This is a genomic window from Bacteroides sp. (assembly GCF_028690125.1).
Taxonomy (GTDB): Bacteria; Bacteroidota; Bacteroidia; order Bacteroidales; family Bacteroidaceae; genus Bacteroides.
Map to the genome: position 1 here is coordinate 1 of NZ_JAQVBV010000021.1, position 55,778 is coordinate 55,778.

General features: G+C 41.7%; 56 protein-coding genes. 22 read left to right on the forward strand and 34 right to left on the reverse strand.

The features are described 5' to 3' along the window. The 27 genes from PHO71_RS14135 to PHO71_RS14265 all read right to left on the reverse strand — a co-directional run. A partial coding sequence (locus PHO71_RS14135) for a glycosyl hydrolase family 28-related protein (RefSeq protein ID WP_300204474.1) occupies positions 1-678 on the reverse strand: 678 nt, incomplete at its 3' end. 17 nt (positions 679-695) lie between these two features. After that, positions 696-1,934: a right-handed parallel beta-helix repeat-containing protein gene (locus PHO71_RS14140; RefSeq protein ID WP_300204477.1), complete on the reverse strand. Its 1,239-nt coding sequence runs from the start codon at positions 1,932-1,934 to the stop codon at positions 696-698. A gap of 4 nt (positions 1,935-1,938) precedes the next feature. Further along, positions 1,939-2,598, reverse strand: coding sequence for a hypothetical protein (locus PHO71_RS14145; protein ID WP_300204480.1), 660 nt, complete (start codon positions 2,596-2,598; stop codon positions 1,939-1,941). Positions 2,599-2,606: 8 nt separating this feature from the next. After that, entirely contained in the window at positions 2,607-3,089 is a 483-nt protein-coding gene (locus PHO71_RS14150) for a hypothetical protein (RefSeq protein WP_300204482.1), read from the reverse strand. A gap of 153 nt (positions 3,090-3,242) precedes the next feature. Continuing rightward, the gene (locus tag PHO71_RS14155; protein WP_300204485.1) at positions 3,243-4,955 is read right to left on the reverse strand and encodes a hypothetical protein; all 1,713 of its coding nucleotides are present in this window, start codon (positions 4,953-4,955) and stop codon (positions 3,243-3,245) included. A gap of 10 nt (positions 4,956-4,965) precedes the next feature. Then, positions 4,966-7,278, reverse strand: a complete 2,313-nt coding sequence (locus PHO71_RS14160; RefSeq protein ID WP_300204487.1) for a baseplate J/gp47 family protein — start codon at positions 7,276-7,278, stop codon at positions 4,966-4,968. Then, complete coding sequence (locus tag PHO71_RS14165; protein ID WP_300204489.1) at positions 7,275-7,658, reverse strand: hypothetical protein; 384 nt, start codon at positions 7,656-7,658, stop codon at positions 7,275-7,277. Before PHO71_RS14165 ends, PHO71_RS14160 begins: the two co-directional genes overlap by 4 nt. Positions 7,659-8,030: 372 nt before the next feature. Further along, entirely contained in the window at positions 8,031-8,618 is a 588-nt protein-coding gene (locus tag PHO71_RS14170; protein WP_300204492.1) for a hypothetical protein, read from the reverse strand. A 47-nt stretch (positions 8,619-8,665) separates the two neighbouring features. After that, positions 8,666-11,122, reverse strand: coding sequence for a hypothetical protein (locus PHO71_RS14175; protein ID WP_300204494.1), 2,457 nt, complete (start codon positions 11,120-11,122; stop codon positions 8,666-8,668). A 12-nt stretch (positions 11,123-11,134) separates the two neighbouring features. Continuing rightward, positions 11,135-11,704, reverse strand: a complete 570-nt coding sequence (locus PHO71_RS14180; protein ID WP_300204496.1) for a hypothetical protein — start codon at positions 11,702-11,704, stop codon at positions 11,135-11,137. Next, positions 11,701-12,780, reverse strand: a complete 1,080-nt coding sequence (locus tag PHO71_RS14185) for a hypothetical protein (RefSeq protein ID WP_300204499.1) — start codon at positions 12,778-12,780, stop codon at positions 11,701-11,703. The genes PHO71_RS14180 and PHO71_RS14185 overlap by 4 nt, the downstream gene beginning before the upstream one ends. Further along, the gene (locus PHO71_RS14190) at positions 12,777-13,004 is read right to left on the reverse strand and encodes a hypothetical protein (protein ID WP_300204501.1); all 228 of its coding nucleotides are present in this window, start codon (positions 13,002-13,004) and stop codon (positions 12,777-12,779) included. Before PHO71_RS14190 ends, PHO71_RS14185 begins: the two co-directional genes overlap by 4 nt. A gap of 96 nt (positions 13,005-13,100) precedes the next feature. Then, a complete protein-coding gene (locus PHO71_RS14195; protein WP_300204504.1) occupies positions 13,101-13,976 on the reverse strand; it encodes a phage baseplate protein in 876 nt (291 codons plus the stop codon). 37 nt (positions 13,977-14,013) lie between these two features. Continuing rightward, the gene (locus PHO71_RS14200; RefSeq protein ID WP_300204507.1) at positions 14,014-22,344 is read right to left on the reverse strand and encodes a thermonuclease family protein; all 8,331 of its coding nucleotides are present in this window, start codon (positions 22,342-22,344) and stop codon (positions 14,014-14,016) included. Positions 22,345-22,355: 11 nt separating this feature from the next. After that, positions 22,356-31,355, reverse strand: a complete 9,000-nt coding sequence (locus PHO71_RS14205; protein ID WP_300204509.1) for a hypothetical protein — start codon at positions 31,353-31,355, stop codon at positions 22,356-22,358. A 375-nt stretch (positions 31,356-31,730) separates the two neighbouring features. Then, positions 31,731-32,072: a hypothetical protein gene (locus PHO71_RS14210; RefSeq protein ID WP_300204512.1), complete on the reverse strand. Its 342-nt coding sequence runs from the start codon at positions 32,070-32,072 to the stop codon at positions 31,731-31,733. Positions 32,073-32,150: 78 nt separating this feature from the next. Beyond that, a complete protein-coding gene (locus PHO71_RS14215) occupies positions 32,151-32,582 on the reverse strand; it encodes a hypothetical protein (RefSeq protein ID WP_300204514.1) in 432 nt (143 codons plus the stop codon). Between the two features lie 12 nt (positions 32,583-32,594). Then, positions 32,595-33,806 (reverse strand): hypothetical protein, encoded by a 1,212-nt coding sequence (locus PHO71_RS14220; RefSeq protein ID WP_300204516.1) that lies wholly within the window; start codon positions 33,804-33,806, stop codon positions 32,595-32,597. 44 nt (positions 33,807-33,850) lie between these two features. Beyond that, positions 33,851-34,468: a hypothetical protein gene (locus tag PHO71_RS14225; RefSeq protein WP_300204519.1), complete on the reverse strand. Its 618-nt coding sequence runs from the start codon at positions 34,466-34,468 to the stop codon at positions 33,851-33,853. After that, entirely contained in the window at positions 34,455-34,838 is a 384-nt protein-coding gene (locus tag PHO71_RS14230; protein WP_300204522.1) for a hypothetical protein, read from the reverse strand. The genes PHO71_RS14225 and PHO71_RS14230 overlap by 14 nt, the downstream gene beginning before the upstream one ends. After that, positions 34,835-35,155, reverse strand: a complete 321-nt coding sequence (locus tag PHO71_RS14235; RefSeq protein WP_300204524.1) for a hypothetical protein — start codon at positions 35,153-35,155, stop codon at positions 34,835-34,837. Before PHO71_RS14235 ends, PHO71_RS14230 begins: the two co-directional genes overlap by 4 nt. Beyond that, complete coding sequence (locus PHO71_RS14240) at positions 35,149-35,685, reverse strand: hypothetical protein (RefSeq protein ID WP_300204527.1); 537 nt, start codon at positions 35,683-35,685, stop codon at positions 35,149-35,151. The genes PHO71_RS14235 and PHO71_RS14240 overlap by 7 nt, the downstream gene beginning before the upstream one ends. Beyond that, a complete protein-coding gene (locus tag PHO71_RS14245; RefSeq protein WP_300204529.1) occupies positions 35,678-36,070 on the reverse strand; it encodes a hypothetical protein in 393 nt (130 codons plus the stop codon). Before PHO71_RS14245 ends, PHO71_RS14240 begins: the two co-directional genes overlap by 8 nt. Before the next feature lie 3 nt (positions 36,071-36,073). Continuing rightward, positions 36,074-36,523 carry a hypothetical protein gene (locus PHO71_RS14250; RefSeq protein ID WP_300204532.1) on the reverse strand — a complete coding sequence of 150 codons (450 nt, stop codon included), beginning with the start codon at positions 36,521-36,523 and terminating at the stop codon, positions 36,074-36,076. 82 nt (positions 36,524-36,605) lie between these two features. Next, positions 36,606-37,529 carry an encapsulin gene (locus PHO71_RS14255; RefSeq protein WP_300204534.1) on the reverse strand — a complete coding sequence of 308 codons (924 nt, stop codon included), beginning with the start codon at positions 37,527-37,529 and terminating at the stop codon, positions 36,606-36,608. Positions 37,530-37,541: 12 nt separating this feature from the next. Then, positions 37,542-37,964, reverse strand: coding sequence for a hypothetical protein (locus PHO71_RS14260; RefSeq protein ID WP_300204537.1), 423 nt, complete (start codon positions 37,962-37,964; stop codon positions 37,542-37,544). A 6-nt stretch (positions 37,965-37,970) separates the two neighbouring features. Further along, positions 37,971-38,963: a hypothetical protein gene (locus PHO71_RS14265; RefSeq protein WP_300204539.1), complete on the reverse strand. Its 993-nt coding sequence runs from the start codon at positions 38,961-38,963 to the stop codon at positions 37,971-37,973. A 306-nt stretch (positions 38,964-39,269) separates the two neighbouring features. On the opposite strand from PHO71_RS14265, the gene PHO71_RS14270 reads away from it, so the two are divergent. From PHO71_RS14270 to PHO71_RS14375, 22 genes are all read left to right on the forward strand, one after another. Continuing rightward, positions 39,270-39,500, forward strand: coding sequence for an AbrB/MazE/SpoVT family DNA-binding domain-containing protein (locus PHO71_RS14270; protein WP_300204541.1), 231 nt, complete (start codon positions 39,270-39,272; stop codon positions 39,498-39,500). Continuing rightward, positions 39,497-40,084, forward strand: a complete 588-nt coding sequence (locus PHO71_RS14275) for a hypothetical protein (RefSeq protein WP_300204544.1) — start codon at positions 39,497-39,499, stop codon at positions 40,082-40,084. Before PHO71_RS14270 ends, PHO71_RS14275 begins: the two co-directional genes overlap by 4 nt. Next, complete coding sequence (locus PHO71_RS14280) at positions 40,017-40,643, forward strand: dual specificity protein phosphatase family protein (protein ID WP_300204547.1); 627 nt, start codon at positions 40,017-40,019, stop codon at positions 40,641-40,643. The genes PHO71_RS14275 and PHO71_RS14280 overlap by 68 nt, the downstream gene beginning before the upstream one ends. 374 nt (positions 40,644-41,017) lie before the next feature. Beyond that, positions 41,018-41,431: a hypothetical protein gene (locus PHO71_RS14285; protein WP_300204549.1), complete on the forward strand. Its 414-nt coding sequence runs from the start codon at positions 41,018-41,020 to the stop codon at positions 41,429-41,431. A gap of 1 nt (position 41,432) precedes the next feature. Beyond that, positions 41,433-41,963 (forward strand): hypothetical protein, encoded by a 531-nt coding sequence (locus PHO71_RS14290; protein ID WP_300204552.1) that lies wholly within the window; start codon positions 41,433-41,435, stop codon positions 41,961-41,963. Further along, complete coding sequence (locus PHO71_RS14295; protein ID WP_300204555.1) at positions 41,960-42,556, forward strand: DCL family protein; 597 nt, start codon at positions 41,960-41,962, stop codon at positions 42,554-42,556. Before PHO71_RS14290 ends, PHO71_RS14295 begins: the two co-directional genes overlap by 4 nt. 60 nt (positions 42,557-42,616) lie before the next feature. Further along, positions 42,617-43,213, forward strand: coding sequence for a hypothetical protein (locus PHO71_RS14300; RefSeq protein WP_300204558.1), 597 nt, complete (start codon positions 42,617-42,619; stop codon positions 43,211-43,213). Beyond that, positions 43,198-43,356 (forward strand): hypothetical protein, encoded by a 159-nt coding sequence (locus PHO71_RS14305; RefSeq protein WP_300204559.1) that lies wholly within the window; start codon positions 43,198-43,200, stop codon positions 43,354-43,356. The genes PHO71_RS14300 and PHO71_RS14305 overlap by 16 nt, the downstream gene beginning before the upstream one ends. Next, a complete protein-coding gene (locus tag PHO71_RS14310) occupies positions 43,353-43,787 on the forward strand; it encodes a hypothetical protein (protein ID WP_300204562.1) in 435 nt (144 codons plus the stop codon). The genes PHO71_RS14305 and PHO71_RS14310 overlap by 4 nt, the downstream gene beginning before the upstream one ends. Positions 43,788-44,084: 297 nt before the next feature. Next, positions 44,085-44,777, forward strand: a complete 693-nt coding sequence (locus tag PHO71_RS14315) for an RNA ligase family protein (RefSeq protein WP_300204564.1) — start codon at positions 44,085-44,087, stop codon at positions 44,775-44,777. A 68-nt stretch (positions 44,778-44,845) separates the two neighbouring features. Beyond that, positions 44,846-45,184: a hypothetical protein gene (locus PHO71_RS14320; RefSeq protein ID WP_300204567.1), complete on the forward strand. Its 339-nt coding sequence runs from the start codon at positions 44,846-44,848 to the stop codon at positions 45,182-45,184. An 11-nt stretch (positions 45,185-45,195) separates the two neighbouring features. Then, entirely contained in the window at positions 45,196-45,414 is a 219-nt protein-coding gene (locus PHO71_RS14325; RefSeq protein WP_300204570.1) for a hypothetical protein, read from the forward strand. Then, positions 45,411-45,659, forward strand: a complete 249-nt coding sequence (locus tag PHO71_RS14330; RefSeq protein ID WP_300204572.1) for a hypothetical protein — start codon at positions 45,411-45,413, stop codon at positions 45,657-45,659. Before PHO71_RS14325 ends, PHO71_RS14330 begins: the two co-directional genes overlap by 4 nt. A 167-nt stretch (positions 45,660-45,826) precedes the next feature. After that, complete coding sequence (locus PHO71_RS14335) at positions 45,827-46,315, forward strand: hypothetical protein (RefSeq protein ID WP_300204575.1); 489 nt, start codon at positions 45,827-45,829, stop codon at positions 46,313-46,315. Continuing rightward, positions 46,312-47,082, forward strand: a complete 771-nt coding sequence (locus PHO71_RS14340) for a hypothetical protein (protein ID WP_300204578.1) — start codon at positions 46,312-46,314, stop codon at positions 47,080-47,082. The genes PHO71_RS14335 and PHO71_RS14340 overlap by 4 nt, the downstream gene beginning before the upstream one ends. A gap of 9 nt (positions 47,083-47,091) precedes the next feature. After that, positions 47,092-47,244 carry a hypothetical protein gene (locus tag PHO71_RS14345; protein WP_300204581.1) on the forward strand — a complete coding sequence of 51 codons (153 nt, stop codon included), beginning with the start codon at positions 47,092-47,094 and terminating at the stop codon, positions 47,242-47,244. Between the two features lie 28 nt (positions 47,245-47,272). After that, positions 47,273-47,539, forward strand: coding sequence for a hypothetical protein (locus PHO71_RS14350; protein WP_300204583.1), 267 nt, complete (start codon positions 47,273-47,275; stop codon positions 47,537-47,539). After that, complete coding sequence (locus PHO71_RS14355; protein WP_300204586.1) at positions 47,539-47,817, forward strand: hypothetical protein; 279 nt, start codon at positions 47,539-47,541, stop codon at positions 47,815-47,817. The genes PHO71_RS14350 and PHO71_RS14355 overlap by 1 nt, the downstream gene beginning before the upstream one ends. Before the next feature lie 219 nt (positions 47,818-48,036). Beyond that, positions 48,037-48,339 (forward strand): hypothetical protein, encoded by a 303-nt coding sequence (locus PHO71_RS14360; protein ID WP_300204589.1) that lies wholly within the window; start codon positions 48,037-48,039, stop codon positions 48,337-48,339. Beyond that, a complete protein-coding gene (locus PHO71_RS14365) occupies positions 48,326-48,739 on the forward strand; it encodes a hypothetical protein (RefSeq protein ID WP_300204591.1) in 414 nt (137 codons plus the stop codon). Before PHO71_RS14360 ends, PHO71_RS14365 begins: the two co-directional genes overlap by 14 nt. Then, a complete protein-coding gene (locus tag PHO71_RS14370) occupies positions 48,715-49,266 on the forward strand; it encodes a hypothetical protein (protein ID WP_300204592.1) in 552 nt (183 codons plus the stop codon). Before PHO71_RS14365 ends, PHO71_RS14370 begins: the two co-directional genes overlap by 25 nt. Positions 49,267-49,339: 73 nt before the next feature. Next, positions 49,340-49,909 carry a hypothetical protein gene (locus PHO71_RS14375; protein ID WP_300204595.1) on the forward strand — a complete coding sequence of 190 codons (570 nt, stop codon included), beginning with the start codon at positions 49,340-49,342 and terminating at the stop codon, positions 49,907-49,909. A 44-nt stretch (positions 49,910-49,953) separates the two neighbouring features. Here the strand turns inward: PHO71_RS14375 and PHO71_RS14380 are convergent, their stop codons facing one another. The 7 genes from PHO71_RS14380 to PHO71_RS14410 form a co-directional block, all read right to left on the reverse strand. Next, positions 49,954-50,385, reverse strand: a complete 432-nt coding sequence (locus PHO71_RS14380; RefSeq protein ID WP_300204597.1) for a hypothetical protein — start codon at positions 50,383-50,385, stop codon at positions 49,954-49,956. Between the two features lie 1,991 nt (positions 50,386-52,376). Further along, positions 52,377-52,583, reverse strand: a complete 207-nt coding sequence (locus PHO71_RS14385; RefSeq protein WP_300204600.1) for a hypothetical protein — start codon at positions 52,581-52,583, stop codon at positions 52,377-52,379. Between the two features lie 91 nt (positions 52,584-52,674). Then, on the reverse strand, positions 52,675-53,148 hold the full coding sequence (locus PHO71_RS14390; RefSeq protein ID WP_300204602.1) for a hypothetical protein: 474 nt from the start codon (positions 53,146-53,148) through the stop codon (positions 52,675-52,677). A gap of 56 nt (positions 53,149-53,204) precedes the next feature. Continuing rightward, positions 53,205-53,480: a DUF4326 domain-containing protein gene (locus PHO71_RS14395; RefSeq protein ID WP_300204605.1), complete on the reverse strand. Its 276-nt coding sequence runs from the start codon at positions 53,478-53,480 to the stop codon at positions 53,205-53,207. 362 nt (positions 53,481-53,842) lie between these two features. Then, a complete protein-coding gene (locus tag PHO71_RS14400; protein WP_300204608.1) occupies positions 53,843-54,064 on the reverse strand; it encodes a hypothetical protein in 222 nt (73 codons plus the stop codon). After that, positions 54,061-54,252 (reverse strand): hypothetical protein, encoded by a 192-nt coding sequence (locus tag PHO71_RS14405; RefSeq protein WP_300204611.1) that lies wholly within the window; start codon positions 54,250-54,252, stop codon positions 54,061-54,063. Before PHO71_RS14405 ends, PHO71_RS14400 begins: the two co-directional genes overlap by 4 nt. A gap of 545 nt (positions 54,253-54,797) precedes the next feature. Next, positions 54,798-55,259 carry a hypothetical protein gene (locus PHO71_RS14410; protein ID WP_300204614.1) on the reverse strand — a complete coding sequence of 154 codons (462 nt, stop codon included), beginning with the start codon at positions 55,257-55,259 and terminating at the stop codon, positions 54,798-54,800. Positions 55,260-55,778: the final 519 nt, after the last annotated feature.

The following is a 55,778-nucleotide window of genomic DNA, read 5'->3' on the forward strand; positions in this document are numbered from 1 at the left end:
GCCGGTGATCGTGTTGTTGTTGCTGGATGATTCGAGGCGTATGCCGTAATTGTTGTTGTTCTGGACGGTGTTGCCGGTGATCGTGTTGTTGTTGGATGAATCTAGGGATATGCCATTACCGTTGTTGTTTTGGATGGTGTTGCCGGTGATCGTGTTGTTGTGGTTAGATGGATCAAGGCGTATACTTATATTGTTGTTATATTGAATAACACAATTCTCGATTGTTACTCCAATGATATTCTCTCCGGTAACGCCTACTGTAGCCGAATTGTATCGGCTGTATGTTTCCGATGTCAATCCGGTGGTTTGTGCTAACCCGACATGTTGACAATAAATCCCATAATATCCAACGGCGGTATCGGTATTGTTTCCAATCAGAAGATCGTGTATATACATATTCTTCTTTTTTACTGAACTGGTTCCAACACATCGGATGACCGCGTTTGTGCCGGATGCGGCGACTGCTGATTTTAGTACGGTATGGATACCTTCACCGCAGAGTTCGATATCTGAATACATTTCTAACGGTGTTGAGATAGTATACACGCCTTTCTCGATGAACACTACTCCACCACTTTGACTGTTCGCGTAATTTATCGCGTTCTGGATTGCGGTATGGGTGTTCCCGATATAGACTTTTCCGGTAACGGGTGTGCCGGATTGTTTAACGATAATCATGTGATATATGACCTCCATTATGCGATGAGTTTGTTGTTATACACTTTGTTGCCTGTGCCGGAATTAGATAATGTCCCGGTATGTTGGTTTGAACATATGACGTTGTAGTTGCAATAGGAAGCAAGGTAGATACCTGCTGTGCTATTGTTGTCTTTTATAATGTTGCCGGTGACCGTGTTGTTGTTGGATGAATAGAGGTATATGCCTTTACCGGCGTTGTTCTGGCAGGTGTTGCCGGTGATCGTGTTGTTGTTGCTGGATGATTCGAGGCGTATGCCGTAATTGTTGTTGTTCTGGACGGTGTTGCCGGTGACCGTGTTGTTGTTGGATGAATTTAGGGATATGCCATTACCGTTGTTGTTTTGGATGGTGTTGCCGGTGATCGTGTTGTTGCTGGATGAATTGAGGTATATGCCTGAACTGGCGTTGTTCTGGCAGGTGTTGCCGGTGACCGTGTTGTTGTTGGATGAATTTAGGGATATGCCGTGACTGGTGTTGTTCTGGAGGGTGTTGCCGGTGACCGTGTTGTTGCTGGATGAATTGAGGTATATGCCGTGACTGGCGTTGTTCTGGCAGGTGTTGCCGGTGACCGTGTTGTTGTTGCTGGATGAATTGAGGTGTATGCCGATACTGTTGTTGTTTTGGACGGTGGTGGTATCAACTGAACAGTTTGCGCTGTTCTGGAGGTATATACCATACGAACTGTTCTGTTCAATCACACATTGGGATATACTGATCCCCATTTTGTTGATACCGCTTGTTCCTCTGGTCGTGGTTGTCGAACCCACATAATCACAGTTGATACCGATACCCTGTTTGCTGGTTAACCGGTTTCCGTTGATTGTGAGTCCATGGATACAGATATTCTCAACAACCGTTCCGCTAACACCCCGGATATCAATGACACCGGAAGTCGAAGTTACGAAATCACATGATAATACGGTGAGTCCGGGTGTGCCGGATAAACAGATGTTGCTACGTGTGATTTGTATGGGTGCGTTGAGTGAATAGGTTCCTTCTGCGAAATAGAACGTGGTTCCGTCGGCAGCTTCGTTCATCATCGAAGATATTTGACTCGCTGATGCATCGGGAGTGATGATTGTTCCAATATCCAGTTTAAACGCGATCTCTTTCCAAACGCCACCGACATTCGAGTATATTGCAGTAACTTCTTTCCAGACACCTCCTACGTTTGCCCGGACATCTGCGATAGTTGTCCATGTTTCACCGATCTTGACTTTCAGTGCATCAGACATACGGTTATACCTCGTATATCATCCAGATATCTCCGGCAACTCCGCCGGTCGGTTCTTCAGTAGAAACGGTGATTGGGAGTCTGGCGGGAGCAATAGTGCCTGCGGTTATTGCGGATGCGTTATGAGAATGGGTTGTCCATCCGGCACCGCCATTATATTCTATTGTGCCATTTGTGATTCTGAGTCCGTGGATACCTCCGGTACCTGATGCGAATGTGGTGTTGTTTGTATGGGTGATGACCAGATCGTTTGCGATAATTTGTTTGAAATCGGTCATATCTTCCGCAACTACCTGGTATCGGATATATGTTTTATTTTCATCTGTTCGGATGACGACATCTCCGATATCGGTTTCGAGTGCGAGCATTGCGATTTCGGTATCTGCAGTGAACGTTTCTGTGATTGCAAGTGGAGGGAGTTGTGCAGGGTTTAAAATACCGTTTTCGTCCAGGGTGGGGATCCCTAATGCGATATCGGTGATGAGCTGGTTAACTGAAATTTTACCTTCACTATCAAGTGACGCGATCCCGTCTGCAATTCCTCGACCGGTCCCGACTGCTGTATCAAGGGTATCAAAATTGGTATTGAGATCATCACCCCAATTGAGTTTACCCGTATGGGGTTTTGTTAGGGCGAGGTTTGTGGTGTATGTGGTTTCTGTCATAAAATGTATCACTCCTTAACGATGCCTCGGGCAAATGTGCATCTGATCCGGATGATTGCGCCGAGTGTGGGATCAAACAGAATCGGGTTTCTGACTTCAATGAAGTAAGGGTTGCCTGTAGTATCAGAATCCATTAATGCAATTCCGTTGACTTCCAGGGTGCCGGTATCCACAATGTCGCCGGGATCAAAGGTGGCTTCATATTCAACATAAACGGAATAATTGTTACCGGTATCCTGTTCAATAATTTTGGCTTTGGCTTCTTTTCGAGCGTATACTCCGTTATTAATTTCGGTATCCGGTTCGGTATCGTCGGCGTCCGGAGTGGTTGTTCCTGTTGATAAAGCTACCCAGATGAACGGAGAGGGTGCAGTAACGTTTGCTCCATCCGAATCTTTGAGTTTGTAGGTTTCAGCAGACGATGCGTTGAATGCGTGAAGACATCCAAGTTGGTAGAGTCCGGTATTTGGAATGATTTTGCCTAATCCCATTATTCATCACCATCGGGTTGGTTCTGGGGTTTTATATCTTCGGTATCAGGTTCTTTCTTAAAAGGGATGATTTCGACATCAAAGGAAACATTGATCGAAGAGTTTGATATGGTCATTGAGTATTGTATGATTTAATTTATATATAAAATAATGTCAGGAGTATGTGATTATTTCTGAACTGACAGTGATGTTGATTGGAGCATGGAGTATTGCTTTTGTTGAGTAATTGGGTTCGCTGAATCCTATACTGTTGAATGGAGATGCATGATCCGAATAGTTTGTGGTTTTTGATTGGGTGTGGGCGAATGAGGTTTCTACTGAATCGATTATGGTTTGTGTTGATGGATGGATGATATAGGTTTCCGGGAGTTCGATAACTGAAACGAAGGTGTTCTGGTTTGATTTTATGTAGGGTATGTATACTGCATCTTCTGAATTGAGATTGATTGATGCGTATTTTTGGGCAAGTGTGGAATACACGTTTTCTGAGTATCCTGACATTCCGAACCCGGATATTTCATCTTCGGTTTTGGGGGAATATGCATAGGTGAGGATCAGCGAATCGTGTGTAGCAGTGAATCTGGGTTCGATTAAGTTGAGGTAACCCGGATATTCATCTAAGTTGTATCCTTCAAAGTTATACGGGGTTGCTTCAATACTAATATGACCGGGGATATGCGAATGGTGGTATGCATATGAAGTTAGTGCCGGGGTTGTTGGTTGGATTGTGGTTGTTGATACCGGAGCGTAATCGATCTGGGTTGGTTCTATTCCGAGATTGATTGATGAGTGTTTCTGGGCAAATGTTGAATACACATTTTCTGAGTATCCTGACATACCAAATCCGGATATATCGTCTGAGAGTTTTGGCGAGAATCCCCAGATCATCATGTATGGTATTGAGGTCCCGGAAAAGGATACTTCTTTTAAGTAGAGGTATCCGGGATATGTGTCTGTATCGTATCCTCCAACATTGAATGGAGAAGAGGGATCCGGGATTCCAAGAGGGATATGTGAATGGTGGTAGGCATACGAATATCCTTTTGCAAAGAGATCTGTGTCCGGGAACGCTCCATATATTTTTGTGTCATCTGAAGTTACCCATAATGCAAGTGCGTCCGGTTTTGGGATGAGTGCCGGGAAGAGGATATTATCGTATTCTTCCTGGTTGTAGTATGACGGAATATATTGTAGTGGGGGAGGTAAGATTGTTTTTATCTGAAGATAGGGTATTGAAATACCTGATATATTCAGGGTTTCAATTGTCTGAAGAGATATCGGAGATATGTTCAGGTGCGTGGATACCTGAATTGGATCTGTATAATACTGGAAATACCAGCCTTCAAAAGCAACGCCTGCTGCTTTTGCGATATTGATGTATTCGGTAAGTGCAGATAAATTGAGGGTTGCCGGAATAGATTTGTCGATCGATACCGCGAATGCTGCGTTTGGATGTTCCGGACCGAGATAGGGTTGTTCGATGAGATCAAATGCTTTTTCTTCAGGGTGAATTTCTGTGGCAGTATCCAGAAGTTCTAGGATTGATCGTTTTGTTGAATCTGATGTTTTTGCTTTGATTGTAAGTCTGATACGTTGACGGTATAAAGAATCGGGTTCGTATCCTCGACGTTTACATGATACTAACAATCCGATATTATCTAGTGATACATGTTCGGCGAAATCGAGATATTTTGAGAAGAAGATATCTTCTAGTGTCAGGGTCAGGATTGCGTGTTCTCTGGCTATCCAGTCGATTGTATGAGAAAACGATGATCCTTCTTCAACGTGGAGTGCTGATGAGAAATATTTTTTCAGGGATGAGGTAATCATCTCCTGTGTGTTCTGGATAGCATTTGGATTTGTCATACCGGCTCCGTTACACTGTTGGGGTTGTTGTGATTGTATAGGTTCCAGGGATTACATAATCGATTGATGATAATGTTTTTGAATGAGTTGATCCGGTGAGTGTGGAATCTCCGGCAGTGATCGTGAGTGAAGGTATATCACTGATGAGTTCGGTGTCGTGGAGTAATGTTGTTTTCATACCTGTCCATGTGAGAGGAGGTGTTGACGGTGAATTTAGTGACTGGAGGTATCCTGTTATTCTTGATGTTAGTAATGTATCGATCTGTTCATCTAATATGGATGAGCTGGTTTTTGTTGCTTCTACTACAACAGATACCTGGAGGGTATCATGGATTGATCGGATGATCTGGGTTGGGACTGCGAAATGGGTTGGTTGGATGATAAGTGATGATCCGGGTTCGGTGATTCCATATGGTGATGTGTTTGTATGGATCGTGAGTGATAATATTTGACTTACTCCTGATAGAGGAGTGAGAATATTGATTATCTCGTTATAGGTGAGTGTGTCTCCGGGTGATTTTGTTTTGAAGTGGTTTTGGATAGTTTCTGTAACGGTCTGTGCAAGAGTGGTTATGTTTACTGATGAGTTTGTGCGTTTGATTGCAGTTGTTATTGTTACATCTGTTTTGAATCCGGTATAGATCGTTATTGGTTCAGTAATTTTTAATAGTTCATCAGTATCACAGGGGATTGTTCCTGCTGCAGGGGTGATGGTGACACTGTTTCCTGTGAGAGAGATCGAATATAATGAATTTATTTTTGGATCCGAGGTTTCTATGAGTGGGAGTAAAAGCTGGAGATCAGTGTATGCAAATGGTTCATTCTTTTCGAGTGTCCAGAAATGGTTGATTAATGGATTTCCTGCGTTTGGTAATGAGGGGAGGATCAACGTATCGTTGATCAGGATCTTCATGGTGACTGATACCGGGACGATGGTTGCTGTATCTGTGGTTATGGTGCCTGGTAAAAATTTGTAGCTTTGTTGGGATGGGACGGATGTACCTGGATGATCTGCATATTCTGTTGTGGATTGGAGTTTCAGATAGTTTACAGAACTGATATCTTCATGGTCCGTAAGAGTATCGATGAAATCTGTCCATGATAAGGGTTCGTTTAATGGATGGTTTGTGATGATGGATTCTATCAGGGTCTGTAAGAGGTCGTCCAGTTCGATATCGGAAAGTGTATCGGATGTTGCAATAACGGTTACTGTGACATCTTCAGTTTTTGAATCGATCCAGAGTATTGAGGTGCCATGTTTGAATTTTATTCCCGCTACGATTTCGAGTTCCTGTCCAAACTCTGTAATTGCTGTTTCGTGTTCTGATGAGTTGATTATTAATGATTCGACATCTCGTAACCCATTAACTGTTTTTGACAGGTGGCGGTAGAGTCCTGACCAGGATAGGGTTTCGCCTCGTTTTAGAGGTTCAATATAATTTGCAATTTCTGTTTTTATATCTTCAATTGTCTGGAGTTCATCAACCTGATCCATTAGTTTTATTGCACCCTGAATTGTGACGATTGCATCAATGAGTTGGGATATAGTGTATTCTATACCTGCAGATTTTCGTTCTGCGATAAGGGTCTGGATTTTATCTTCAGTGGTTGTTCCGGTATAATGGATTGTGAATTTATTATTGGGGATATCTTCTTCAATATCTGCATACTCTACTCCCGGATCGGCACGTATGTTTGCAAGAATTGATCCTGGTGTTGCATATGCGGTATGTGTTGTTCCGACCAGTGATCGTTCACGGAGCTGGATATCGGTTTCGAGATCTCTTCCTCCGGTTGTAGGATTAAAGTTATAGACTGCAAAGTCTGCAGATGAAGGGAACGTTTTTGTTAGAATACCTGCTGAAATGTTTTGATCATATCCGTATTTTGTTGAGGTTATCGGGACATTTATTTCTCCTGATGAAGGTATAGTGATTGCATGATCGGTTGTGAATTCTATTAAATTGTATTCGTCGTGGATTTTGGTGTGTTTTGGTACCGCTATGTTGGGATTTCCGAAGAAAGTGGCTGTTCCTCGTGATCTCATAGCAGGTCGTCGTTGGTTTCCAATGAGCGCAACCAGATATTCTAATGAATCTCCTGAAGAAGTGCCGATATATCCCGCATAATATACAGATTCGAGGAGATCCCACATCAGGGCGTTTTGGTATGCGAATACCTGGATGAGTTGTCCTTGTGGTGTATATTCTGCGATATCAATGGGGAATCCATAAATTGATTCAGCAGTCGTTTTATAATCCTGCAGGATTTCGGGGTAGGTCTTTTTTATGAAACCTTTCGGAGTTATACCGGCACTTGTCATAATGAGGGTAGTTCTGTAGTAATGGTGATCTCGTCACTGTTCTTTGTTTTGAGTTTTAACCAGACATGTAACCGTCTGTCTGCGGAAGGGGGAGATGTGTTGAATTCAGTTATTTTTAGTTTTGCTGGATGGATATCAAGTGCATTCTGCATACATGATCGGATGATCTGGGGTTGGTATCCGGAATTCATAATAAATTTGTAATCCACTCCAAAATCGGGGTTTAAAGGGTATGATCCTTTTATGGTTTTTAGGATGATCCAGACGTCTTGCTGAAGTTTATCCTGCTCTACCGTCATATTCATATTGAATCCGTTGAGTGCACGAGTAAGATCGAGATCTCCACGGTGATTGATTTTATATGCGGATTCAACAGGCATTATAATTATAATTCTTTTTTTCCTTAAAAATGGTATGTCAGTCTGATCGTACAAAAAACTGATTTACCGGGATTAATCCGCCAAATGGATGTGGACCTGTTGATCGATCTCCCTGTCGGCAGATAGGGATTTTGTTGGTTCTGAAAATCCTGGAACATTGTGATGTTGTCATTGGACATGGAGGACAATAGGATATTCGGGTTACTCCGATGGTTACAATGGGTTTTCCGTTTATTCTGACGAAACCCTGTAACGAGTAAGGAATGGTTGGTTTGCATCCTCCTACAGGAAATGGTGCACTGGATCCCCATATATGTATTATTGAGGGGAGTTGGTTATAGAGATCACCAACGACAATTACGGTCTGACCCATTATAATACCTGATTGAAATCTACTGATGCTGAATTAACCATCATAATCATACCGTTGATGATAACAAGTGGTGCGGTCATCATGATTGAGGTCGGTGACAGGATATTGATTGATCCGAGTTCGTTTATTTCAATTCGTGCGATTTTATCTTTATAGGTGGCTCGGATATATCCTTCTTCGGTGATTCTAATTTCTGATCCTGTTTTATGATGAATCAGGATTTCCTGATCTTTAATAGGGGGGATGAGGGTATCTTTTACATCTTCATCGGTGTAAAGACCTGCAATCACAATTGCATTATTTAGATCGAAGAGATTTCGTTCATCTGTATCAGGGATGTCCCGCGTTTCAAGCATTTGACGGGCGTTGTTTCGGGTATATAAAACTAATACGGTATCCCCGATTTTGGGGGCAATGATTATTGCGGATCCGTGATAGTTCTGGTATGCAAACGGGATGTCCAGAAGTGTGATTGGTTGACTGGTCGGTTCGTGTTTTAATGTTACATTACAGATCATTTTATCGAGATCAACAAGTGTCAGTATCCCTATTGATGCAGTATTGACTCTGGATATTCGTTCATCCATTGAATATAACATGTTTGATACAAAATCTTTTGGAGTGGGTGACATACTTAGAATTCTCCTAGTTTGGCAATTGATACAAATTGTTGTTTTGAACAGATATGCGAAACTTCATAACATTTGAGGTTTTTGTTCCCGAGGGTGATAGAATGGAGATCTATCTGGACATCGGGTTTTATTCTGTGGTTTAAGATACATTTTATTTCTGCTTGAGCCATACCGGTTGGATCATCGGTTTTTGATGCAGTAAGCAACCCGCCGTGTTTTCCTTTACCTGTACCGACTGTAACAACGGTTGGTGATATGTATTTTCGTTTTACAAAGTATCCGATATTGTCCTGGATATAGAATGTGTATGATTCGGGGTCGGTATACCAGTCTTTTGCTTTGATTCCGCTTGATGCACTGGACATATGTGCCATTTTTTGGAGGTTCATGTAAGGGTTACCATATAAAATTGTGGCGAACCCGAATTTAAATAATATTTCCGGGCAGATGACGCCTACCGGGATACCTACCTGCCCAAGGAGTTTGGCAATAACCTGATCGTAAGGTTCGTTTACTGCAATGGGCATGATCTCGGCTGGAGCTCGTTGAAGTTTGAGCATATCGTTGAATGCGATTATCGTTGTTGCGGTATCTGCGCCAATTCTGGTATCATAGATATCCGTGACAAATCCTTCAAAGATAGTGCTAAAATCCTGTTCGTATCCTGCTTTAACCAGTATCCTTGATTTTTCTGCGAGGATCTTCGTTTTTGTTGAAGGGTTTATATTATATAAGGTTACTACGGCAGTATCTGCAGATTGTTCGTTTGATGAAGATATTTTGAATTCGATTGAATGATCTGTAGCAAGTGAAAATACAGCGATATCAACATTTGAAGGAGGTGTGCCTTCAAGTGCTTCTTCAAGCGTATCCTGAGTGATATATACTTCGGCGATTCTACCCCATATGTCGGTGATTGAAGTTTCACCTGCAGCTACATGGGAGTCTTGAGCAATGATATCATTAAACACGTATAATCCCGACCTTATTCTATCTTCTTTGTTTCTGAGTAATGGATGTGTAGTTGTATCCCTGGAGGATTCTGCCCGTTTCTTTGCCAGTTCGGGATCAAGTCCGAGAAATTCAAGGATTTCTGCAGGTGGTTGGTTGTTAGGGGTTGCACACATTGCTTGGATACATCCTGATTCTCCTGAAGTGACAAATTTACAGCAGGGTAGTGTGAACACTGATGTTGCCAGAGATTTTTCCCGGATATCGACATCGACATTGGGGTTTTGAGGGTTATCTACACTGGCTGCCGGGATGAAGATACCTCTCTCGGCTAAACTTGAATCTTTTTTACCGTCGTAGAGATGGTTGGTATCGGATGTAGGAATAGTATCTTTTTTATATTCGAAATGTGTTGAGATGTCGTTGAATGCGATTGACGGGTATACCGGTTCTTTATCTTTTTTGGTGTAATGAGGTGATACTGAAGGATCATTCATGTATTTGGTGACAGAGATCGGAGTAGGATATTCTCCGGTTGTGAATATCGGGTTGAGGTATCCTCCTGATTGAAACAGGAAATTACCATGTCCCGGTGTTGGTTTTACCCAGTCCCGTAACCTCATTGCGAATATGATATTGAGTTTGAGGTATGTCCAATACACATCAGAGAACGGGTTTAAGGTTTTCCATGCAAGTGGACTGAGTTTTAGATCCGCATACATTTTAAATAGTGTTTCTCCGATAAGTGACGCATATAATGAAGTGTTTAAGATCTGTTTCCAGTTTGCATATCCTAACAAAACTTCCGGAGATACTTTATGAGATCCTTCTCTTCTGTTTGCCATTGAGGATTGGAGACTTGATGAGTTGTTTGATTGGATTGGTATGAAATCGTTTGAGAATATTGATGTTATTGCTCCCGATATCAGAGTAATCGTTACAATTCCCATGAGATCTTTGAATAACTGATCAATTGTATCAACTATATTCGTAACGAAATTTGTACCTTCTTTGAATATTCCCTCTAAAATAATGTAGGGGAGGGATTGCGGGTCGTTATCAGTGAGAGGGACGTGAGGGAGTTCGTTCTCTTTACGTGCATAATTTTCATCATAATATGTTTTTGTTTTTATGTATCGATCTCCGATAACATTATTGAAAAACATTTTGAGATCTACGTCTCGTTCTATTTCGTGTCTATAGAGACAGGCAATTGCCGGGATAGATAATACTTCTGCATATAGTATGAGTAATCCTACCTGGAACCTGATTTGTTTATCCAGTTGGTAATAATCGTTAGCATCGAGGGAGATAACGATAGATAATCCGTTACCTCCTATAAGGTGACGAAGGAGAGCAAACAGGTTTGCTGTTTCCATATACCGGTTCATCTGGATTGTAGTAAATGCTGAGAGGACGGGGATTACATACTTTGATGAGAAGAATTTCCATGCCATTGGGACAGGTGATATATGGGCTGTAAATGCATTTGCTACAGGTGGTTTCATGTGGATCGGTAATTATGTTTGATCTAGATTATCGTTGTGCCATTCTTCATCTATTTTGTTTTTCCAGTATTCGTGGTCACCCCATCCTTCGCCTGAAGTAAATACACCCATATCACTGAATAAACGTCGTTCAAATGTGCCGTTATCACGTTCGTACATGAACCGGTTCATGATATCATCCTGCATTAAATAATCGTTATCATTGGCAGTAATGAGAGGAACACCATTGATTATCATTGTGAAATCACCTACACCGCTTACTAAGATTCGGTTCCTGATCTCGACAAACGCGATGATTTCTGCTCGGAAGAATGATAGGTATCCGAGGTTTGTCGGATATATCAGAGCTGATACTAATGGATTTTTACAGAGGTTTGCCAGATTAACACAATCTGAAATACCGTATGTTGCTAACTGGTATGATTTTTGGAACTCTTTCCTCATGAAACAGAGGTTTGTGATGATGTTTAAACACTGGTATGCTTCTTCCAAAAGGAATAACGCAAAGATTGCCTGATTACGATACATACCGAATATGGTAATCAGGTTTTCTGCAGATAGTTTGGTTAATCCGTATGTCATGAGAATGTCAGTTTTGTGAATTTTTGGGTTAACGGGTTCAGAATGGAATCCGTGGTCAGATTGAGTTCCGAGGGATTGAATGTTTTTAGGACAGGTGATCCGGTTTCAAAACTCCAGTATTCGTTTTCCTGGAGAGTATACCCCTCGTGGATATAGTAATTTTTTACCCATGATAAGTAGACGAACATTGTTCTGAAATATGAATTGAATCCGATGTAGCTGACTCCTCGGGTAATTGCGGCAAATACAGGGCTGTTTGTGAATTTTATCAGACCGATTAGGTCGTCCATCCACCAGTTTGCGAGTCTTCCTGCGAGATGAGCGCCACGAAGGTATTCTTCAGAACCGTATTCTGTGTTATATACGAGGAGATATCGTATCGCGTATTGTAAACATTGGAATCCTTCTTCGCAGATAAACATATAGAATGAAGCGTAATTCCATTGAAGTTGTAATGAATGGGAGAACCGGGTTTTTGTTTGTGGGATTGGTCTTCGGTATTCTGTGATATTAACGAGATCTCCATAAGGTATGCCGGACCCCGGAATGGGGGGTTCGACATAGCAATCTATATGATCATCATTTAATAAGGGGTTATAAGGAGTATTTTTTTCGATATAGGGGATTGAGTAGACTAACATGAAATCGAGGCAACCCCGGAAATATATATTGAATGCAATTGTGCCTGCATACGTGAGGGTATAGAGGATTGATGTTGCCATTGTTGTTTTTGTGTAGGTTTCGATTGCTTTGATAAATTGTATTGCTGATATTCCTTCGGGGAGATCGTCTTCTGGTTTGTGTGATTGGTATTCTAATGGGATATTTCCGGGAAAACTGGTCATCATAACATAATCTTTTAGGGTATCGATGAACGAGTTCGCAAGTTTACCCGCATATTTTTTCCCTTCCATGTTTTGTCCTGCATATGCTGCTGCACGAACCGTAAAATAGAGCGTGTTTGCTGCTTCTTCTTTCAGGAACAAAGTATATATCATCTGATCCCGGACGAGTTTTGATGTCCTGAAGATGGTGGCAGGAGTTATTGCAAGGATGTTACGAGGTTCTGCGTTCATGTAGTGGAGATGTCAGCGAATATAAAACCGGTTAGGTTAGCGAGGTTCGTGTTTGTTACATAGATTAGGAATAACGGTTCACCAGTATCAGGATCTTTGACTTTATGGTGTTTTGATGCGGTGATAAGCATAGAATTGAATATGGTTTTTCGTTTATCGGCGGTTTTGATGCAGGCAGTATATGATCCTGTAAACAGATTCCATTTGTATTCTATTTTATACAATTTATTTTTGTGAATTATAGATTGTATTTGATGGTATTTATGTTTAGGGTTCGAATCAAACGGTAATTTTGTTTTAGTGATTGACATATGATTTCCTCATTTTGGGAAAAATGCATTTCCTATTGCGGTTCCGATTGTTTGACCTGCTAATAATACTGCTGCTGTAGGATTAAGTAAAGCTGTTGCAGCTAACGGGATTATATTTACTGCAACATTTGCTGCATTACCGAGTGTGCACCATATATCGCATTCCTGTTCGGGAGGCGTTTCCGGGGATGGGGTTTCCTGTGCTCTTCCTGTATTGGCAGGGTTTTGTGTATCTGTTGGTGTCCAGTCGCCCTGGATGCCTGCTCCCTGAGTGAATGTTGCTGTAGCTTTTCTAATCTCTGTCAGGGAAAATGAAGCATACAGGATATTCTCTGAATCGGACATTTGAAGTTTGAATGTTCCGATTGCCATCTGATCAATGACTTTGAATGGGGTGATGACTGTATGAAGTTTTTTTGCTGAAAGGAGTTCCTGGAATGCAATGTGTTCATTTTTTTCACGATCCAGTGATATTGTTATTTTGAATACTGAAGGAAGTTCAAAGATGTGATCGTGAACAATGTATTGATCTTCTAGAGGGTGTTCCGGGACGAGGAAGTTACCTTCGAGATCTACCATCTCAACGGCAAGGAAGTTTTTACCTCCGATAGTGATATTGTTTGTCAGAGCATTCCCTGCACCGTTTGTTGATCCTCCTGATGGAGTTGTTGGTGTTGTTGGTGTTGTTGGGTTTGTTGGCGATCCTGGAGGTAATTTTTTGATGATTTGACGGTTGAAATTGTAACAATTTGTGCAACTGTTCAGGTTAGCTTCGTGTTGTGCTACAAAATGCCCACAATCTATTAATGCAAGCTGGTTATCTCGCCATGAATCGAAATGTGTCCATCCTTCTACGGGTTGTGTCCATGGGTCCACTGTAGTCATTCGTTGTTATAGTATCATATAAATATAAAAGTTAATGTCACACATATTTCGTAACTCCCTGACTATACCAGTGGATCATGAAATCTCTGGCTGATAAATCTATTTCATAATGGATTTTATCCAGGACGAGGTTTGTTTGTGATTGGATTTTTGATTTGATCTTTTTGTAATCGAACCAGATACCTAATCCGGGGTTTTCCGGATCTGTTGTGAATGGATCATCCAGTGATCCGATTCCTTTTGCAATACGTTCAGCAGTTGAATACAGGGTATCGTTCATAGGATCGGTATATGGCGATTTTCTGCCGAGTCCGTTGGCAATCAGGGCATATGATAAATCTATGGAATCTCCGGACGTTGTCGAGTAATTAACATATGCAAGAATTCTTCCGTATCGATCGTATCCGAATGATCCTGATGGGATGAGGATTGTTGCGTTTCTTCCTTCAAGGATCTCCTGGACGAATTTCTTTGCAAAGTTACCGTGGAGTGTCAGGGTCTGTTGATCGACATGATCACCAAATCGTGTGGGGTTGTTTCTCCATCCATCGGTTTCAGGGGTATCCACTCCAAGTAATCTGATGACGATTGGAGGGTTCATTCCATAGGTGATCTCAATTGTATCTCCATCTATAACACGTGATACGTATGCTTCAAATGGAACTCCTACAGGAAGCCCGATATAGAATTCGTCCGATACGTTTTTGTAGATTTTATCCGGTATTGATGAGGTGATTGTGCCGTCCGACTGCCAATAATAGATGTCTGCTTTTATTTCTCCTGGTGCAGGTCCCTGAGTCTCATAAATGGGTCCTTCGTAAATTATTTTATAGAGATCTCCGTTATCTTTTTCCAGAGCTGATCTAATATCTAGGTATATGGTGGTTCCACTGAAATCAAGAACATCTCCGTCTTTACTGATGAGTTCGCCGTCAGCAGTATATGAATAGGGATCTGATGAATCTTTTTGGAATTTTTGTGATCCCATCCTGTAGATATAGATTCCTTCAACCGGTTTGTCTGTTGAAACATATCTGAGTTCTCCTGCCGGAGCCATTATGTTCATTAACCTGGTATTTTCGAATTTTTGGGTTTCAATTTCAGCAATATCTAATCCGGTTATAACAGATCCGTCGGGTTTTCGAACAACACCGTTTTCATCGGCTGTATATCCCATAAGATCTAATATTTTTTCTGATGAAGCACGTTGCCAGAACGAACTAACCGTGTTCCAGTTTGCAAAGAAATTGTTGTATTGTGCATAGAACATAGTGGACCGTATGGCTGCAGGGAATAGTTTTAATACCGTTTTGTAATTTTGAGCTAGTATATAATAGATGGCGTTTCCAAGTAACATGGATGATGCAAGGTATGCTGCTGTACCTGCTCCTCCCATGAATAACCCTGTTGTGAATCGGTTAACTGATTGTAAGGGATACATTTCGCCCATATATGCGCGTATTCTGGCGATTTGAATATCCCATGGTATGTGTTGGGTAATGAGTGTATCTGTTGGTTTGGTTAATATGGGGGTGATTGCATCTTCGTTATGCAGGATATCCAGGACTTCCCGGCGATTGAGTAACCTTGTGTCAGGGATGGTTGTTTTAGATTCAATTTTGGCAAACAGGGTATCGAATGATCGGGTTTCACCCGGACGTTTCATTAGATCATATGTTTGTTTGAGGATATCTCTGTTAGATAGTGTATAATACCAATGGTTGTCTCCGATGGGGGGAGGGACATCTCCCCAAATCTTAACAATCTGGTTGTTTCGAGCAACCCTGTCTGCATCCGTAACTAGGAGGTTGTGTTTGTTAAGTTCAGTAACAATATGTTTTTGAGTCCATAGATAATCATCTAGAGCTGCGTTTTTTATAAAGTCGTCGTATAGTTCAGGGTTTTTACCAAACGAATCGAAGATTAACCTGATGTTATCTTTATTGGTGGTTTCGATATATCGCATATATTGTTGGTAATGGATATTCGATCGCAGGAATGTTTTTGTTGGATCTTTTGTTGATCCGAAATGAACCATATAGTTTCCTCCAAACACTCTGTTTTCCATTTCGTATGTATGGAGTGTACCTATAACCCGGTTAATCCAGTCTGTTCCACTCATACTATGTTGAGGCGCATAGATGTTTTGGTTCAGGATTTCACTGGATGTTCCTGCTTTTGCATATTTGTTAAAGAACCAATTTGTTATTTTTGAAGTGATGTAGGTACCGTAACCCGGATATCTTGTTTTTGTGGATGAAAACGGTGTCCAATACGATAATGTTTCGGCGATATATGGACTGATTGCATACAGGACGGTTGATGTTGATGTTTGATCTACGTATTCCTGATATAATTTGTTGTATTGGTAATCGAAATCGTCGGCGGTAATTTGGTTTGTATCGAATTTTGTTCTGAGTTCTTTGAATTTTGTTGCGTATTCGTAGCGTTGTTTTGATATCTCTTTTAACCGCGTGATTATACCGGTTGATTGAGTATTTGCAATGTCGGGGAACAGAGGGGTATCAAAATTATATTTGAGATCAGTGGATTTACGGAGTTCGTTTATGGCTTTTACATAGTCTGTTGTTGAAAGTGTACCTGCTTTATAGTGTGATTCCAGGATAGCTGCACTTGCGTGATATTCTTCAAGAACAATTGATCGGATTGCGTCTGGTTCGTGTGGGAATATGTCAGGATATGTTTTTGTGAATTCATTAAATATCTGATCATATTTTGGTTGGATCCATTGGATGAATCGTTCTCTAAGCGTATACTGCATTGTGTTTGTAGTTGGATCAAATCGGTGTTTGTTCTGGTTTCCGATTTCTATTACATATTGATAAAATGTTGGATCTGATGCAGAATGTTCTCCGAACACTGACATTTTTGATGTGGGATTGGATTTTCCTGCAAAGAATGATTCGAATAATGCACGATCCTGGGGGGTAACACCCATTCGTTCGGCAAGAAACTCTCCGAGTAATGCTGATCGATAATGTTCAGGTAATGGGTTGTTGGATTGTGATCGGGCAATGGTTTCGATATCGGTATATTTGATATTATAATGGTCAAATAAGTTTAATTCTTCTGGACTAAAGATATTCCTGAATGTATTACGAAGATGCATCTCTTCTACTGTTATCATTTTGAGTTGGGTTTGTGAAGTGATGAGATCTCCACCAAGATCGTCGCGAGATCCCATCCATCGTGAGATTCTTAAATGAGCTTTTTCCAGTAACGATAAGTGGGTCTGTGAAGTATCAGTGATCATTGGGATGAATGCGTTTGCCAGAGTGTCATCTGATTTTGACGCGAGATAACTGAGTTGTTCCAGTTCGACAAACCGCTCGTAGTTATTGAGGATCATATCAAGGTGTGGGGCTGATACTTCTTTTGCAGTATTGATAGCATATGCGTTCGCGCTTGATGAATGATCTTTTAGGATATATCTCATTACATATCGGGGGATTTCGGTATCTGTAAGTGCGATGGGATCACTTAATGAAGCCCAGTTCATTTCAGCTTCGTGTGCTTGTATTGCCATCCTGATTGCATCTTCTCGTTTGAGGATGTATCGTTGGGGGATATTTTTTTCGTCAATATATTGGATAGATATATAATCGTGTGCTGGATCACTGTATTTGAGTATCTGGTTTGGATTTCGAAGATCAAAATCATGGATTAATGTTGGATCTTCATCGACGGCTTTTGCCAGATGATACCTGAATTTGGATTCTGTTACGGTGTTTGATTGAGGGTTGATTGAGTCAAGGACCGGTTTGTATGAATCAAGAACATTTGAGAATTCTACCAGTGATTGACGGGTTGTTTGATCGAAATGCAGATGCTGGAATTCTCTGTTGAATGGGAGGTTGTTGTTGGTATGGTAAATATCATAAATACCTGTATTATAAATATCTCGTTTATGTGTTGTGGCGAGGTATGCTACTTCCCGCGCATAATAGAATTCGCGACGAAATTGATCAGATATCACTGCTTGTTGATGTTCGGATAATGCTTTGAATTCGGGTGAGTTTAGAATATCTATTTTTGAGGTGAAATACGATTCGTCAAATTCGAATACTGCTTTTTGGATCTTATATTCGTCTATTTTCGGACGGTATTCCCCAAACAACCAATGGTTTCGTTCTTTATAGAATGTTGATTTGAACCACGAACTTACCGTGATTGGTTCTGGTTTTACGTCAGGTGTTGGGATATTTGGTGTTTTGGTATAGAATAGTGAATCCCTGTTAATTACAGGGATTGTCATATCTGCATGAATAGCTGTTCTATCAAGTGAATTTATTAGTTGTGTTTGATCAATAGTGGCTGCGTTTCGATCAAGGAGTTTATGGAGATCATCAAATGTCCTGATAGTATTATGGATGAATGGGAAATTTGCAGCTTGTTTCAGATTTGTGTGTTGTTGACCAAATGGAGTATATGTTTCGTCCTGGAGTTTTAACAGGATTTGATCGTCGGTGATCTTTTTGTTTGCTGCCCGGATATCTTCGAGTCCTCGGTTGAATACTCTTATTTCATAGGTATTTCCTTCTGAATAAATTAAGAATTTTAGTTGATCGAGATCAGTCATTGCAGCAATTTTGTTTGGATCTCCTTTATCTAATGCACGTTTGATAACGGGAAAATCATGTAAACCAATCGTGTCTGCTGACATGAACTGATAATTGTTATATTCGTTTATAATGAACTCGCGTTCGTCCAGGATTTTTTTGTGGTAATAGGGATCATAGTATCCGAGTTCGTCTCTGGTAACGCCGTAGATTTTGAATAGCTCATCGTTTGTTAAACTCTGAAACTTTTTTAGATGGGTAAGACCTGCGTCAAGGTAATTATAATCATTTATAAGGGAGCGGTAGGCTTCTGGGTCGAATCCATACATTGACAGGTGGTTTGGATTCTTTGAAGTAGCGTCGTGGAGTCCGTGGTAGAGGATGTTTGCCCGATAGGGTGTGTCTAGTGGTGTTGGTCGTTTTGATGTTTGTAAGACATATGTTGAGGTTTTACCCATTGCGTTTGTAACAACTTCGTGATGGTAAAGATAACTATTGAGTTCGTTGATTCGTTGTTCGCTGAGTTTGTGGTAATTTATATCATATAATTGTGCGATTTCCGGATCTAATGGAAGTGTTTTTGATGGGATGGCTGTTTGATCGATAAGTTGATCTGATAATTTGCGATTAATCATTCTTTGGAATACGATCGGATCGTTTGAATCTGCTGTTAAAAGGAGATAATCGCGATAAGATATATCGTTAAATTGTATACCTTTGTATTGAGTATAATCGAAACCTTCCGGGAATAGATAGGCGATATCATCGGTAAATTGGACAAGTCGTTTACGACCGGCTATATCTGCTTCGTATCCCGGAGATCGTTCGAATAACTCTTTCGGTAATGGTTTTTTACCTTCGTCTGAGAGGATATTGAGGAGTTCTCCGAGGGATTGTACTCTTGGTTTTGCGGGAGGGTAGAGTTCTGATTGATAACGGATTGCCTGTGCGATCTGATCTTCAATTACTTTGGGGAATCGTTGTTCGGTTTTTGGGAACTGGAGATCGAATCGTGTTACGGAGTCGCTGCCGGTTTGAGGTAATGCCGGATCGCCAAGGTTTTCTTTACGAGGGTATGCGTCGTTGAGTTCTTTATATATTTTTGCCGATTCTTCTGTAGTATACAGAGTAAGTCGTGATGGGTGTTCCGGGGCTGCATATGCTCTTAATTTTGTCGGGACTGTTTCCAGAGGATCAAATGCTTTTGCTATTAATATTCTGAGTTCAACCGGATCTGGTGATAGAGGATATATTCCTTCATATATTTCAGGATGAATAACTTTGCGTTTATTGATGATATTTTGTCTTGTTGTTGTTGGAGTATTGGGATCGGTAAGTAACCGGTATTCGTTATATGAGAAATCTCCGTATGATTCGATATTGCTGATATATTTTCGTTGTGATGCAAAGTGTCCAGGGACCGGATCGAAGATCTCTTTTGGAAGGGGTTTGGATCCTCCTTCTGTAACTACATCTAACCAATCGCCGAAATCTTTTAGATCAGTAATATCTTTATATTGATTGTAAAATGATTGTCTGGATTCCGCTTTTGTGGGGATATATTCCTGGACACCGATTCTGTTTATACCCGATGGGTATCGTAGATCTTCAGGTAAGGGGATATTTATCGGGCGTTGGTTAAATTCGTCTCCTAAATAACTTTTCGGATCGGTGTATATTGGAGAATCCCAACGTGTATGTTCTGTTGTAAGTGTTGTTTTAAGTTTTGCTGCATCGTAGGGTATGGTTGGATCGATATGTGCCTGATTTGCAAGTACTTTGTTTCGTGCATCTGTTAGATAATCGCCATCCATTAATGCAGTAACTTTTTGAGTGTTTGAAGCTAATTTGTAGCGGTTGTTCTGGTTGATTGCATCAATAGCAACTCTATACGTATTTATTTCAAATTCGTTGCCTCCTGACATAATGATTCGTTCGATATCATTTAATGAAGCGGCTTTGTTTCCATTAACCAAAGTGAATTCGCCTGATCGTAAATGGGCGTTTAATGTGGGGAGATCGGTGAGGTGGATTGAATCTACATATAAAAGTTGTGCGGATCGGTATTCGTAATCGATGATTTTTAGTTCTGTTTCCAGTGTTTTTTTGTAGCTGATAAGATTGCTTGCATCTGATCCTTTGGCACCTGCATATAATTGATTATCTGTTAGATCAATTAGAGCGTTATATTCCTGGATAAACTGGATATAGTGATTATCTATTGTGTCTGAGGTCAGACTGATTTTATCTGGGGATGTCGGAGAGGTGGTTTGTTCATAGTGTTTGAATGGGGTTTCGCGTTTATTGAATGTTGATTCGATCGTTGCTGCTCTTTTTGGATCGAGTTCAATAGTGTTCATAAGTGCGATTTGGCGTTCCTGTGTGATTGAATAGTATCCTCGGGCTTCAGGGATGTTAGTATAGAGATCGATTCTGTGTTCTATATTGTTTGCTTCATTTAATGCAAATTTAATATATGATTCTTCATTTGCTTCGGTTAATGGGATTTTGTATTTTTTATAGAGTTCTTCAAATGCGATTATTGTGTTTGGGTCCGTGAGGATAGTGTCAATATGAGTGGCGGGAACGTTGTGGGTTTCGGCAATTTCGGCAACGAGTCCTCTGTTAAGATTGTGAGGATCAATATTTGCTTTACGTAATGCTGAAGTGGCTTTTGCTGTAGCTCTTGCTAATTTAAATCCGTTCCATGCTTTTGTAATAGGTATATCTCCCAGAATCGATCCGATTAACCATGCTGTTTCTTCTTTGCTTTCAAATGCAGATGCTAATCCTGGTGCCATAACGTTCCATATAAACTCCCCGGTGAATTGTAACATGTCCACACCATGAATTGCTTTTCTGGGGAGATCTATATGATTTATTATAGGTACATCTCTGAGTTCCGGAGGTAATTGAGGTAACGTATCTTTTTGTAGGAGTGTGCCTACGGATCCTACATACGTATCTGATACTTTGTTTGCTGAATCGATCCATTTGGGGGTTCTGGGCAGCATCGAAATAAATTCCGGTGTTCCGCCTTTTGCTCCACCAATGATTCCCGATACCCATCCCGCAATACCGTGATATCCTTTTTGCAACTCGATTAATGAAAGATGATCTTCTTTGTTTTCCGGGATGACGAATTCGTCTGCTTTATCCCAATGGTAATGTGCAGATTTAATATCGTCTCCGGGGAGGGTTGCGGGGTTTGTTGATGAAAGCATCCGGGTTATAATATTAATAAACGATTTCGTGTATGCCGGATGAATCCCTGTTGTTTCTGTGATTTGGGATGCTATTTTATCTGCAATCGGAGATACTACATCATCTGTGGTAGTGTACCTGATATTCTGCATTGCTCTTGTTGATAATGCTGTCCCGGCTACACCTTGAAACGACATTTCAGGGTTTGGATCAATTGTTCCTCCCCAATCGTTATATACAAGTTCGTTAAAATCGTGGGCAATCAGGTCTCTGTGGAGGAGAACATATCCCATACCAAACGGAGTGATATAAAATTCATTGGATCTTTCGTTGAAGAATTTTTGGAAATCGTTTCCATATGCTTTTTCATCTTTATAGTTTGCATAGATTGGAATATCTAATACGTTTTCGTTACCGATTACTCCCGGATTAAGTTTTATGATGTTTCCCTGGATCTGATAATTTCCGGATCCTGCAGAACCATCTCCGGTGAGCAGACCTGTTGGGTTGAACTGCCATGTCTGGAACCGATCTTCACCGACCGGTGTGAGATTTTCGTCGATATATTGTTGGATGTTTGACATAATTATGCAGGTTAATGAGTATATTGTGATCGGTTACCTTTACCTGTTGAATTTAATGTAATGTTCAAGGGTATAATAAGATTTGAAGTTACTTCACTTTCAACGAGATTTTTATAATCTGTTTGGTTTGAACTAACCGAATGGTGGATATCATATCCAGAACTCATTGTTCTGATTTGAGAGTTGGTTGATATCGTGGATGATGATATCGGTGATGGAGTTGTGCGGGTTGTGTTAAATGATTCGTAGGCTTTTTCTGCATGATTTTTATCTATTGCTGCTGCAATTGTATCAGCGTTATCACGGATTGCCTGTTCAGCTTCTTGTTTTCTGATGTTTTTTAAGGATTTACCTGTAATCGGATCGACCCGAGAATATGCTCCTGCAGATCCGCCTGCTGTAAGCTGACCTCGGGTTGACCGGATTTCATAGGAATCGTCAGCGTATCGGGTCATTGTGCCGATTGCAGTATCGAATTCTTCGATGATTTCATCATTGCGTTTTGCCATGAATTTAACATATGATTCGATTGATTCGCCGCCACCTCCATAGAATTCCGGATCTGACTGGTATTGTTGGGTATACCATTCTTTTGAATGGAGTTCTGCGGTAGGGGTCTGGTGACGGTTGGTTATCGGGTTGCTTGAGGTGCCGTATGTTCTGGCAAGAGTATGTTCAAATGATAGGATGTCCTGGTTATATTCGGTTGAATCGCGGAACTGGTGTTCCATACGAGGGAACGCTCCTGGGGATCCGCCTGCTGTAAGCTGACCTCGGGTTGACCGGATTTCATAGGAATCGTCAGCGTATCGGGTCAGGGTTCCAAGAGATGTCTGGAATTCTTCCAGAATAGTATCTCGTTTTCCCATGAAGTTACTGTAAGATTCAACTGAATTTCCACCACCTCCATAGAATTCCGGATCTGACTGGTATTGTTGGGTATACCATTCTTTTGAATGGAGTTCTGCGGTAGGGGTCTGGTGACGGTTGGTTATTGATTCTGTTGCAAGAATTGTTTCGATAATTCCTTCGTCAGTGAATTCCGGTAGGATTTCTCCTGAATATGCTGAAGCTGTCGGGAGGATTTTTTGTTTGAGTGAATTGAGGAATTGTATGGCTTTTGTGATAGGATGTTCTTCGTCATCCATCCATTCGGTGTTTGTTATACTTGCGATTGTTTCTGCAATTGATCGTTCTCCGCGAGTCCATAGTTCAGGGAATAATCCTGTTGATTGAGTACCTGAATCGACAAGAGACTGTACGTTTTGTGATGGGATGGTTTTTGAATATGCGTTTTCCTGTTCGATTGCTTGTCTGAGAGCAAGTATGTTTTGGGGATGGTTCTGGATATATTCGCTTAATGTAGTGGTGTCTACCATATCCGCAACATTTTCGTATTGTTTTAGGATGCCGGTAATATCATTACGATGGTTTTCGAGTTTTGCTTGGAATATCGGGATGGTTTCTGCGTTTTGTAGTTCGGATTGAGCTTTGATAAGTGCGAATTTATGTGGTGCAGGTAATTGTGTTTCTGTATGAAGATCCAGAAGTGAATTGTATGCAGTCCGGTGTTCTCGGACAAGAGTCATTTCGTCTTTGTTTGAGAGAGCTGATGTTGTTTCTGTTGCTCGTTCTAATAATGATTTGATATGGGCTGTATCTGCTTCGATCTGGGCGAGTTCTGATACGACGTGTGATGATTTTTTTATGTGGGAGGGTTTTGTAAGTTCGGTTTTACGGGTATCTAAAATAGCAAGTCGATCCTGCAGGCTTGATGCAGGGATATGGTATCCTGAATACGTGTTTTGAATAAGTTGGTTTTCGATGTCTTTAAGTTCTGTTCCAAGTGCGTTTTTGTTTTTGTTGTGAGGGTCATCTATGGATTCGATGAGTTCCTGTCGGCGGGTTAACAGATCGGTTTCCGGGAGAGGTATTTTTGCTTTGGCGTTTTGTTGTAGTCGGGTTTCGTAATTTTTGATTTGGTGTAATAATGTATTATACTGGGCGATTTCTGGTTCCGAGAGGGTTTTTCGTTCGAAGAAGTGTTCGATTCTTGGGATTTCGGCAGATGCTTCTTTGACGAACCCATGGGCTAACATCTGGCGATGATATTCGTCTGGTGATAATTGTTTTGCTTGGTCAAAGGTTGTTTGATATTTTTGATAGATGGTTGTCGAGAAATCTGATTTTGGGATTGTTGAGGTATATGAATCCGGGATAGTAAACGGAGGTTCGGCATCACTGAATACGTGAGGGATTTCCCGGCGGGTCTGTATGAGTCCTTTGAGTTGGTCCGTGATATGATCAAATGAATATGGTTCTGGAGGTTTGAGGGTTTTTGTATCTTCTGAGAATGTTAATACTGCATTTGGATTTATCGGGTGAGGTTCGTATAATCGTCGTTTTGGGTTGTAGATGGATTGGATGATACCATCTGTTGCGAGATCGGATTTTTGGAGAGTGTTTATAAAATCAATAACTTCTTTGATCGGGATGGTCTGTCCTGGGGTTTTATGGAGGGTATCAAGCGAAGGGATACCTTCTCTTTGAACTTCGTCAAGGACCAATGCATTTTTGAGTATTGTTTGGATTGTAATTCCTTCATATGCTTCAGGCATGTGTTTGTTGGCGTAATCGATATATTTTTTGGCATTATCTACACCTACCGATTCTTTCCATGCTAATGCGTTTTGGTATGCTTGGTTGTTTTGTAGATTTGTTTTGGTTTTGGGATATATCTGGACATATTTGGCATGATGTCCTTCTACTACATCCAGAATAGCTGCGTGAAACAGACTATCTCCTATCGGAATGGGTTTTCCTCCCACTTCGAGCAGGGGGAGAGACATATCGTCTTTTCTACCTGCATAGATGTCCAGTCTCCTGTTGTAAAGATGATTCATTTGTAATGATCCGTAGGTCTGTGCCGGATCATCTGATAGTAATGCTCGCATCATCTGATTGGGATCATTCGTGATTTGAGAGAATTTATCCCATAATGCTGTGTTGCGGTAAAGAGAAGTATCTAACCCTTTTTCTGTGGTGAACATTCCTGTTCTTACAAGAAGTTCAAACATGTGAGGGTTCTGATTTTCGTTAAACAGGTTTGTCAGAGTGTTTTGACGTTCTTTTAAGTAGGTTGATCGTTCGTCTGACAGGAGTCCTGATTTTCTTCCTTTTCCCATCTCGGTGATATGGGTTCCTGGTAGAAACTCGATACCGTATTTAATTGAGTTATCGACCATCTGGGAGAGACGGGTGAATGTATTTTGTTGTAATGATTGTGATAATGAATGTGTTTCCGGGGTAGATGGTTGGATAGTTGTTGGTGTTGTTGTTTCTTTTTGTAAGGTTTTTAATGTCGATTTTAACCCGAGTAATTGGGTGTTTGTTGGATCCATTGATAATACTATATCGACGAGTTGTATTGCTTGTTTTATATTGTTTGTTTCTAATAATTTGTTTATTTGATTAAAGTATTTGTTTAAATGAGGTTTGTTTGAGGGATCGAGTGATAAATGGGTTGTTGTAATTGTTGTATCCAGAGGTTGAGGTGTATCTGATTTGATTATAGTGTGTGTGGTAGATATATCCCAGGGGTGTTTTAAGGCATCTTTGGAATATGCCGGATCAAGAATATACGCATATTGACGATATAATGCGAGTTGTCTGGTGGTTGTAAGACCTGTACCGGTTTTGGCACTTGGATGTGATTCGAGTATATCCAGAAGTTGTGTTGAGTCTCTTATGGCAAATACCTGGTTTTTTATGTAGGGTGTTTCTGATGATATATCGATATTATCCTGGATGCTTTCAAGGAGGGTGTGTGCTCGGATTTTTTTATCTCCTTCTAGTGAATTTATGAGATCGTTTAGTGGAGAATCGTTTGATCCAATAAGGGCTTTTATTGTGTTGAATTGTCGGTTTTGAATGTCGGGTCGGTATTTGTTTTTTCCTGATGCTGTTCCCTGATTGAGGTAATTGATCATCATCTCAATATGAGGGATAAGATCGGTATCGATTGTACTGACGGTTCCGTCATTACTTCGGGTAATTATGTAGTTTCCGGTTGATGCTTCTGTTGTTTTATCAAAGAATCGTTTTGGATAGAACGTTTCTGTGAACCGTTTATTGGTGAATTCGGCAATATCATAGATCACTGATCCAAGCATAGATGTTTTCAGACCCGGTTTACCTCCATAGATGGTTGGGAGGATACCTGCGATTTTTGCTAATGTTGCAATACTAAGTGTTTCTGATACTGATCTTGATCCTGTAGGTATGCTGGTATCTTTTGGCAGGGTCTGTGCAGCTTCCCGTTGCATATATTCTACCAGAGACATTGTGGTTTCGAATCTGGCACTTGGGTGGGACGGGTTTGTTCTTGTTGAGGTATATGCTTTTCTAACTTCACCGGTTGCTGAATTATAAATTACCTGTGTATTTACTAATCTTAGATAGAGATCGTCTGAAGAGAGTCTTGGAAGAGTCCCTTCTTTTGAATTGTAAAAGAGATCTTTTGGGAATAAGTCGTGTTCGATCTTTACTTTTGATTCGGCATTGTCAAGTGAGGATTGCCATGCCAGATCTTTGTCAAGTGTTTCTTTCCCTGATGTGAGCTGTTTGATATAGGCTTCCATTGCAGGGGTGTTTGGTAAAATACCTCGGGCACGTGCATTGTTAATGATAACATCTTTGTTATGGAGATAGAACTTCAATTCTATTGGAGATATATCGAGGAGGAGATCTCCGTAGGTGGGATTGAAGGTAACTCCCTGTTCGCTCGGGTTACCGAATACGGCGTTTTCAGTATCTGCAGGACCTGATGATTTGTCCCGAGCTTCCTGGTTTAATGTTTCCTGTTTATCCTGGAGTTTTTTGTTTAAATTATAAAGTGTATTGTATTCCTTGTATATTCGATCAAAATCTTCAGGTTTGGTTGATAGGATTTGTTCTCTTTCTATATCAGTTAATCCGGTTAAACGAGGTTTTACTCCTGCTTCAAATGGAGTGTCCATGAGTGGTCTGACATAGGGTTTATCAGATAATCCCGGTAAATTCATGGTTGTTACTGCGCCATAAAAGTCAGGTTCCGCACCAATCAGATAATTATCTTCAAATACCGATTTTGCTACTTGTGATGCAATATAATCTATCGATACAATATCAGCGTTTAGTGGACGGTGTGCTTTGGCTTCTGCAGTGTCCAGCAGTGTTCCGAGAGGGTTTTTTGTATTAATATCTCGGGTTGCACCGATTCTGTGTTCAAACTGGATCGAGATTGCGTTAAGCTGGTCTGCTGTTAAGGGATTGTCTTTTAAGTGGTTAAAATATGATTCTGTGACATATGCTGCAATCTCTGTGCTTGTATCTTTTGATTGGGTGCTACCCCGTTTTGTTTGCCACAGATCGATATATCCTTTAATAACGGTGGTTTTCGGATGATATAATCCGGTTTTAGGGTTTTCTACAAACAGGTTTTTGAAATTGATATTTGGAGCGCGTTCTGTGGGTTTAAAGAAGAATGCGTGGACGTTTGCGAGTGTTGCGGGGTTTATTCCGGATTGACGGAGAGATGATCGTCCTGTTGGTTCCTCGCGTAGTGTGGTGATATGACCATAGGGGTCTATAATATCTGCAGGGTTTGTGTTGAATGGACCTTTTTCGAATTTGGCAGATTCTGGAGATGATAATTGGTATATCAGATAATTTGATCCTTTTGCTGCAAGTTTTGATTTTGTGTGTTCGTAGTGTTTTGTAATGGTTTTATCATCGATGATTTTGTAGTTGTAGAGTATCCATGCAGCTTCATAAGATTGTATTTCCGGATCTTTATCTTTTATTAATTCGAGTTTTCTAAATAGAGCGAGACGTTCGATCTGTTTTAATTTTGCACCCGAATCGATCTCGTATGCGAGATGGTCAATGGTTGTTCTGATTGATCCGTCATGTTTTTCGTAGCTACCCAGGTAATCTTCGAGGTTTTTAGGGAATATAGCGGGATCCAGGTTTGCTTCTGACAGATAGTATCGTGCAGAAGTTTTCTCTTGAGTTAACGGAATTGTTACGCCTGCACGAATCAGATCGTTGGTATAGATACGAGATACTGTATCGTAGCTGATAAGACCCTGTTGGTACAGTAACTGTGCAATTCCATAATTTGTTTTTGAAGAGGCTTTGTGATCGGTTGTTGCTGGTATGATCGATGATATATCTGAACCTAATTTTGCTTTGGCTTCCGGAGTGAGAGGATATACGCGGTTTCTGAAGTTTCCTGATACTGTGGATAACTGGTTGCCGGTAAGAGTGAATCTTGTTCCGTCTCCTGCTGAAGTTATCGCGGTTGGTTCTAATACTCGTATTTGATCAACATCGTCATATCCCAGACTTTTCCGGATAGTATATATTACCATTATTTTTTCATTAGGGTCATTGATTGAATCAAGAACCGTTTGGGCTTCCCGGATCATGTTGTCGTCCAGACCGGGAGGTAACATATTACGTAACGGGATGTTTTGGGTAGCAGTTTTATCTGATCCGAACAGTTTGTTGATGAGTGAAGTTGATTGTACTGTATTGATATTGGGTTTGGTTTCAGCATATCCTTTGTCAAATAACCATAAACCTAATTTATCTTCAGAAGATATATCGTTTCTGTTTGGAAGAGAATCTCCAAATTTCTGGATTTCTGCGTCTTTTTTGAAGATGAGGTGCTGGTAGAATTCGCGGGAGAGTGTGTTACCTCCAACTTCGGTTTTTAATTTTATACCATTTTCATTTAAACGATCGATTGCAGTATCTATTCTGTCCAGAACCGCTCTACTCACAATTGCGGGTTCGGATATAATATATCCTTCCTTTGCGAGCCATTGTGAAATGGGGATTGCGGTATCGCCTTTATAGGGTTGGTTATTAAGATCCGTGTATTGAATGTCCTGGGGGTTACGAAGATCGGGTCTTTGATTGATTATTATTCTGGTTTCGGTTTCGTGGATATAGTTTCTGATATATGTTTCCGGACTGAGGTCTAGGTTTTTCGGATGGTATAACAGATCGTTTAACATTCTTTGTTTGATTGTATTCGTGTCCAGGAGTTTTGTTGCCAGATCAGGAGATATATGGGTTGTTCTTTCTGTGATTGCTTTTATATTGACGATACCTGTTGTTGAAGGTTTTGCTCCGGATTGTATCAGGTAGTTTTCTATTGTCTTGAGGTTGGTATCTATATAAATTTCTGTTGCAATGTTGAGATAATCTGCGGTTGTAAATGATTTTTCGTAGAGTGTAGGATTTAACTCAATATATTTTTTTACACGATCGTTTATTTCGGGGTTTGATAGGAGGAGTCTTGCTTGTGATGTGGTGATATCGTTATCATGAGCGTAGTTTGCAATTTCGGACTGAGTCTTTGCAGAATGGGTATCGATGAACGTGAAGAAGTTTAGGATATTGTCTGAAACTGTTGGAACTGCTAAAGTTCCCGCTTTATTTGCATGAGATTGTTTTTGTTTGTTATTGAGTACATCTTCAATATGGTTTATTCCAATTTCGTTCCATGTACTTCTTCCATATGATTGTGTGTTATCCGAATGGTATTTGAGTTGTTCTGAGGTGGTGATCCCATCATCAACCACTCTCATTGTTATTTCGGCGAGTTGGGTCTCGGTGAGGTCGATGTAACGGTTAAGTGCTACCGCGTTTATTTCATAATATACATCCCCCCAATCGATATCGCTGTCTTTGAATTTGGATCTGAATGTTGGATCTACATTGTCGATTTCTGCGATAGCGCTGAAGTATTCCTGGACTTTTGCTGAATCGGTGATCGTGTTTCCTTTTATTATATACGAATTTGGTCTGACCCCTGATCCGGGTGTATACAGAGTGTTTTTATCCCAGGCGTAGGTGAGAGTGTGTCCGGAACTGGTTATTGCCCGATATATACCATGTCCTTTCAGGACGGTTGCGACTGTTGATGAAGAGAAATGGATACTTGGGTGTAATCCTCCTGTCATTCCTGATTCTAATGTTACCGGAACCACATGATCAACAGACGGAATCCGACCTCCTGTTTTACCTTTAAGTACGCCTCCTGCAACTTTTAATGCGGCAATATTGAATCCGACATCTGCGACAAGTTGTTTTGGATCGGTTTTCGCCTGGGTTGTTAAACCTCCGATAATAAGTTGTTCTGTTCGTTTGTTGAAAGCTTCATAAAATACTGCGGCTTTCATAGGTAATGGAACGTCTGAATTGTTTGCAGCATGAAACGCAGATTCAAAACCGCCGATCATATATGATGCCATGGTTGCTGTCCCGACAACCACGCCTCGGGCGGCTTGCATAAAGATAAATCCCCATTCTGCCCAGGTGAGGAAACCCATGTGTGTTCTAAGAGTTTTGAGTTCGTGCGGGTTGAGTTCGATGGGTTCTCCTGTATAGGGATTTATGCCTTCTTCAACCATTATCCGTATGATTTCCCGTTCTTCAACCGCACGCATTCTTTCATTATAACAGTCTTCCCAATGAGAGAGTTCCCATATGTTTTTTCCAAATGCCGAATATGAAAATTCACTGATGGTTCGTAGGATTTGGGAATCGCGTTGCCAGTTTTGAGGGATACCTTCAATATATTCTTCGCGGCTAACGAGAGCTTGGGATTGTAACGGGACTTTGAGTGAGGTGGTGGATTCGATGATGATGGTTCCTCCATGATACCCTGTCTGGGAATCCCACATGAAATAGGTGTTCCCAACCATTTCAGGATCGAGTTTTAGATTTCCATACTCGTCATAGGTAAGGTAACGGACATCGTTCTGATCATGGACGTTTACCCAACATTCCTGTCTGTAAGGATCGCGGGATGCAAAATCGGTAATTGTGTTTGCTGTTCGCCATGGTTGGAACGGGTTTGCGATTGGATCATGATATGATGTAAATGGGATTGGACGGGTGACAATATCTTTTGCAGAAGGAACGTATTGTGGTGGTTTATTATCGTTGGATCCCATGGTAAGCAGGATTAAATTTTATTTATAATTTTAAAAAGCAATGTGGGGTGGAAATAAAGGTATGTCTGATCTATTATATTTTATAGATTTTTTTACCCATACGCATGATTTCGCAATCCCACTGACCTGATGGTCGGGTTGGTTCGGGTTGTTCTTTTGGGGTCTGTATTGGTTTTTTGAGAGATTGTGGACCGTAATCCGGGGGGGCAGGAAGTCTCTTCGGATACAGTTTGTTTAACGCAATAATCCATCGTTGTATTTTTGGGAGGCTCCATTGTCGGATAATTTCTATATCTTCCCCGGTAGCAATACTTATTCGGTAGAGATCCAGTTCGTCTTCGACTTCGTTTATAACGAATTCCGGGTTATCGTAGATCAGTTTTTTCCAACCCTCTCCTGATATTTGATGATTTCCTGGGCGAGTTTTATGAATACAGTATATTGGAGATCTTCGATTTCTTCTTTTGAAAGGATTGGGTTGAGAAGGGTTGCCAGTATGAGATCGCGATAGAGATCAGATGTTTCCCGAGAAGTCTGGGCTGAATAGATTTTCATGTATCTAAACCCGGAAATGTGTCTGAGTGTAAATTCTACTCCATCGAGTTCGAGGGTATACCGATCGTTTGCCATTAAATTTTTAATTGTCTGAGGTTGATCGTGTTGATCCAGCGGTTTTGAAGGTGCGGATAGGGGATCGATTGTATTGTCTGAAGACATATGAATATTATTATTTATTAACAGATATAAGGTTATGGGTATAGTTTAAGATAAAATAATAAAAAAAGAGGTGAAGTGTTATTCTACACCGGCAACAAATGAGGTATCAGGCACATATTCTTCAAAGATCTTTAATGCAAGACCATGTACTGATACGATTGGTGAGGTCTCTCCTGTATTGCCCGGATTGACATCCTGACAGATGCAGTTTGATGCAGTGCATTTGTATGAAGAACTGATGAACAGGATATTGAAATATTTTCTACCTTGTTTCAGTTTCATGAAATTGTCATGGCATTTTGCGGTTGAGTCGAATGATAGTTCCCATGCGGGTTCTGCAAAGACCCTGTTATATCCGGTAACGCCTGTTACTGCATTTTTGATGTGGGAGATGCGTTTTCCGTTGTTGTATCTCCATGACTGGAAGTTATCAACGTCGAATGTAACTCCATCTTCTGTGGTGACAGTGATTTTGAGATCTTCATTGTCCCATTGGTAAAGTTGTGACATAATCTATTCCTCCTACACCGTGATTGACAGATTCACATTGAATTCGTGAATGTCTCCAGCGATCCTGCAGGTGATACCAATATTGTTCAGGGTTCTGGCAGCACGTTCCTGGACAGTGCATTGTGAGAACGACGGCATGGTCAGCGTGTATTCTGCGAGTGCTCCATCCTGAACACAGCGATCGAGTGCTGACATGATATACGATCCAACAAGACTGATGCCGGATTGTGTATAGGGGATCTTTGCAGTGTTCTTTCTGAGTATTGTCAGATTCGATTTCAGTTGATGTACAACATAGTATTGTGTCCGGGTGATATCGATGAACTTATATGGGTCTCCAAGCGTGGTCAGACCGTTTGACATACATTTTGCACCGGCAACCTCGATGATGGTATTGGCTTTACAATCATTCTCCAGTTCATATACCTTTTCTGAAAGGAGGATCTGGTTCGTGTCTGAGAACGTGTTCTTCCACATCAGAGTGCTCCAGGGTTTCTGGACAAAGAGCGATCCGATGGCTACTGCTGCGATATCGTCGGTTACGGCATCATCTGCGTTTACACAGAACAGACCGTTTCTTGATCCAAGTTCGTTTACATATCCGAGTGGGGAAGTTGTCTTGTAGAAAGCTTCTTTTGTAGCTCCTGGTAGTTTGTAGGTGTTTGCGTCGGGTTCGTTGGTAAATGTGAACAGGAGCTGGTGTGCTGCATTATCACAGAATGTTTTTAGTTTCTTTAAGATATCGATACCTGTTACTCCATCAACCGAATAGTTTGCCGGAATCATTGCACAGACACAACCCGAGATATTCTTGTCAAGAGCAAGCGAAGTCAGTTTGTTGATTGCGGTTTCGAATTCTGTTGCAGTTGGTTTACCGGGAACTGCTGAAATGACAGGGATCGCATATGCAGTATTCACTCCCTGTGCGAACAGAGACTGAAGGCTTTTTGTGATTTTTGATCCTACTACTGCTCCATCGGTTCCGGGGGTGCCGGATGAATCGGGTGATCCGAAATAGGTGTTCAGGTTCGTGGTTGGAAGGACTCTGAGCGGATCTGATCCATCATGTGAACCTCCGAAAGAATAAACTGCAGGATCATCTCCTGTTTTGGAACAGAGGATACTTTTTTCTCCGATAATGGCTGCAACACCCCATTCTGGAAGAGGGGGGGCAGACGTATCCATGGAGACGGTTATCTGAATAGCGTCTTGTACAGTTGGCATATATAATAATTAAAAAAATGGATATATAAATGAATGTGGGTTGTTTATTCGTTCGATTCCTCTTCCAGTAAGAAAACGAGGTCTTCTGTATCTTCAGAGATGATGTTGCCATCAATGTTGATCAGTTCTATTGGATGGATTCTAATGGTGGATATGGTATCATAGGTACGTTTGAATGATCGTTGGTATTTGATATTGAAATCGAGATTCCGGTAATATATGTTGTTTTTTAGGGTTTTTAGTTCTGATACCGGTAACCGCGATGAGATCGGGACGATATCATTGAGTTCGCAAATATACCATTCGACTAATCGATCAACGAACCTATCCATAATACTGTCAAGGGGAAAATCTTTGGATTCTTTACAATAAATTGAGATCCTTATAGTTCCTTCAATGATTTCTCCCCAGGTTACGGTATAGGTATTGTCTGTATAGGTTGTTTCAAATCTGTAGTTTGAAGGAGATTCTTTTTCAGCTCGTTTTTCTGTAACATACTCTATCAGGATCGCTATATGGTTCGTTTTAAGCGATTCTTCAATATTTGTCAGGTGAGTATACCCTTTGTAGATAGAATAGATATTATCGCCGAATTTGAACCGCGTGGCTTGTTTTGGAGGGAGAGATTTGAATATTTGAGTCTTTGTATCAGGGCTCAACATGTTTTAATTCTCCGTTTTTGGTGAGTGGGATCTCTTCACTGATCATCGTCTCGAATTCGTCACGACACTTTTTTGAACAGAACGGGAATACAACTTTACCGTAATTTCTGAAATATCGGATGAGAAAATCCCGTTTGTTCTCATAACTGATAATGATGGTTTCTCCACAGTTGGGGTTCCAACAGGGGATTTTACACATATCCTGGTTAATCTTCTTTTTTTGTTCGATGATTGAATGAAGACGGATAAGTTCGTTTCCGACGAATGGCGTTTCAAATTCTTTTAATCCGGTAGCTGAAACATATACTTTAACAAGCGAATAGCCGTTTTCAGGGGTACATCTGATATAGGTGAGGTCAGGGGTCATCATAATCGTGAAGCAGTATTAAAATCGCGGAGTATGTCTATCATCTCGATATTCAGGGCTTTCAGATGATCTGCACGAGTGATAGAGATGGTATTTAGATATTCGTGCGGGTACCAGATATGTTGTCTCTGATCGAGGACGGTGGCATGGATCAGAAGTTTGGTTTTGAGACCGGTACATTGATCTTTATTTGGGCAGTAGTTTGTGCAGAGATGTTCTGAACTACAATAGATCCGGGTTGGAGGAGTGTGAGGGTTTGTGTTGAGGAGACGAGGGGTTTTTTCCAGTTCGTCAAGATACGATGAGGTGGAAGTTACCATGACAAATCCTCTGTATCGTCTATATCTTCTGGAACGTCTTCGGTCGTAGTATCTTCTTCATCATCTCCAGGTTCTTCATCGTCGTCATCTCCAATAGGATCTTCAATGGTTGGAGTGTCGTCGGTGATTGGTTCTGTATGAGGTGCAGTTGAGATTAAATGGTAGGATATCCGATTCATATTCAGATGTGATTGGAATATCGGACGTTCGGTGACGATATTTTTTGCACGAAACGTGAATGAGTTGAGTTCGTTATTAGGATATACAATCACCAGATCATCTTTATCAATGATCTGATCAGTAACCATAAACAGTTCGTTGAATGTTTCTTCCGGGAGGGTATCGATTGTAACAACAAATCTTGTTCTTGAATCTGATCGGGTATGGAGTGAGGCGTCAGGTAACGGGGTTTCTGTATCATAGGTCGCCGGGACGGTGATCCCGGTGTTTGGATCGGTATATTCTGATGATATTTTGCGTTGTAATGTGATGGTTCCCGGATACGCGAACACTTTGAATGGATTAGTCATAATCTCCGTATACCTCAATCGGACTTAGGTTTTCGTCGATTATTAGTGATAGTTCTTTTTCCCAACCCTGTCGATACATTTCGAGTTGTTTTGTCTGGGTTTGTGTATCATATTTTATTCTGGCATCGTGTTCAGAGATCTCCGATACAATTGATTGAGTGCCGGTTGCGGTTGGGGTGTAGAGATCGGAGAGTGTTACCAGGAGAGATGCTTTTAATTTGATTGCTCTGTTTCCACGGTATGTTGATTGAGGTATATTATTGGTATTGATAAATTCGAGGCTTTCTGCAATTGCATCTTCGATGTCTTTATTTAGATGTTTATAGGGGATTACATCGTCGTTGATGAAAGTCCTGATATCTGAGGTTGTGGGGATCGGTGGCATAATTTACATATACGTGACAGGTTGGTCTTTTGGGACAGTCTTTTTAGGACGTTCTTCTTTTACTGGTGGTTTGGATAAATCAATTGCAATATTGGTTGTTGCGGTTTTTCTTGGTTTCTGCGATGTTTTTTTGACTGGAGGCGTTTTTGGAGATGCTTTTATTGCTTGTTTCAGTTCGTCATCGATGGTTGCGGGAACTGGTTCGGGGATGATCATAGGAACCGGTTTTGGATCCTCTGTTTGAGGTTCTGGTTTGTCAAGAGGAACGTCCGGGTCGGTTGTTGGACCCTCGATCGTTTCTCCATCCATATGAATTTCGATAAGCTGACCGGTTGCAATTGCGTTTTCAATGAATTTTGACTGGTTCATGGTGAATGTTTCACCTTTTTTATATGTTCGATCACGGGCACCTACCCGTCCCGAAACAACTTTGTATTCAGGCATGTTTATCAACTGTTTAATTATAAAATGTCACTTGATATATATTTATGTATGGACTCGCGGTAGGGCAGGTCCAAAAAGAAAAGGATGGGTTTTATTCATCAGACAGGTCAACGGTCATCTTTACAACCATTTCTGGGTTATCGATGACAGGTTCTGCCTGGGCATACGCAAAGTAACGCCGATCAATCATTGGGTTGGACAGGGAAAGACCATCGATACTCGGGGTGAGGATTGGGAGGGTCTGAGCCATGTATCCAAACTCCTTCTTCTTGACAAGAAGGACGGTGCCGTTCTCACCGGTTGGATCCACTGCGTTATTGATGACGAGAGGGACACCGGTCAGAGACTGGAAATTACCGGAATCAAGGAATTTGTCCGATCTGTAGAGAGAGTTTCTGATATAATCGAACCGTGTCAGATACTGGTGCATCTGAGATGTCATGATACAGATATCGGGTTCAACTCCGCAGAGATCACGCATTTCGCGTTTGGCTCTTTCAAGATCGTCAACTGGATCTCCCTTATCTTCACCGGTAGTTTGATGCCAGTTTGATGCAGCGAATGAAGTGATACCGTCATGAGTGAGAATGTCGTTGAAGATCATGTGGTCCTCAAATACTCTCATCTTGCGGATGGTACGGGCGAGTTTGCGGTCAACTGTCTTGAGACGAGCGAGTCTGCGTTCGGTATCTGTGATATCAAAGAAGGTTCCGTATGGACGGATAACTTTCGATTTCTTGGTGTATCGGAAATCAATTTTTGGGAATCCACCTTCTTCAGTAATCCAGTCAACACCGCCGGAGATATCTCCTTCCTCGATCCATGAGACTGAATCTCCCAGGACATTTTCAATATCAAGGAGCTGTCTTCCGATGAGTGCGGCTTCGTAAACTTGTTTTACTCTGGCTACGATAATATCAGGGTGGAGGGCTGGAGTATCGTTATATGCGAAATCCTTACCTTCGATGCCTGAAGTCATTCTGAGTTGGGATGTAATTTCAGTGGCTGTGGACATGTTTTGTACTCCTCAGATAAGGATCTCGATGGTTGCGTCTTCAGATCCGCCGGTAAGTGCGACACCGGCGAGCGGTTTGTCTGTCTGGACGACGTATTTTCCGTTAGCTCCCATCTGGAGGTTTGCTCCTGCAGCAACGATTCCGCCTGCAGTTCCCCGGATCAGGTAGTTGAATGGCGTGGTGACATTGAGCCGATGGCGGGTATCAAGACCGTCTGGTGCCTGGTTTTTGTGGATACCGGTTTCGAGAACACCAATAGATGCTTCGTTTTCTCCGGCAACGCCGACTTCGTGGTTTCCAGTGATTTTAACTGGTGTTCCGCGTTGGTAGTAGAATCCTGCACTGTCAGGAACGACTTTCCCTCCTCCGGTGCCAATGAACGGCTTGACGCCGAGCGGTTGAACCCGGAGATCCTGGATGATTGATGTTACCATGTAAATTCACTCCTCATATTTGCCGTAGTATTTCAGGGCGAGCTCGTCCGGGGTCATTTGGAAATCTTCTTTAACAGACGTTTCCTGTTTAACCGATGACGTATCGGCGAACATTCCTCTGACCGGGGTTTTCCTGGTGGCGGTCTCGATCTTCTCGGAATAATCAACAATCATCGATTTTACTGCGGTGAGCTGATCGGTTGAAAGAGAATACATGAACGATTTATCCATTTCCGGACGCAGGGCAAGAATCTCTGAGATGATTGGGACTTTCTTATCGAGTTCTTCAAGAGCAAATTTGACGGCTTCGTGGTTTTTCAGAAGGGTTTCATAATCCGCTCGTAATTCGGCATTCTCCCGAGTCAGTCTTTTGACAGTCTCTTCATCGGTGATATTATAGGAGAACTTGAATGGAGGCACACCCGACGTATTATCGGTATGTGTCCAGCCCGTCCCGACGGTTGTTGTGCCAGCCGTGATTGACTGGTCAACTACATCAGACGTAGTCTGTGAAACTGTTGAGTTTTCCATAGATAATTGTATTTTATTTTCGGTATTTAAATCAATGTCAGTATTTGCGTTAAATATTGAATTGATGTCAAATCCGTCACTGAAAATGATACGGGCATTCTTGTCTGCAGGTTCCTGAACGACAGCGATATGTTTCAAATTCATATCGATCATCTTAGCTACTGCTCCCGTTTTCTTGGATTCGATGAACCGACCGTTTACTGAAACGGAAAAGTAGATGTTCTCAGGATCTTTCCGTAGGATTTTTACCATCTCTTGTTGGCGAGATGTTTCGTTCCAGAAGATGACCTGGGCAATACATGAAGAGATATCTGAATCGTTCACTCCTTTTGCCGTACCGTATGCCACATCATAGACGGCACCGACTTTATCGAGCATATCACGGCTGTGATCAAGGACGAGAGGAATGTTGTAGAAATTGTTTTTGTTTGGGCGTTTGGTAAATTGGTTATTTGCGTTTTTAACCATTTTTTCGATTTCAGGTTGTGAAATTTCAACCTGGTTATGCACCCCTTCACTGATTGCCAGGATTTTATACGCGAATTCTCCATCATCTTTGGAAAATTCGGTGTCTGTTTTGGCAAAATCCAGATAATCAAGGGCTTCTGAAGCGGGGATCTGGATATTAATTGTTCCGTATGTCATATGTAAAGGAAATGCAATAAATAAGTTTAAAAAGATATGTCGGTTTTTTTCCTTAATTGTTCGGATATTAGTATATACATCAATACCATGTTATAGATATAAATATTATAACAACGAATTAGTATAAATATGAATGAATATTTACTAGGATCTGTTGTATCGGTTCAAAAACAGGGTGCCGGAAAAGGAACTCTTACTATATCTATTCCCTCGGATATCCGGGAGAAATTTGATATTGAACGAGGGGATCGGTTTGCTATCTATTATGGAGAAGATGGATCGCTGATGTACCGTAAGATCGAAGATCGGGTATTTTCTGAGGAACCTGAGTTTGAAACCGTAGTTGTTACTGAATCATGAAATGTAATGAGTTGTTTGCTCCGGTGCTTGATTCACAGTGTGTAGTGGTCGAAGAATGTGATCATAAAATCGTATATCGTGATCATAAGGGTAATCGTACTATTATCCGATATGTTGATGAACCTATTGTGTTTTCTGAGATGGTTAAGACTCACGAAATGCTTAAAGGACTCGGATTTACAAAATATTGGATTATAAGGACGGGTATGCTTAATTATGGGCATCATCCGACATTTCTTTATAACCGCTCCCAAAAATGTAATACGATATTGCGGGATTATGAGTATCTTGGGATTGTTCCGGATTATTCTGTTGTTTTGTATGCAGATCTTGGTCTAATTCATATCGTTTGTGATACTACAAAATGTGTGTTGGAAGCTGTTTCCAGTATTCTTACCGGTAAATGTATATCTTCTCTTGAACAAAAGGTTACAATGATACGGGATCTGGTTGTCGAAAAATCTGATCGTACGTATCAGGAATATCAAACCTGGATGGCTCAACAGAAATTACTTGATGCAGATACAAAAGATGCGTTTCTGGACCTTTCAAAAGAACATATTGATCGGTGGGTGGGAAAATAATGGTTGGAGTGGTGAAACAATGCAGCGGATTTTAGGGAACCTGTATATTGGATCCGATCAGGATTACAAAAATATGCTTGGTTGTATGGTTGCATTACCTAGAGGTGAATGGAGATCGCTTGCACTCCAGGATCCCTGGGCTGTTGTTCATGCGGCAAAAGAGCCATATCATAGACAGTTGCTTGGATATACGGGACGTGGCGCGCCTAAAGATCATCCTGAATACCTGTTTGCGATTCGGGGTGATCGGATGTTCTGTAACTTAATTGATGGTGAATCAAGTGAATATATTGACGATACACTTATTGATACAATGCTTCATTATATTCATCATAAATTGTATTCCGGGTATTCTGTACTGGTGCATTGTAATCACGGTATCAGCAGATCGCCGACGATCGCGTTGCTTTATCTGATAAAATATCATCCGGGATTCGTAACCAATCTTGATGGGGATGGAATTATCACCATGATGCAGAGATTATACTCTCTGTATCAGCCTGCAGAGGGGATGAAGGAGTATCTTCATAAAAATTATATCCGGCTTCAAAAAACCTGATACTCTTTTTTTATTGATGGTAATGTGCTGACTGGTACGTCATGCGATTTTTTTGTAAAATAGTTCTGGGTTTTCGAAAGGAGGAGGTTTTGGATGTTAGAACTCTCCTCCTGACATCCAAAAAGGTTTTTTTTGTTTTGTTTAGGGCACGATAGTCATCATTCATTTGTGGTTGTGGTATATATTTTGGGGCGGTGGGTTGGTATATACCATCGTATTGTACCACAATGATGTGACAATCTATACATATGTTGATGATAGTATTTATAGTTGTTGAATAGTTTGGTATAGGGGTTTTGTATTTATATACTAGGATATCATATAATTATATTGATAACTATTAAACTATTTTGGAGATTTGTAGTATTATGTATATGAAGTTAACGACATTGTATCGGCAGATAATGAACCGGATTGCACGTGAAATCGAACCTGAAATATATCGGATGTTTCAGTTGCATCTTGAAGATATGCCGTATCAGAAGATGGAACGGATATTCAATAATAATGGGTTTTATTATAATGATTTGAGTATCCGGTTTAAAAATCAGTTATATACGTGTCGTTTAGTGGAAGGTGATCATCAGATGCATCTTCGAGTATATAACGATGGTTGGGTTACTGGGCATTATGAGTTAGCGTCGTTTCACGGATCTGATCATTTACGAGGGGTAGATTACCGACCTTTGCTGGAAGAAGAGATAAGTCTTGTTCGTGGATTTTTCTCTCCGATGGTTATTGTATCGGATTATTTTGATGTTGATGACAATGAGGGGGATCGTGAATAACATGACATCATTGAATTCTGATCTGCCTGTTGTTGCCTGGGATCTTGATTATACTGTTATATATCCCGATCCGAAACGACCTGCACATCTTACAGAAGCTCAATTGCAATGGGAAAACGGAGTGATTCTAAATCCTCTTCTTGAGGGGATGGAGGAGGAAATTACCCATGTGATTACTGGTAGACCCGAATCGGTTCGGGAAAAGACCGAGAATATGTTGCTTCGGTTCGGTATTGAAGCTGAATTGTATATGAATCCTGTTGAGAAATTTGATCAACATCATATTGCTTCGATGAAAGCTGAACACCTGAATGAGATTGGAGCGTTTCTGTATGTTGAAGATAATGGGGCGTATCGGGAAGTTATGAGACAGTATACTTCAGATATTCTGTATTCTTCAGTGGCTGAAGTATGTGCTTTGTATTCTACGAAAGTTGTTTTGGATTCTGGTAGTCGGCGATTTATTGATAGTATTGCACATACTTGGAAAATTGATCGGGATCAAAAGAAAAACGTGACTGATAGAGTATGATTGAAATTACTCTGGGTCCAAAGACGTTTACTGCAAAGAAAGACGCGATCGAATATATGCAGGCATTACGATCACGGTATTCTGTGGGGGATCGGGTGTCTGCAGAGGATCAGGATATTATTCTCGATTGTCTGGCGTTATCTCCAAAGATATGGGATCAGAAAGTTGGGTGTGGGATTGATCGGGTGATGGTTGAACCGGATCCCCACGGATCTCAATATCCTTTGTTTGTATTGTATCGATGTGATGGTACCGGGGCGGCGTTTTCGTATAGGAAATGTCTGGCAGATGTTGGTGAAGTGCCTGCGGTGGCTGCTGCTTTTTTGAATGAAGTGATTGCTGCACATAGCCCTATAGCCGGTCATATAATTGTGCATAACGGGGTGCCGTTTAAGTATTTGTATCAGACGTTTCTGCGACGGGAAAATACGAAGTTTAAAGATGTCGAGGTTGTTGAGGTTGATCGGGTGAAATGGTTGGTTGATCGTGATCTTGCAGCACGATGGCTGGCGTTTCATGAAGAGGTCGGTTCATACGAACTTGTTGCTATTAAAGAGTATAATACACTCTATCGTTCGGATATAATGTGTTGATGTTTTATGGAGTAAAATCGGATGTTTCCAAAATGGAAATAGGTTGTGAGGAGGGTTTGAATGGAGTTTTGCGAATTTATTAAGAATTGGCGTGAACTTGGGGTGTTCCTGCAGATATCCCGGAATACCCAAAAGGGGTATCTGTCTTCTATACCTGTTTTGGCATACCAGTTTTCCGGGATATATACTGAAGTTCAGATTCGTGATATATTGGATACTCTTTTTGATTGGGATATGATTATGCCAATTTCCGGAGGTCAGTTTGCTCGATGTTATGGTGTTCGGGATTTATCTGAAGATGTAGCTGAGTATCTGGATACGTTCGTAGATAACGGTGATTTTACAATGAAAAACGAAATTAAAACTGAAAGACGAGTGGAAAACAAACCCGATCGGGTTCCCTCGGTATGGATTGTGAGTGAACATTTTGCAGGACGGGATCTTATTTATGCAATATGTGTAAATCAAGATGCTGCACTTATTCAGTGGAACAAGTTGCGAACCAAGATGGTTGCTGAATTGGTCGATAATTTAGATGATTATCCTGCGTGTCAGAGAGATTCGTGGAAATCTAAGATTCGATCTGTATTGAATATGGATCCTGGTGAATCTTTCGAGTTTTCGTATCCTAAACTGAAAGAATGGTCGGTCGAATGAACTGTCGTGTTGTTGATCCGGGAGAGTTTGGTGAAAGTGCTCTCTATTTTGTTCGTATTGGGTATCTGACTTCTGATACACTGTATGAGTATTTAAGTTTGTATAAAACGTTGTATTTTAGTGAAAAGGAGTGTGTAGAATGACTGGGATGTTTGTAAAAGGTGCCTGGATAGAAACTAAAAATGAACCTCTGTCCATGATCGATTATAGAGGGTTGATGTGCGAAGTGTATCGGGTGCAGAGTTTGCTTATGATGCGTTCTAATCAGAAAGTTCAATGTATTTTGGCGCATTATAATGATTATTCTGTTCTATTTCAAGCATTAGGCGAAATGCGTCGTGATCTTACTATGTTTCATTATAGAGCCTCGGGGGGAATGAAGGGTAATCGTAATAAATCTATGGTTATTTTAGGTATACCTGTGGAATTTTGCGGGGATGGTGTTGTCGAACCAGGGACTATTGTTGTGTGTTCACCGATTGATAAATATTTACGAGGGTGTGTTGATAATTATATGATGGTTACTCAGACAATTTCTGGAATTGTAATTCCATTAAAACAGTTTTATACATAAATTTTACCCTTTTATTTTGATTTTATTTAATTCAATTTTGTTGGAGTATCTTGGGATCTGTTTGACCGATAACAAGTATAATAAGGGTTTAAAACTAATATATATGTATATGAATCTATATGATTTTCGTATTGTTTTTGTGAATATCAATAGATATGTTAATGGTTTGATCTTCAATATCAGATCTTTCGATAGGGTGTGATGAATATGTGTATGTTAAACCATATTCGACCGATATCTGTTGAAACCCCGGTTATTAAACCGTTGAAGCGGAAGGCTTATGGTTCAATTCCGCATTTGCCGGGGAGCCGGATTGGACAGAGTGATTATCGGATTGATCCGGGGTCCGGGCGTATTCTTACTGAGAAAACAAGGGATGCGCGGGATCTTATTATTGTTACTGAGAAACTGGATGGATCGAATGTCGCTGTATGTAAAGTGAATGATACGGTGATCCCCATTAATCGGGCAGGGTATCCTGCACATTCGTCACATCATGAAGTTCATCATCAGTTTGCACGATGGGTGTATAACCGGTATGAAGATTTTCATTCGATTTTACGGGAAGGAGAACAGATTTCAGGCGAATGGCTCGGGATGGCACATGGGATTCGGTATGATTTTTATGGATCTCGGGAACCTTTTGTCGCGTTTGACCTGTTTAATTCGGAAAAGAAGAGGTATACGTATTCTGAACTGGTGAATCGAATAAATTTCATCGGGGTTCCGGTGGTGCCGATACTCTGGAAAAAACATCAGGCGTGTTCTATTGAAGATGCCCTTGATCTGCTTGGTCGATATGGACAGTATGGGGCGCAGGAACCGGCTGAAGGGTGTGTCTGGAGAGTTGAACGAGATAAAAAGTGCGAGTTCCTGGCGAAGTTTGTTCGGGATGATATGGTTTGTGGGAAGTACCTTCCATCTGTTACGGGTCAGCCGCCGGTATGGAACTATTATGTGGGTGCTCCGAAGTCGCCTGAGATCTATTAGGAGTCGGTGTTTGTGGGACGATGTAGACAATTTGGTAGTTATGGGATGGGTAAACGGAAGGGATTGTTATGATACGGTATATGATTTATGGATCTTCAGATGATCTTGTTGAGATCAGGGTTGTTGAACATGATCTTGTAGAGGCATCGTTTGTGGATGAGTTTTGTGCGTATGACTCATCACTTGAAAAACCGGTTATCCTCACGTTTTCTACCCGGACTAAGATCATTGTCTATTATGGAAATGACGGGATCTGGAATATTGAAGTGGTAGATAATGGAGAAGGTGCGAGTATTGGGTTCGTTTCAGCAGCATCCGAAGATACTATCTATACTGATGTGTTGTTTGTTACTGCACCTGATCTGCATATTGTAAGTGCCGTGTTCGATGACGAAGATCTGATGTAGGTTGGAGGAGAATGACCCGATACAGATACCATTTTTCGTCACGCGATTTTTATTTCATTGATATTGAAGCTGAATCGCTTGAAGAAGCAAAAGAAGAACTCGATTATGTCGGGTTGAATTATCAAAACGAAGATTGTTCCGGGTTCCTTATGGAACAGGGGAGATCGCATGAAGATGAAGATTTTCGGGATGATTCTGATTGGGAACAGATTGATGAGGTTAATTCATGATTCTTGATTGTAATGATGTGGATCAGCATATTATCCTGTTTTGTGCGTTTCGGTATGCACTCGGACGACAGACGTATGTGGTGTCCACTATTGCAGATGCTGTTGTTCAGAGCTGGTATACGATGGTTCCTGGACAGAGACGGATGTTTCAGAAAGAGGTGCGGGAAGCTATTGACCGGGACGGAGCAGGGAGTCCAATGGATGTTGCGTGTTGGAGGCAGATTCTTGAGGAGGAGATTGAATGATGTCGGGGTATGAAGATATAATTTTGCGGTGGATCATATACGAACGGATATTTGGTATCCTGATGGTTCCCGTAACAATTGTGCTTGTATACTTATATTTCAAGTATTGTGATCATTCGGGTTGGAGAAGATACCGGAGATAAAAAATCTTTTTTATGTGAGGTTAAATGACGATTAGGTTTACTGATTGGGGAGATATGGCGTTCTGGGATGACAATCGGGGTATATCCCGGTGTCGCGATATTACGTGGTTCTGTGGATCTATTCATGATTTGCATTCTATTGAAAGTCAGGTGTTTCCGGATGCTGACGATCATGAGAACGAGTATCTATTTGAACAGGGTCCCGGAGATTATGTATATGAAGAGTCCTGGAACGAACCGCAAATCGGAGAATACGGGTATGTTGAAGTGCCAGGATATTGGGATTTCCGGTTGATTAGTTTCTCTCCATTTGATGATGTGAGTTCAAAGGGGGGGCAAGGGTGTCCTCACGATTGGATACTGCTTGAATATATTGATGAAGACGGATATATTCCGCCTGATTATCCATATAAACAGATGGATGCGTTTGAAGTGTATCGGTGCCGGTTATGCAAGACGTATTGTGAGAAGAAAACGACGATTGGAGTAACACTACGGAGGCTGGAGAAATGATTGAACCTTTAATTAAAGTATATACTGAAACCGGGGTGTTTACTCCGACCGGATCGTTGGCGTCTGAATGTTATCGTATCTGGGGTGATATTCAGATGGAGGTCGTTGTGGAAGAGTTAGCGGAGCTGATTGAAGCGCTTGAAATGACCCGGATATATGCATATAAACCGGAGTTTGTCCGGCATGTTGCGGAAGAGGTTGCTGATGTTGAACTTGTTCTCGCTCAGTTGGTAGTGATACTCGATTATGAATCGAAAGCGAAGTTTTCGCAATATCTGGATGAAGAACGAGCTGACCCGGATCGTCATGGGGTTTCAAAAGACGGTGTTCTATCTCTTGCACGTTTGATCCATGCACTCCAGAAACGGAAACGCAAAAATAGTGATAATCTTGATCAGATTGCAATGTTGTTTGTTGATCTCGAAGTCGCACTTCAACATCTGCAGATATATACAGATGAGTATACGCTCGAATCGTGGTGTATGCAGACGTTTCAACGGTATCTTGATGAGTATCGACAGGGGAAACGTGATCGGATTCGTGGTCGGTTAGATATGGCACATAAAGCGAAGATCATGAAATGGTTGAGTCCTGATGAATATTCCGGAGGGTTTGTTCTGACTTTAGGGTTTTTGTTAAAAGAATATTATCCTCATGCCGATACTGTTGTCCGGGTGGTTTCAGAACTTGTTCGGGATGGGTTGGTTGAAGAACGGGTTCAGGATAATGGAGCTGTTTTGGTGATGGCACTACGAAGGGATGATTGAGGTAAGGGTATGGCTGATAAAATAGAGATTGCAATGATCAATATTGTTATTGGGGCTTTTGGTTTTGCAATATGGATGGAAGGTTTCGCCTCGATAGCTATAGGAATATTGGCTGCCTCTGTATATTTTCAGGTTTTTGCTGAACGGAAAGGGTGGTGGTGAATTCGTGGATAAATGTGAGTTTGCGATTATGATAGTCGCGATTATGCTTGTGATCGGGATTGGGTATGCAATAGTGGTTTCATTGGATGCATCTGCTGTTCGGGAAACGATTGATGTCGTTATTGTGGATAAATATATTGTAGGAGATGTTAACGGAAAGGCGTATTTTATTGATACTGATATCGGAACATATCGTGTTGGCTGGTCTGTTTATTCTCAGGTTGTTGTTGGTAAGACCTATACAATCAATCTAAAGAATGGTAATTTTATTCATGTTGTTACTGAGGTTCGATAGTGAAAGGACATTTTGAGAAAGGGCGATGGATCGAAGAAGACTCGCTATTATGCCAGAAAATCGCAAACCTGGAATCGTGGAACGATGTTCGGATCTATACTATGCATAGTAATCAGTATGGATTTGTTGTTCAGATTCAGGGGATTACGAATCGGTTTATTTGTTTTATGAGACCCGAATTTGTTGGGACTGTTTATGACGATGAATATGATTTTATTGAAACCTGTGTTCAAATATATTGTCGGAATAATCGTGGTTCTGATTGTGTGGTGAGATGAAATATGACTGAAGATTATGAAGACTATGAAGACGATTTCGCAGGGACGGCACATCTGCTGCTATGTATGTTGTTGGGGATTCTTCTCTTCGTGGTGGTGGTGGGGTTGATGCAATGATGTGTGGCGATATGTGGTATGTATTTTTTTATGGAGTGCTTGCAGGGATTGCATTCGCGTGTGTCTGTTTCGTGGTTATGAGATTATATCTGAAGAGGAAGTATGACTGAGATGTTATCTAATGAATCATATATTCGGGAACCTGATCCTGCATATGTGTTGAATTGTCCGTGTTGTGATGAGGATAGATTAGTCCCTGTTACGGGTAATGAATCTGGTTCGCCGGATGTTATCGAGTTTCGATGTCCTGGTTGTCATACGAAAATCGAATTGAATGTTTCGGAAAATCATTTGTATATTATATCAACCGGCGGTTTATCTGTGAAACGAAAATGTACTGTGTATGTTAGTAGTTTGAACTGGATAGAATCACATGTAAAGAGGATTGTAAATGTGCGATACTGAGTTGGATGTGTTTGTCGGGTTCCGGGACTATATGAAAGATGCCTGGGACCGTGATCATGAACCGTTGTTTGAAATTACCTGTCTCAATTGCGGGGTTGAAGGGTTGAAGATGAGTTCGTGGAGGGAAGATCCTGAAACTGATGATCGGAAGCGGCGTGATGTGATTGTGTTTCGGTGTGGTGAATGTAAATCTGATATTGAAATGTATATGTTTGAAGGATGGGATATTCAGATTCGTTCTGATCTGTTGCTGTTGCGCGAGCAGCGCGAAAAAAAATCTGGTGATAAGGGGAATTCCGAGGGCGGGTGTGAAGCTCTTTTCAGGGCTCGTGCTGCGATGATGCAGGGGCGAGATTGCGGGGGGTCTAAAAAGGGATGGTTGCGGAGGCTGTTTGGATGATGGCTAAACATAAACATCCAAAGGAAGATCGGTCCGGAATATACCATGAATACAAAGAAAAAGGAGGTATCAAGTCTCGGTTCTTCTGGTATTGTGCCGGAGGTGATGTGAGTAAACCGATGGAACTACCTCGACCTTATTATTATGATGTTCGATGTGAACCGATGATGCGGGATTCTGATTGTGCGTTATTGGTGTATATCCATGTTACCGGAGAATATATCCGGAAAACAATAACGTTTGTCGGTGTACTGGATCGTAGATCAAATCCTAATCAGGGATATCCCTATATATGGAATGTGTCTCATCCTGAATTGAAGTGTTATAGGATATATCCTGTGTTCGCAGATGCTATGATCGATGCTGTATGGGATCTGGATGCTGCATTATACCAGGCAGTCAGGGATGCTGGTCGGATGGATGTTCGGGTATTCGAATATATCGAAGAACATGTTGATTTGTTAGGATTATCTTTAATTAATGATCCTGGTGCCGGGAACCCCTGTTTTGCAGAGGATGTATCATAAGGGGGGAGATGAGTATCGCCACTATAGAGCTAATGTGTGGGCGTACCATAGCGATTATACGGAGGTTTGTAGTATGACAGCAGTAGAAGTTGGTGCAGGTTATTATAAGAAACGAATCGCGGAAATTGATGAATATATTGCGTTTACACAGAAATCGTTTGATCTGATGGCAAATGCGGTTGAACAGTATCCTGATGATCATGCTCTTAAGTTCGGATTGGAGAGTCATGTTGTGTTGCTTCGAAACCTGAATGATAAACGGATGAAACTGGTGCATGAAGCAAAACAGGCTGCCGGATATAGTGATGAACTGGAAACGGATATGTGGAGACAGGTTGGGCAGGCGGAGGAGAGTGGAGGTGGTGCGTGGATCGAAGCCGGGATGGATCCGGCTGACCGTAAACGGTATGGGTTTTTAATGCAGTCTGCAGTGTTCAAGTTTCTGAATTTTACTGATATTGAATCTATTAAAAAGATATATGTTATGGAAACGATGAAACGAGATCTGGGTCGGGATATACAGTATTGGGTCGGGCAAAATTTTATATCTGAAGGACAACTCAAAAGGAATTATGCGTATGTCGGGCAACCCGAACCCGAATGGAAACATATCGAATCTGAACTGTTCGGGAATTCCGAATAGTTCAATGTTGGTGTTGTTGAAGTATAGGATAATCGTGCCTGTGTTCAGGTACGTGCGAAAATTTTTTTGACTATTTTATTTATATATGCGATATAGACGGGGTGCAGTGGTTTTTGGTTGGTGTTGTTGGTTGGGTTGGTTGTTGGGTTGGAGGTTGGATCGGTGGTTGGGTTGGTGTTAGGATCGGGGGCGGATGTTTTAGTGTGAAGGCTGGTTTTAAATATTCTTTCGAGGTTTGGGGTTAATTCTGTCCAGTAACATTCAAATCCGTAAATGAGGATTCCGTCCGGAGTGTCGTTGTCAATGATGAGGCGAGGGACGTTTGGAAGGATTTCTATAAGTTCGTTGGTGTCGTCGTCAATTATTTCTATATCTTCTAATCCGTCGAATGTGCCGATACTAAAGGATGTGCCGAGTTCGGTGACCGTATGAGGTTGTATGGATGGGGCTAGTTCTTCAATCTCAGGGTTGTGCATTATGAGGATTTTTGTGCCGATTGGGGTGTTGTGAGAGGTTGACATGGTATCAAAATTACCTATTTATGGAATGGACTGTTTCTAAAATGGAAATTGTTCGGGGGTGTTATCATATATTGGGTATGAGTGATGATATATATTTTGATTGGGTTGGGGTGGTTCGGGGGGAGAGAGCTCTGTCCTGAAAATATAGGAAAATTCAGAGGTTTTGGCGTGTTTTCATAGCAAAAATTCCGGGACCCCTATTTTTGGGGGGATATATTTTGGTTTGGAATAGTGGGTGGGGGTGGTATACGAAGATATGTTGGTTGGTGGGGTGGTGGTTTCAGGATGGATCAGGCGGAAATATACGAATTCATGCGAATTCTGATGGGGAGGCGACGTTTGACTGCAGAGTTGCCTGTGCGTGCCTAATTTTGATATTTGGCGCTTGCGCACAAATAGCAAATGGAATATCGGGTGGGTGGGTAGGGAAGATTGTGCACCCCAACAAAAAAACCTTTTACTTTCCCCTCCCCTTCATCACGACCCAGGGCAGCAGCCCCGTCGTGGTTGTGGGGGGAGCCCTGTTGTTAACGGTATGTTTGTACATGATCGCGTTAGCGACCTGGGCTGTAAATTGTTAGGAATATGATCCGCGTTAGCATCCTGGGTGGTAAATTGTTAGGAGATCGGTGTTTCGTTGGCGACTTGTCATCCGCGCCTGCCACGCGCGCGGGATGAGAAAAGTTCGCCGACGAGTAGGGGTCGTTCTTGTGGGAGGCAGCGACCCTCCGCAGAGGGTGAACTTCGCCGAAGCGAAGTTTAGCTGCCGGGACAAGAACGATTCCCCGGAACAGAGGTGAACTCGCGAGGGTTGGGTGCATGTATGAGTGAGACAGGCGTCGCCATTGGACCAGTACAAAAAAAAGATTTTATTCTTCCTCTTCTTCAAAGGAAAAGAGTTCGTTGATAAGAGGTTCGAGTTCCCGTGGTATCTCGTAACCTCCCGCATTGGTTCCAGGGCAAGCGCCGCATTCGACCGTATCGTCTCGGATCCTAAGACCGCCGTTCCAACATTTGCATACGTACATGTTCTGTATCCTTCCCTTTCGGGCACTCTTTCAAGATACAGAGATATTTTTCGGGGCGCACCGTCCGTGGGATGTCCTCCTGCCTGCCACGCGCAGGAGGAGATCGCACTCCCTCTACGCTCACTAGGGTCCTGGCGCCCCGGCTTTATCAATCAGGGTTGGTTGAAATTATTATTATTATTATTATGATGATAACAAGAGTTGTTATTACTACCAGTACATAAAAAAAGGGTTTTACTGTTCCTCTTCTTCAGAGGAAAAGAGTTCGGTGATGAGAGGCTCGATACTCTTTGGTATCGGATATCCACTCTCATCGTCTCCAGGGCAAGCGCCGCATTCGACTGAATCGTCCATGATGCGCAACCCTCCCGTCCAACATCTACATACATACATGTTCTTTATCCTGCTCTTTCGAGCACTCTTTCAGAATACAGAGATATTTTTCGGGGCGCACCCCGTTCGTGGGATGTCCTCCCGCCTGCGGCGCGCGGGAGGAGATCGCACTCCCTCTACGCTTTTGGAGGCATGGGCGCCCCCCATTATTAATCAGGGTTGGTTGGAGCGGGGGTTGTTATTATAATTATTATTATTATTATGATGATGAGAACAAGAGTTGTTATTACTACCAGTACATAAAAAAAAAGAAAGATTATCCCTGACACCCAGGCATCATCATTTGTTTCGATTGCCGTGTTCTCGGCAGATGATAGAACGCTTTGCAACTGGTGCAACGCGAGATATGATTTCCATACTTGAATCCTACCATAGGGGATCCGCAATCTGGACAGGGAACACAATGTTCTGCCAGTAGTCTTATCATGATTTTAGCCATGATACCTAACTCCGCCCTCTTGGGCATTCTTTCATGTTACAGAGGTATTTTTCGGGGCAGCGGGGGTGCCAGTACATAAAAAAAGGTTAGGAATCTAATTCCCAATGTGTTAGAGCAAGTCTGAACCAGAACTCTTCTGTTCTGGAAGCGTTTGGGTATCTATTCTTAAGTGCAATCACAATTGCTTGCACTTCTTCTGATGCGATTTCTGCAAGTGTGGGGGCGACCGGAATGCCTCTTAACTTCTGCTCGTTGGGCGGTGCATTGGTCTTGGTTCTCTGTAACAGTTCCATATACTAGTTCCTGCTCTTTTGAGCACTCTTTCAGAATACAGAGATATTTTTGGGGATGCAGCGGGGGTGCCAGTACATAAAAAAAAGGTGATTACCGGTATCGGCAATCTCCGCACCATTGTGTAGGTGCTTTTAACCCTGCTATTTTGCATGATGTGGAGTGTCCACAGTGATATGCGCAAGGTTGTTGGTTGTAATAATAACCTCCGCTGCAGACCTCACATTTGGATAGAGTTTCCATCTTTCCGCATGGAGTCATATACCGGATATATGACATCTGTTTACCTATGCGACGCAGTTTGAACCGATACCGGTTTACGGATCGGATTGTGGTGGTTGTTGTAAAGACGTCTGGTAGAGGTAGGGTTGCGTTGGGGGTTCGTTTACCCTTTGTGTCAAAAAGATTTAGATTGGAGGAGCGGGACATTAAATTCCACTCCCATATCCAACGATTATTCCAATTGCCATACCATTTACCAGGATCATCCCGAGGATGAATCCTATTTCTCGGCGATAGTCTTTGAGTTCCATACTCTGGTTCCTGCTCTTTCGAGCACTCTTTCATGATACAGAGATATTTTTGTGATGCAGCGGGGGGAGTGCCAGTACATAAAAAATGTGCTAGAGATGATTTAACATCTCCAATAAAACATCTCCATGACATCTTTTCGGTTTGCAAAAGCAAACCAGGATCTTACCTTTTAATTCACTTACATCTTTTGCCAATCCACTTTCTATACAATATTTCTTATATTTCTCAATAACTTCATCTCTTTTAGATTCGTCTTTCATAAAAAATGGATTTCCCCATTTTGATCCTCTTCCTATGAACACATATTGCTCATTATTTTTCCATCCTTTCTCGCAATTCCTAACATTCACTACATATTCTTTCATACATTTTATTAATATACAGAGATATTTTTGTGAACTTGTCGAACCAACCCCGGAAATTCTTTTTGAATCTGTGTTCGAAAATATGTCCTTCTTCCCAAGTACAATTGTTGAAATCAAATATGAATCCAATCCCTAGAGGGATCAGTTTTTGCATCTGTTCCCGAGGATAATCAACGTCAACAAATTCGCTTAAGGCTTGAAGCAATTCTAAATAAGAGGAGTAAGCCATGCTTACCTCCGTCCTTTTGGATACTCTGTTTTCTTAGTTCGCTCATACTCGAACTTGTTGATCCGGGGATAGGTTCTCGGTTCGATTTCTGGACCGTGTAACAGATGCTCGTTTCGCCTTGTAGAAGTCATAGTTACCGCCCCTTGTTTATCCGATACTTCTCGCCGAAATAATCGATGGCAATCAGCATTTCTTTCTCCTGTTTGGACAGGTATCGGCGATTACCGATGATCTTTTCGACGTCTGACGGGACAATGGCGTGTGTGGCGAGAGGTTCGTCGTCGAAGTTCGATGTTGGGTAGACATAGATGGTTGCGCACTTGTCGCGTTCGTCGTAATTAAATGTGAACATCATAATTGATCAAGTCCGTATATTTCTCTGATAGCTTGTCGAGTGAAGAAAACGGCGGGTTCGATGCTGTTAGGATCGAGTTCCCGGAGTTCGTGTGCCCGGAGTTCGATTTTTCGGTTTACTTCTGAAAAATGTTCAGTGGAGGGGGTAATAAGTTCCATTATCGGATTCCTCCATTGTAATTGGTTCATGGTCCCAGGTCTGTTCCAGGGGGGTGAAGGTGGTCGCACTGCAATACTCGTGCTCGGGGCACGTTCCGCAATTGTTTCTGTCGAAACACATATCTACTATCCTGCCCTCTTGGGCACTCTTTCAAGATACATAGATATTTTTCGGGAGGGCACGTTCGTTAACAGATATAATGGAGAGGTTGCGAGGGTCCTGAAGGAGGGCTCTGCTGCGACGCAATCTACTACAAATCAATACCGGCGTCGCCCATTCTAACAAGGGCGGCAGCGAAGGCTAGTGAGCGGTCGGAGCGCATTTCGCGGAGACCTGCGAGCGTTGTCTGAGCGCCGCCCGTTCGTCATAAAAAAAGACAGGATAGGTCATATTACTATGAGAGAGGATGACGGTTGTTACGGAAGATAACGGTTGTGACAAGGGGTGGCGAGGTCCTTTGTTACCACCAATAACCAGTACATAAAAAAATATTGGGGAGAGAGCAGGAGTGGCTCTTAGAGGAAACGTGTCGCGCCAAGGATGAAGACAAAGATGAGAATTGTGGGGATGTCCATTATTCACCCTTGAGATTGTCAAGGGTTGTCTTCTTCGAACGTGATGAAGATTTGGGGGAAGCCGGTGATGGCTCCTCCGTGGTCGCTGCGGTGGCAGGCTGTTCTGTCGTTGCTTCCGCTGGTGGGGTTGTCCGTTCAAGCCGGGGTGGTGAGTTGATGGCTGCATAGGCACCATCTTTGCCACTCAGGACATCGGCGATGTGGGTGAGACTCACTGAGAGACCGGTCTTTCCGACATTGTAGGTCGCGTTCTTCTTACCGACAACCGGTGGGATTTCAACGAACTTGTTGTCTCCTAGTGGGAGAACCATGTTACCTTCCGGGGTGAAGGTTACATACATCTCAACATTGACCATTGCACCGATTTCACCCTTCTTGTTCGGTCGGATATACCCTGCGGTAATCCATTCTGCCGACTGCTGTGCGTTTGTTGGGTTTGCGTAGTTTCTGAGGTCTACCATGTTTACTTTCCTGCCAAATTGAACAAGACCAAGTTGGTCTTGCTCGCTGAGGCACTATTTCAACATACAGAGGTATTTTTTCGTTGAGGGATAGAATGAGGGAATGCAACGGAATTTGGCTTCATGAAACACACACCTGGGTCGCCGTTAGGCGCCTGCGTCATACCCATCACGCCATCACGAACCCGATCACCTTTCATTCAGACGAGATACCCGTTATGGTTGTTAACGGTGTAGGTTTCTTGTTAACGGTGGATGATCCTTGTTAACGGTGACTGGGGGATAGGTGAAGGGGGTGTAACCACCCCTGTTACAAATTGTAACATTTTTGAATCGGAGCAAAATGTCTCGGGGAAAACGTCAAAAGGAGCGCAGAATGGGGTTTGTTGTGGCGCCGTTAGGCGCCTGCGTCATACCCATCACGCCATCACGAACCCGATCACCTTTCATTCAGACGAGATACCCGTTATGGTTGTTAACGGTGTAGGTTTCTTGTTAACGGTGGATGATCCTTGTTAA

Coding starts and splice junctions, on each gene's coding strand:
- PHO71_RS14195 (WP_300204504.1), bottom strand. CDS start 13,976: ATGACTACAGTGGACCCATGGACACAACCCGTAGAAGGATGGACACAT.
- PHO71_RS14145 (WP_300204480.1), bottom strand. CDS start 2,598: ATGACAGAAACCACATACACCACAAACCTCGCCCTAACAAAACCCCAT.
- PHO71_RS14390 (WP_300204602.1), bottom strand. CDS start 53,148: ATGAAAGAGTGCTCGAAAGAGCAGGAACCAGAGTATGGAACTCAAAGA.
- PHO71_RS14255 (WP_300204534.1), bottom strand. CDS start 37,529: ATGTCCACAGCCACTGAAATTACATCCCAACTCAGAATGACTTCAGGC.
- PHO71_RS14235 (WP_300204524.1), bottom strand. CDS start 35,155: ATGGTAACTTCCACCTCATCGTATCTTGACGAACTGGAAAAAACCCCT.
- PHO71_RS14220 (WP_300204516.1), bottom strand. CDS start 33,806: ATGCCAACTGTACAAGACGCTATTCAGATAACCGTCTCCATGGATACG.
- PHO71_RS14325 (WP_300204570.1), top strand. CDS start 45,196: ATGACCCGATACAGATACCATTTTTCGTCACGCGATTTTTATTTCATT.
- PHO71_RS14365 (WP_300204591.1), top strand. CDS start 48,326: ATGTGCGATACTGAGTTGGATGTGTTTGTCGGGTTCCGGGACTATATG.
- PHO71_RS14155 (WP_300204485.1), bottom strand. CDS start 4,955: ATGACAAATCCAAATGCTATCCAGAACACACAGGAGATGATTACCTCA.
- PHO71_RS14395 (WP_300204605.1), bottom strand. CDS start 53,480: ATGAAAGAATATGTAGTGAATGTTAGGAATTGCGAGAAAGGATGGAAA.
- PHO71_RS14290 (WP_300204552.1), top strand. CDS start 41,433: ATGACATCATTGAATTCTGATCTGCCTGTTGTTGCCTGGGATCTTGAT.
- PHO71_RS14380 (WP_300204597.1), bottom strand. CDS start 50,385: ATGCACAACCCTGAGATTGAAGAACTAGCCCCATCCATACAACCTCAT.
- PHO71_RS14185 (WP_300204499.1), bottom strand. CDS start 12,780: ATGAACGCAGAACCTCGTAACATCCTTGCAATAACTCCTGCCACCATC.
- PHO71_RS14175 (WP_300204494.1), bottom strand. CDS start 11,122: ATGAAACCACCTGTAGCAAATGCATTTACAGCCCATATATCACCTGTC.
- PHO71_RS14200 (WP_300204507.1), bottom strand. CDS start 22,344: ATGTCAAACATCCAACAATATATCGACGAAAATCTCACACCGGTCGGT.
- PHO71_RS14385 (WP_300204600.1), bottom strand. CDS start 52,583: ATGGAACTGTTACAGAGAACCAAGACCAATGCACCGCCCAACGAGCAG.
- PHO71_RS14230 (WP_300204522.1), bottom strand. CDS start 34,838: ATGATGACCCCTGACCTCACCTATATCAGATGTACCCCTGAAAACGGC.
- PHO71_RS14350 (WP_300204583.1), top strand. CDS start 47,273: ATGATAGTCGCGATTATGCTTGTGATCGGGATTGGGTATGCAATAGTG.
- PHO71_RS14240 (WP_300204527.1), bottom strand. CDS start 35,685: ATGACTAATCCATTCAAAGTGTTCGCGTATCCGGGAACCATCACATTA.
- PHO71_RS14215 (WP_300204514.1), bottom strand. CDS start 32,582: ATGTCACAACTTTACCAATGGGACAATGAAGATCTCAAAATCACTGTC.
- PHO71_RS14335 (WP_300204575.1), top strand. CDS start 45,827: ATGACGATTAGGTTTACTGATTGGGGAGATATGGCGTTCTGGGATGAC.
- PHO71_RS14170 (WP_300204492.1), bottom strand. CDS start 8,618: ATGGATGAACGAATATCCAGAGTCAATACTGCATCAATAGGGATACTG.
- PHO71_RS14140 (WP_300204477.1), bottom strand. CDS start 1,934: ATGTCTGATGCACTGAAAGTCAAGATCGGTGAAACATGGACAACTATC.
- PHO71_RS14285 (WP_300204549.1), top strand. CDS start 41,018: ATGAAGTTAACGACATTGTATCGGCAGATAATGAACCGGATTGCACGT.
- PHO71_RS14330 (WP_300204572.1), top strand. CDS start 45,411: ATGATTCTTGATTGTAATGATGTGGATCAGCATATTATCCTGTTTTGT.
- PHO71_RS14305 (WP_300204559.1), top strand. CDS start 43,198: ATGGTCGGTCGAATGAACTGTCGTGTTGTTGATCCGGGAGAGTTTGGT.
- PHO71_RS14245 (WP_300204529.1), bottom strand. CDS start 36,070: ATGCCACCGATCCCCACAACCTCAGATATCAGGACTTTCATCAACGAC.
- PHO71_RS14260 (WP_300204537.1), bottom strand. CDS start 37,964: ATGGTAACATCAATCATCCAGGATCTCCGGGTTCAACCGCTCGGCGTC.
- PHO71_RS14360 (WP_300204589.1), top strand. CDS start 48,037: ATGACTGAGATGTTATCTAATGAATCATATATTCGGGAACCTGATCCT.
- PHO71_RS14370 (WP_300204592.1), top strand. CDS start 48,715: ATGGTTGCGGAGGCTGTTTGGATGATGGCTAAACATAAACATCCAAAG.
- PHO71_RS14345 (WP_300204581.1), top strand. CDS start 47,092: ATGGCTGATAAAATAGAGATTGCAATGATCAATATTGTTATTGGGGCT.
- PHO71_RS14210 (WP_300204512.1), bottom strand. CDS start 32,072: ATGTCTTCAGACAATACAATCGATCCCCTATCCGCACCTTCAAAACCG.
- PHO71_RS14225 (WP_300204519.1), bottom strand. CDS start 34,468: ATGTTGAGCCCTGATACAAAGACTCAAATATTCAAATCTCTCCCTCCA.
- PHO71_RS14150 (WP_300204482.1), bottom strand. CDS start 3,089: ATGGGATTAGGCAAAATCATTCCAAATACCGGACTCTACCAACTTGGA.
- PHO71_RS14340 (WP_300204578.1), top strand. CDS start 46,312: ATGATTGAACCTTTAATTAAAGTATATACTGAAACCGGGGTGTTTACT.
- PHO71_RS14410 (WP_300204614.1), bottom strand. CDS start 55,259: ATGGTAGACCTCAGAAACTACGCAAACCCAACAAACGCACAGCAGTCG.
- PHO71_RS14300 (WP_300204558.1), top strand. CDS start 42,617: ATGGAGTTTTGCGAATTTATTAAGAATTGGCGTGAACTTGGGGTGTTC.
- PHO71_RS14400 (WP_300204608.1), bottom strand. CDS start 54,064: ATGATGTTCACATTTAATTACGACGAACGCGACAAGTGCGCAACCATC.
- PHO71_RS14165 (WP_300204489.1), bottom strand. CDS start 7,658: ATGCCTGTTGAATCCGCATATAAAATCAATCACCGTGGAGATCTCGAT.
- PHO71_RS14405 (WP_300204611.1), bottom strand. CDS start 54,252: ATGAACCAATTACAATGGAGGAATCCGATAATGGAACTTATTACCCCC.
- PHO71_RS14205 (WP_300204509.1), bottom strand. CDS start 31,355: ATGGGATCCAACGATAATAAACCACCACAATACGTTCCTTCTGCAAAA.
- PHO71_RS14310 (WP_300204562.1), top strand. CDS start 43,353: ATGACTGGGATGTTTGTAAAAGGTGCCTGGATAGAAACTAAAAATGAA.
- PHO71_RS14265 (WP_300204539.1), bottom strand. CDS start 38,963: ATGGTTAAAAACGCAAATAACCAATTTACCAAACGCCCAAACAAAAAC.
- PHO71_RS14180 (WP_300204496.1), bottom strand. CDS start 11,704: ATGACATACGGATTAACCAAACTATCTGCAGAAAACCTGATTACCATA.
- PHO71_RS14280 (WP_300204547.1), top strand. CDS start 40,017: ATGCAGATACAAAAGATGCGTTTCTGGACCTTTCAAAAGAACATATTG.
- PHO71_RS14160 (WP_300204487.1), bottom strand. CDS start 7,278: ATGACAAGTGCCGGTATAACTCCGAAAGGTTTCATAAAAAAGACCTAC.
- PHO71_RS14275 (WP_300204544.1), top strand. CDS start 39,497: ATGAAATGTAATGAGTTGTTTGCTCCGGTGCTTGATTCACAGTGTGTA.
- PHO71_RS14320 (WP_300204567.1), top strand. CDS start 44,846: ATGATACGGTATATGATTTATGGATCTTCAGATGATCTTGTTGAGATC.
- PHO71_RS14295 (WP_300204555.1), top strand. CDS start 41,960: ATGATTGAAATTACTCTGGGTCCAAAGACGTTTACTGCAAAGAAAGAC.
- PHO71_RS14270 (WP_300204541.1), top strand. CDS start 39,270: ATGAATGAATATTTACTAGGATCTGTTGTATCGGTTCAAAAACAGGGT.
- PHO71_RS14375 (WP_300204595.1), top strand. CDS start 49,340: ATGACAGCAGTAGAAGTTGGTGCAGGTTATTATAAGAAACGAATCGCG.